This window comes from Pseudomonas sp. 14P_8.1_Bac3 (assembly GCF_025466085.1).
Lineage (GTDB): Bacteria > Pseudomonadota > Gammaproteobacteria > Pseudomonadales > Pseudomonadaceae > Aquipseudomonas.
Genome location: NZ_JANLOD010000068.1, coordinates 167,139 through 222,478, shown reverse-complemented (window position 1 = coordinate 222,478; position 55,340 = coordinate 167,139). Strand labels below are relative to the sequence as shown.

Annotated in this window: 57 protein-coding genes (2 of these 57 cut by a window edge); 28 read left to right on the top strand and 29 right to left on the bottom strand. The window is 62.1% G+C overall.

What is annotated here, in order from left to right; genetic code table 11:
- Positions 1–650: the beginning of a flavin monoamine oxidase family protein gene (locus tag NTD84_RS23670; RefSeq protein WP_262170632.1), read on the bottom strand. 1,114 nt of this gene lie to the left of the window's left edge; 650 of the gene's 1,764 nt are visible here — the first part of the coding sequence; the start codon lies at positions 648–650; its stop codon lies beyond the left edge, outside the window.
- A 222-nt stretch (positions 651–872) separates the two neighbouring features.
- Between NTD84_RS23670 and NTD84_RS23665 the strand changes: the two genes are divergently transcribed.
- Both NTD84_RS23665 and NTD84_RS23660 read left to right on the top strand, forming a co-directional pair.
- Entirely contained in the window at positions 873–2,279 is a 1,407-nt protein-coding gene (locus NTD84_RS23665; RefSeq protein WP_262170630.1) for an adenosylmethionine--8-amino-7-oxononanoate transaminase, read from the top strand.
- 96 nt (positions 2,280–2,375) lie between these two features.
- Positions 2,376–3,095 (top strand): 16S rRNA (uracil(1498)-N(3))-methyltransferase, encoded by a 720-nt coding sequence (locus tag NTD84_RS23660; RefSeq protein WP_262170628.1) that lies wholly within the window; start codon positions 2,376–2,378, stop codon positions 3,093–3,095.
- A 114-nt stretch (positions 3,096–3,209) separates the two neighbouring features.
- Here NTD84_RS23660 and trhA read toward each other — a convergent pair whose 3' ends face one another.
- The gene (gene trhA / locus NTD84_RS23655) at positions 3,210–3,827 is read right to left on the bottom strand and encodes a PAQR family membrane homeostasis protein TrhA (protein WP_262170626.1); all 618 of its coding nucleotides are present in this window, start codon (positions 3,825–3,827) and stop codon (positions 3,210–3,212) included.
- 140 nt (positions 3,828–3,967) lie between these two features.
- On the opposite strand from trhA, the gene NTD84_RS23650 reads away from it, so the two are divergent.
- Complete coding sequence (locus tag NTD84_RS23650) at positions 3,968–4,882, top strand: LysR substrate-binding domain-containing protein (RefSeq protein WP_262170623.1); 915 nt, start codon at positions 3,968–3,970, stop codon at positions 4,880–4,882.
- 110 nt (positions 4,883–4,992) lie between these two features.
- Here the strand turns inward: NTD84_RS23650 and madM are convergent, their stop codons facing one another.
- From madM to pilG, 15 genes are all read right to left on the bottom strand, one after another.
- On the bottom strand, positions 4,993–5,757 hold the full coding sequence (gene madM / locus NTD84_RS23645) for a malonate transporter subunit MadM (RefSeq protein ID WP_262170621.1): 765 nt from the start codon (positions 5,755–5,757) through the stop codon (positions 4,993–4,995).
- Position 5,758: 1 nt separating this feature from the next.
- Positions 5,759–6,175 (bottom strand): malonate transporter subunit MadL, encoded by a 417-nt coding sequence (gene madL / locus NTD84_RS23640; RefSeq protein WP_008026228.1) that lies wholly within the window; start codon positions 6,173–6,175, stop codon positions 5,759–5,761.
- A gap of 64 nt (positions 6,176–6,239) precedes the next feature.
- Entirely contained in the window at positions 6,240–7,151 is a 912-nt protein-coding gene (mdcH, locus tag NTD84_RS23635; RefSeq protein WP_262170617.1) for a malonate decarboxylase subunit epsilon, read from the bottom strand.
- Positions 7,148–7,759, bottom strand: a complete 612-nt coding sequence (locus tag NTD84_RS23630) for a malonate decarboxylase holo-ACP synthase (protein ID WP_262170614.1) — start codon at positions 7,757–7,759, stop codon at positions 7,148–7,150. The genes mdcH and NTD84_RS23630 overlap by 4 nt, the downstream gene beginning before the upstream one ends.
- Positions 7,753–8,556 (bottom strand): biotin-independent malonate decarboxylase subunit gamma, encoded by an 804-nt coding sequence (gene mdcE / locus NTD84_RS23625; protein WP_262170611.1) that lies wholly within the window; start codon positions 8,554–8,556, stop codon positions 7,753–7,755. The genes NTD84_RS23630 and mdcE overlap by 7 nt, the downstream gene beginning before the upstream one ends.
- Positions 8,553–9,404 carry a biotin-independent malonate decarboxylase subunit beta gene (locus tag NTD84_RS23620; RefSeq protein ID WP_262170608.1) on the bottom strand — a complete coding sequence of 284 codons (852 nt, stop codon included), beginning with the start codon at positions 9,402–9,404 and terminating at the stop codon, positions 8,553–8,555. Before NTD84_RS23620 ends, mdcE begins: the two co-directional genes overlap by 4 nt.
- Positions 9,397–9,696: a malonate decarboxylase subunit delta gene (locus NTD84_RS23615; protein ID WP_262170606.1), complete on the bottom strand. Its 300-nt coding sequence runs from the start codon at positions 9,694–9,696 to the stop codon at positions 9,397–9,399. The genes NTD84_RS23620 and NTD84_RS23615 overlap by 8 nt, the downstream gene beginning before the upstream one ends.
- Positions 9,696–10,571, bottom strand: a complete 876-nt coding sequence (locus NTD84_RS23610; RefSeq protein ID WP_262170604.1) for a triphosphoribosyl-dephospho-CoA synthase — start codon at positions 10,569–10,571, stop codon at positions 9,696–9,698. The genes NTD84_RS23615 and NTD84_RS23610 overlap by 1 nt, the downstream gene beginning before the upstream one ends.
- Positions 10,571–12,241, bottom strand: coding sequence for a malonate decarboxylase subunit alpha (mdcA, locus tag NTD84_RS23605; protein WP_262170602.1), 1,671 nt, complete (start codon positions 12,239–12,241; stop codon positions 10,571–10,573). Before mdcA ends, NTD84_RS23610 begins: the two co-directional genes overlap by 1 nt.
- 715 nt (positions 12,242–12,956) lie before the next feature.
- Positions 12,957–13,412, bottom strand: coding sequence for a chemotaxis protein CheW (locus NTD84_RS23600; protein ID WP_262170601.1), 456 nt, complete (start codon positions 13,410–13,412; stop codon positions 12,957–12,959).
- Positions 13,405–19,413 carry an Hpt domain-containing protein gene (locus tag NTD84_RS23595; protein ID WP_262170599.1) on the bottom strand — a complete coding sequence of 2,003 codons (6,009 nt, stop codon included), beginning with the start codon at positions 19,411–19,413 and terminating at the stop codon, positions 13,405–13,407. The genes NTD84_RS23600 and NTD84_RS23595 overlap by 8 nt, the downstream gene beginning before the upstream one ends.
- Positions 19,414–19,446: 33 nt before the next feature.
- Complete coding sequence (locus NTD84_RS23590) at positions 19,447–21,504, bottom strand: methyl-accepting chemotaxis protein (RefSeq protein WP_262170598.1); 2,058 nt, start codon at positions 21,502–21,504, stop codon at positions 19,447–19,449.
- 126 nt (positions 21,505–21,630) lie between these two features.
- Positions 21,631–22,179, bottom strand: a complete 549-nt coding sequence (locus tag NTD84_RS23585) for a chemotaxis protein CheW (protein ID WP_262170597.1) — start codon at positions 22,177–22,179, stop codon at positions 21,631–21,633.
- A 10-nt stretch (positions 22,180–22,189) separates the two neighbouring features.
- Positions 22,190–22,555, bottom strand: coding sequence for a twitching motility response regulator PilH (gene pilH / locus NTD84_RS23580; RefSeq protein ID WP_027926574.1), 366 nt, complete (start codon positions 22,553–22,555; stop codon positions 22,190–22,192).
- Between the two features lie 60 nt (positions 22,556–22,615).
- Positions 22,616–23,020 carry a twitching motility response regulator PilG gene (gene pilG / locus NTD84_RS23575; protein WP_027926573.1) on the bottom strand — a complete coding sequence of 135 codons (405 nt, stop codon included), beginning with the start codon at positions 23,018–23,020 and terminating at the stop codon, positions 22,616–22,618.
- 343 nt (positions 23,021–23,363) lie between these two features.
- On the opposite strand from pilG, the gene gshB reads away from it, so the two are divergent.
- The 7 genes from gshB (at position 23,364) to NTD84_RS23540 (ending at position 29,321) form a co-directional block, all read left to right on the top strand.
- Positions 23,364–24,317 carry a glutathione synthase gene (gene gshB / locus NTD84_RS23570; RefSeq protein ID WP_262170589.1) on the top strand — a complete coding sequence of 318 codons (954 nt, stop codon included), beginning with the start codon at positions 23,364–23,366 and terminating at the stop codon, positions 24,315–24,317.
- Positions 24,318–24,394: 77 nt separating this feature from the next.
- Positions 24,395–25,294 carry an energy transducer TonB gene (locus tag NTD84_RS23565; protein ID WP_262170586.1) on the top strand — a complete coding sequence of 300 codons (900 nt, stop codon included), beginning with the start codon at positions 24,395–24,397 and terminating at the stop codon, positions 25,292–25,294.
- 117 nt (positions 25,295–25,411) lie between these two features.
- A complete protein-coding gene (locus NTD84_RS23560; protein ID WP_262170583.1) occupies positions 25,412–25,984 on the top strand; it encodes a YqgE/AlgH family protein in 573 nt (190 codons plus the stop codon).
- A complete protein-coding gene (ruvX, locus tag NTD84_RS23555; protein WP_003195067.1) occupies positions 25,984–26,421 on the top strand; it encodes a Holliday junction resolvase RuvX in 438 nt (145 codons plus the stop codon). The genes NTD84_RS23560 and ruvX overlap by 1 nt, the downstream gene beginning before the upstream one ends.
- A gap of 81 nt (positions 26,422–26,502) precedes the next feature.
- Positions 26,503–27,006 carry a bifunctional pyr operon transcriptional regulator/uracil phosphoribosyltransferase PyrR gene (gene pyrR / locus NTD84_RS23550; protein WP_262170580.1) on the top strand — a complete coding sequence of 168 codons (504 nt, stop codon included), beginning with the start codon at positions 26,503–26,505 and terminating at the stop codon, positions 27,004–27,006.
- A gap of 27 nt (positions 27,007–27,033) precedes the next feature.
- Positions 27,034–28,053, top strand: a complete 1,020-nt coding sequence (locus NTD84_RS23545; RefSeq protein ID WP_192306813.1) for an aspartate carbamoyltransferase catalytic subunit — start codon at positions 27,034–27,036, stop codon at positions 28,051–28,053.
- Complete coding sequence (locus NTD84_RS23540; RefSeq protein WP_262170576.1) at positions 28,050–29,321, top strand: dihydroorotase; 1,272 nt, start codon at positions 28,050–28,052, stop codon at positions 29,319–29,321. The genes NTD84_RS23545 and NTD84_RS23540 overlap by 4 nt, the downstream gene beginning before the upstream one ends.
- 75 nt (positions 29,322–29,396) lie before the next feature.
- Here NTD84_RS23540 and NTD84_RS23535 read toward each other — a convergent pair whose 3' ends face one another.
- Complete coding sequence (locus tag NTD84_RS23535) at positions 29,397–29,828, bottom strand: TM2 domain-containing protein (protein WP_262170573.1); 432 nt, start codon at positions 29,826–29,828, stop codon at positions 29,397–29,399.
- A gap of 250 nt (positions 29,829–30,078) precedes the next feature.
- Between NTD84_RS23535 and NTD84_RS23530 the strand changes: the two genes are divergently transcribed.
- The gene (locus NTD84_RS23530; protein WP_262170570.1) at positions 30,079–30,699 is read left to right on the top strand and encodes a C40 family peptidase; all 621 of its coding nucleotides are present in this window, start codon (positions 30,079–30,081) and stop codon (positions 30,697–30,699) included.
- A gap of 147 nt (positions 30,700–30,846) precedes the next feature.
- Here NTD84_RS23530 and NTD84_RS23525 read toward each other — a convergent pair whose 3' ends face one another.
- The gene (locus tag NTD84_RS23525; RefSeq protein WP_262170567.1) at positions 30,847–31,881 is read right to left on the bottom strand and encodes a type IV pilus twitching motility protein PilT; all 1,035 of its coding nucleotides are present in this window, start codon (positions 31,879–31,881) and stop codon (positions 30,847–30,849) included.
- Between the two features lie 57 nt (positions 31,882–31,938).
- On the opposite strand from NTD84_RS23525, the gene NTD84_RS23520 reads away from it, so the two are divergent.
- The 9 genes from NTD84_RS23520 to NTD84_RS23480 all read left to right on the top strand — a co-directional run bounded on the left by NTD84_RS23520 (position 31,939) and on the right by NTD84_RS23480 (position 38,643).
- Positions 31,939–32,625 carry a YggS family pyridoxal phosphate-dependent enzyme gene (locus tag NTD84_RS23520; protein WP_262170564.1) on the top strand — a complete coding sequence of 229 codons (687 nt, stop codon included), beginning with the start codon at positions 31,939–31,941 and terminating at the stop codon, positions 32,623–32,625.
- Positions 32,626–32,649: 24 nt separating this feature from the next.
- A complete protein-coding gene (gene proC, locus NTD84_RS23515; RefSeq protein WP_262170562.1) occupies positions 32,650–33,468 on the top strand; it encodes a pyrroline-5-carboxylate reductase in 819 nt (272 codons plus the stop codon).
- A 24-nt stretch (positions 33,469–33,492) separates the two neighbouring features.
- Positions 33,493–34,080, top strand: a complete 588-nt coding sequence (locus NTD84_RS23510) for a YggT family protein (RefSeq protein ID WP_262170559.1) — start codon at positions 33,493–33,495, stop codon at positions 34,078–34,080.
- 193 nt (positions 34,081–34,273) lie between these two features.
- The gene (locus NTD84_RS23505; RefSeq protein ID WP_262170557.1) at positions 34,274–35,413 is read left to right on the top strand and encodes a homoserine O-acetyltransferase; all 1,140 of its coding nucleotides are present in this window, start codon (positions 34,274–34,276) and stop codon (positions 35,411–35,413) included.
- Between the two features lie 7 nt (positions 35,414–35,420).
- Positions 35,421–36,041, top strand: a complete 621-nt coding sequence (gene metW / locus NTD84_RS23500; RefSeq protein WP_262170554.1) for a methionine biosynthesis protein MetW — start codon at positions 35,421–35,423, stop codon at positions 36,039–36,041.
- A gap of 26 nt (positions 36,042–36,067) precedes the next feature.
- Positions 36,068–36,502, top strand: a complete 435-nt coding sequence (locus NTD84_RS23495; RefSeq protein WP_262170551.1) for a DUF4426 domain-containing protein — start codon at positions 36,068–36,070, stop codon at positions 36,500–36,502.
- Positions 36,499–37,095 (top strand): RdgB/HAM1 family non-canonical purine NTP pyrophosphatase, encoded by a 597-nt coding sequence (gene rdgB, locus NTD84_RS23490; RefSeq protein WP_262170548.1) that lies wholly within the window; start codon positions 36,499–36,501, stop codon positions 37,093–37,095. The genes NTD84_RS23495 and rdgB overlap by 4 nt, the downstream gene beginning before the upstream one ends.
- Positions 37,092–38,297, top strand: coding sequence for a radical SAM family heme chaperone HemW (gene hemW, locus NTD84_RS23485; protein ID WP_262170546.1), 1,206 nt, complete (start codon positions 37,092–37,094; stop codon positions 38,295–38,297). Before rdgB ends, hemW begins: the two co-directional genes overlap by 4 nt.
- 22 nt (positions 38,298–38,319) lie before the next feature.
- Positions 38,320–38,643: a DUF3392 domain-containing protein gene (locus NTD84_RS23480; RefSeq protein WP_262170544.1), complete on the top strand. Its 324-nt coding sequence runs from the start codon at positions 38,320–38,322 to the stop codon at positions 38,641–38,643.
- Between the two features lie 130 nt (positions 38,644–38,773).
- Here NTD84_RS23480 and trmB read toward each other — a convergent pair whose 3' ends face one another.
- The 4 genes from trmB to NTD84_RS23460 all read right to left on the bottom strand — a co-directional run bounded on the left by trmB (position 38,774) and on the right by NTD84_RS23460 (position 41,036).
- Positions 38,774–39,499: a tRNA (guanosine(46)-N7)-methyltransferase TrmB gene (gene trmB, locus NTD84_RS23475; protein ID WP_262170542.1), complete on the bottom strand. Its 726-nt coding sequence runs from the start codon at positions 39,497–39,499 to the stop codon at positions 38,774–38,776.
- Positions 39,500–39,508: 9 nt separating this feature from the next.
- Positions 39,509–40,303, bottom strand: coding sequence for a thiazole synthase (locus NTD84_RS23470; RefSeq protein WP_262170539.1), 795 nt, complete (start codon positions 40,301–40,303; stop codon positions 39,509–39,511).
- 60 nt (positions 40,304–40,363) lie between these two features.
- Positions 40,364–40,564: a sulfur carrier protein ThiS gene (gene thiS, locus NTD84_RS23465; protein WP_262170537.1), complete on the bottom strand. Its 201-nt coding sequence runs from the start codon at positions 40,562–40,564 to the stop codon at positions 40,364–40,366.
- 97 nt (positions 40,565–40,661) lie between these two features.
- Positions 40,662–41,036, bottom strand: coding sequence for a DUF423 domain-containing protein (locus NTD84_RS23460; protein WP_262170534.1), 375 nt, complete (start codon positions 41,034–41,036; stop codon positions 40,662–40,664).
- A gap of 74 nt (positions 41,037–41,110) precedes the next feature.
- Here NTD84_RS23460 and mtgA point away from each other — a divergent pair, with 74 nt between their 5' ends.
- On the top strand, positions 41,111–41,833 hold the full coding sequence (mtgA, locus tag NTD84_RS23455; RefSeq protein ID WP_262170531.1) for a monofunctional biosynthetic peptidoglycan transglycosylase: 723 nt from the start codon (positions 41,111–41,113) through the stop codon (positions 41,831–41,833).
- Positions 41,834–42,021: 188 nt separating this feature from the next.
- Here the strand turns inward: mtgA and rpoH are convergent, their stop codons facing one another.
- The 4 genes from rpoH to ftsY all read right to left on the bottom strand — a co-directional run bounded on the left by rpoH (position 42,022) and on the right by ftsY (position 46,151).
- Positions 42,022–42,876, bottom strand: coding sequence for an RNA polymerase sigma factor RpoH (gene rpoH, locus NTD84_RS23450; protein ID WP_007897890.1), 855 nt, complete (start codon positions 42,874–42,876; stop codon positions 42,022–42,024).
- A 112-nt stretch (positions 42,877–42,988) separates the two neighbouring features.
- Positions 42,989–44,011 (bottom strand): permease-like cell division protein FtsX, encoded by a 1,023-nt coding sequence (gene ftsX / locus NTD84_RS23445; protein WP_262170528.1) that lies wholly within the window; start codon positions 44,009–44,011, stop codon positions 42,989–42,991.
- Positions 44,008–44,679: a cell division ATP-binding protein FtsE gene (ftsE, locus tag NTD84_RS23440; RefSeq protein ID WP_020295825.1), complete on the bottom strand. Its 672-nt coding sequence runs from the start codon at positions 44,677–44,679 to the stop codon at positions 44,008–44,010. Before ftsE ends, ftsX begins: the two co-directional genes overlap by 4 nt.
- Positions 44,676–46,151 carry a signal recognition particle-docking protein FtsY gene (gene ftsY / locus NTD84_RS23435; protein WP_262170525.1) on the bottom strand — a complete coding sequence of 492 codons (1,476 nt, stop codon included), beginning with the start codon at positions 46,149–46,151 and terminating at the stop codon, positions 44,676–44,678. The genes ftsE and ftsY overlap by 4 nt, the downstream gene beginning before the upstream one ends.
- Before the next feature lie 345 nt (positions 46,152–46,496).
- Here ftsY and NTD84_RS23430 point away from each other — a divergent pair, with 345 nt between their 5' ends.
- The 5 genes from NTD84_RS23430 to NTD84_RS23410 are packed head-to-tail and all read left to right on the top strand — an operon-like array spanning position 46,497 to position 51,844.
- Positions 46,497–47,852 carry a M16 family metallopeptidase gene (locus NTD84_RS23430; RefSeq protein WP_262170522.1) on the top strand — a complete coding sequence of 452 codons (1,356 nt, stop codon included), beginning with the start codon at positions 46,497–46,499 and terminating at the stop codon, positions 47,850–47,852.
- Positions 47,845–49,335 carry a M16 family metallopeptidase gene (locus NTD84_RS23425; RefSeq protein WP_262170520.1) on the top strand — a complete coding sequence of 497 codons (1,491 nt, stop codon included), beginning with the start codon at positions 47,845–47,847 and terminating at the stop codon, positions 49,333–49,335. Before NTD84_RS23430 ends, NTD84_RS23425 begins: the two co-directional genes overlap by 8 nt.
- Positions 49,335–49,949, top strand: a complete 615-nt coding sequence (gene rsmD, locus NTD84_RS23420) for a 16S rRNA (guanine(966)-N(2))-methyltransferase RsmD (RefSeq protein WP_262170517.1) — start codon at positions 49,335–49,337, stop codon at positions 49,947–49,949. The genes NTD84_RS23425 and rsmD overlap by 1 nt, the downstream gene beginning before the upstream one ends.
- Positions 49,950–50,004: 55 nt before the next feature.
- Positions 50,005–51,003 carry a hydrolase gene (locus NTD84_RS23415; RefSeq protein WP_262170514.1) on the top strand — a complete coding sequence of 333 codons (999 nt, stop codon included), beginning with the start codon at positions 50,005–50,007 and terminating at the stop codon, positions 51,001–51,003.
- A 4-nt stretch (positions 51,004–51,007) separates the two neighbouring features.
- Positions 51,008–51,844: an AraC family transcriptional regulator gene (locus NTD84_RS23410; RefSeq protein WP_262170512.1), complete on the top strand. Its 837-nt coding sequence runs from the start codon at positions 51,008–51,010 to the stop codon at positions 51,842–51,844.
- A gap of 117 nt (positions 51,845–51,961) precedes the next feature.
- Here the strand turns inward: NTD84_RS23410 and NTD84_RS23405 are convergent, their stop codons facing one another.
- Both NTD84_RS23405 and NTD84_RS23400 read right to left on the bottom strand, forming a co-directional pair.
- Positions 51,962–52,816 carry a sulfurtransferase gene (locus NTD84_RS23405; protein ID WP_262170511.1) on the bottom strand — a complete coding sequence of 285 codons (855 nt, stop codon included), beginning with the start codon at positions 52,814–52,816 and terminating at the stop codon, positions 51,962–51,964.
- 49 nt (positions 52,817–52,865) lie between these two features.
- Positions 52,866–53,537: a TetR/AcrR family transcriptional regulator gene (locus NTD84_RS23400; RefSeq protein ID WP_262170509.1), complete on the bottom strand. Its 672-nt coding sequence runs from the start codon at positions 53,535–53,537 to the stop codon at positions 52,866–52,868.
- A 147-nt stretch (positions 53,538–53,684) separates the two neighbouring features.
- Here NTD84_RS23400 and NTD84_RS23395 point away from each other — a divergent pair, with 147 nt between their 5' ends.
- Positions 53,685–55,115 (top strand): coniferyl aldehyde dehydrogenase, encoded by a 1,431-nt coding sequence (locus NTD84_RS23395; protein ID WP_262170506.1) that lies wholly within the window; start codon positions 53,685–53,687, stop codon positions 55,113–55,115.
- Between the two features lie 28 nt (positions 55,116–55,143).
- A protein-coding gene (locus NTD84_RS23390) for a twin-arginine translocation pathway signal protein (protein WP_262170504.1) crosses the window boundary here: on the top strand, positions 55,144–55,340 show its 5' end (the start). It continues 349 nt past the right edge of the window; the window shows 197 of its 546 coding nt (coding positions 1–197); its start codon is at positions 55,144–55,146; its stop codon lies beyond the right edge, outside the window.

Genomic DNA, 55,340 nt, shown 5'->3' with positions numbered 1-55,340 from the left:
AGGCGCGAGGCGCGCAGGTCACGGTCGGCGACACCGAGGTAAACCCGGCTCTGTTGTGCGAAGTACAGCAGCGACAAGCGCGAAGGTTCGTCGTAACGGGTACGAATTTGCTGGTTGATCAACTGACGGGCCGTGGGTGGCAGCGTCAGTCGGTCCAGCCAGTTGGAGACGTTGACCTGATCCAGGGCATGCAGCGTGTTGTTCGCCGCCGGGTTCTGCGGGTCTTCGATCGAGCGCGCCAGGTCATCCACGGTTTTATCGAAGCGCTTGAGCGCTTCGGCAGTCGTCGGGTCTTTGGCGGCAAGGTCAGCAGCGGTGTAGTACACGCCGTCGATCAGGTAGCTCGGCGAACGCACGAACTCAGGCGCTGGCGTGGTGCTCAGCTTGAACGTCGAAACGTATTTGTTCAGCACCGGCTGGGTCTTGTCATTGCCGATCCACTCGCTGGTGGCCATGCCGGAACGGCCGCCCAGGCTTGGCTTGGCTTCCAGCAGCGTGACCTGCCAGCCCTTGTTCTGCAGTTCGTACGCCGCCGTCAGGCCCGAAAGCCCGCCGCCGATCACGATCGCCGTTTTATCCTTGGCCAGCGCAGACACGCTGAACAGCCCCAACATCACCAGCGCACAGGCGCGCAGCCAACCAGCAGACATCAGCGAACTCCGGTAATACACGTAGGAAGAAGCAGTTATGCGAGTCAGACGACTCAAAGAACCGCGAAGAATACGTCAGCCATCATTAGGCCGCCAGCGACGTCTATCGCCCCATACAAAGTAGCTCAATCGACACAATGGGTTGTTCCGGGGCGATGCATTGCATAGGCTTGCGCGATTGTATGTCCGCGCGTGTCGCGGACCGCCTCGAGGAGACTGGACATGGGCCTGAATAATCAGTGGATGCAACGGGATCTGGCCGTGTTGTGGCACCCCTGCACCCAGATGAAAGACCACGAACAGCTGCCGCTGATCCCGATCAAGCGTGGTGAGGGCGTGTGGCTGGAAGACTTCGAAGGCAAACGCTACCTCGATGCGGTCAGTTCCTGGTGGGTCAATGTGTTTGGCCACGCCAACCCTCGCATCAACCAGCGCATCAAGGATCAGGTCGATCAGCTCGAACACGTGATCCTCGCCGGTTTCAGCCATCAGCCGGTGATCGAGCTGTCCGAACGCCTGGTGAAGATGACACCGGAGGGCCTGACCCGGTGCTTCTACGCCGATAACGGCTCGTCCTGCATCGAAGTCGCGCTGAAAATGAGCTTTCACTACTGGCTCAACCGCGGTCAGCCGAACAAGAAGCGCTTCGTCACCCTGACCAACAGCTACCACGGCGAGACCATGGCGGCGATGTCCGTCGGTGACGTGCCACTGTTCACCGAAACCTACAAGGCGCTGCTGCTCGACACGATCAAGGTGCCCAGCCCCGACTGCTACCTGCGGCCGGAAGGCATGAGCTGGGAAGAACACTCGCGCAACCTGTTCGCCGCCATGGAACAGACCCTGGCCGAACATCACGACAGCGTTGCCGCGGTGATCGTCGAGCCGCTGATTCAGGGCGCAGGCGGCATGCGCATGTATCACCCGGTGTACCTGAAGCTGCTGCGCGAGGCCTGTGATCGCTATGGCGTGCACCTGATCCACGACGAAATCGCCGTCGGCTTCGGCCGCACCGGGACGATGTTCGCCTGCGAACAGGCCGGCATCCGTCCGGACTTCCTCTGTCTGTCGAAAGCGCTGACCGGCGGTTACCTGCCGCTGGCGGCGTGCGTCACCACCGAAGAGGTCTACAGCGCGTTCTACGACGACTACCCGACCCTGCGCGCGTTCCTGCATTCCCACAGCTACACCGGCAACCCGCTGGCGTGCGCGGCGGCGTTGGCGACGCTGGACATTTTCGAAGAAGACAACGTGATCGAGAACAACAAGGCCCTGGCCCAGCGCATGGCCTCGTCCACCGCGCACCTGATCGATCATCCGAACGTCGCGGAAGTGCGGCAGACCGGCATGGTGCTGGCGATCGAAATGGTCAAGGACAAGGCGACCAGGGAAGCCTATCCGTGGCAGGAGCGCCGCGGCTTGAAAGTGTTCCAGCACGCCCTGGAACGCGGTGCTTTACTTCGACCATTGGGCAGCGTGGTGTATTTCCTGCCGCCGTACGTGATTACGCCGGAGCAGATCGATTTCCTCGCGGAGGTGGCCAGTGAAGGGATCGACATTGCGACGCGTGACAGTGTCGGCGTGTCGGTGCCGGAAAATTTTCATCCGGGCTTCCGTGATCCGGGTTGATTGAGTTCACCTGAGCGACTGCGGAACCTGTGCCGACTTGCTCGCCAATGAAGGCGACACCGATTCCACTGATTCACATTTTTCCAGAGACCCAGCATGAGACTGTCCCGCTTCTTTATCGACGCCCCCCTGAGCACCGGCGAACACGAATTGCCCGAGGCCCAGGCCCACTACATCAGCCGCGTGCTGCGCATGGCCGAGGGTGATGCGTTGCAACTGTTCGACGGTTCGGGTCATGAGTTTCGCGCGACGCTGGTAGAGGTTGGCAAGAAGCGCGTGGTGGTGCAGATCGATGAACAATTCGCCGGTCAGGTCGAGTCGCCGCTGCACATCCATCTCGGCCAGGGTTTGTCCCGTGGCGAGCGCATGGATTGGGCGATCCAGAAAGCCACTGAGCTGGGCGTGACGGAAATCACCCCGATTTTCAGCGAGCGCTGTGAAGTTCGGCTCAAGGACGAACGCGCCGACAAACGCTTGCTGCATTGGCGCCAGGTGGCGATCAGCGCGTGCGAACAATGCGGGCGCTCGCGGTTGCCGGTGATTCATCCGCCACAGCTGTTGGCGGATTGGCTGAAACAGACCGAAGCGGAATTGAAGCTGGTGCTGCATCCGGTGGCCGAGCCGCTGGTGAGTCATGCGAAACCGGCGACGTTGGCGTTTCTGATCGGGCCTGAGGGTGGGTTGTCGGACGTTGAGGTGGATCAGGCCAAGGCTGACGGTTTCCATGCCGCCCGCCTTGGCCCTCGAGTGTTGCGCACCGAGACCGCGCCGGTGGTGGCGTTGGCGGTGGCCCAGCAGTTGTGGGGTGACTTCTAGGCCGCCATCGCTAGCAGGCTAGCTCCCACATTGAATTTTGGGTGTTCACCCGTTGCATGTTCACTGAAGATATCCTGTGGGAGCTAGCCTGCTAGCGAATGGCCGCGACTCGATCTACAGGACATAAAACATAATCGCCACAAAGTGCAGCAAACTCCCGGCGATCACAAACAGGTGCCAGATCCCGTGGGCATGGCGCAGCCGATGATCCAGGGCAAAGAAGATAATCCCCACGGTGTACAGAATTCCGCCCGACGCCAGCCAGGCAAACCCGGCCGTGCCCAGCGCCGCCATCAGCGGCTTGACCGCCACCAGCACGATCCAGCCCATCACTGCATAGATCACGATCGACAGGATCCGCGCCTCTGAACGCGGCTTGATTTCCTGCAGGATGCCGATCAGCGCCAGCCCCCAGACAATCCCGAACAACGTCCAGCCCCACGGCCCGCGCAGGGTCACCAGGCAGAACGGCGTGTAGCTGCCGGCAATCAACAGGTAGATCGAAAAGTGATCGACCTTCTGCATGATCGCTTTTTTCCGCCCGCGCACGCTGTGGTACACGGTCGAGGCGCTGTAGAGCACCATCAGTGTAAAACCGTAGATCGCCACGCTGACGATCTTCCATGGGCTGCCGTCCATGCCGGCGATCACCAGCATCCACACCACCCCTACCGCCGCTGCCACCGCCCCGACCAAATGCGTCCAGGCGTTCAATCGTTCCCCGTGATACATGTGTCGCTTACCTCGACATTCATTTGCGCAGTGCGCAAGGCTCAGGCCTCGAGCGTACAAACGCAATGTTTCAAATCGCAATGGCCCCATCGATGCTCGCGGGCGTGCACAATCGGATCATTCCCAAAAGAGTCACGCCCATGCTGATCGACGAAGAGTTGACCCTGAAAAAACTCGAGGTGTTCCTCGCCTTCATGCGCACCGGCAACCTGGCCCGGGCCGCCGCCGAGTTGCAGACCAGCAACGTCAGCGTGCACCGGGCCATTCATTCCCTGGAAAGTGCCCTGCGTTGCCCGCTGTTCAAGCATGAGGGCCGCAACCTGACGCCGCTGGAAAGCGCGTATGTGCTGGAAGAGCGGGCGCAGAAGCTGATTCAGGATGTGGTCGAAAGCGTGCGCCTGACCCGCGAAGCCGCCGGGTTCTCCGCCGAACGCTTCAAGCTCGGCTCGCTGTATTCGCTGACCGTGAAGACCGTGCCACAGCTGATCATGGGTCTGAAAATCCGCCGCAGCGAACTCAACATCGACCTGATCCTCGGCTCGAATTTCGACCTGCTGTACAAGCTCAAGAACATGGAAGTCGATGCGATCCTGGTGTCGCTGGACGAGAGCGTGAACGACCCGGATTGCGAGCACATTCCGCTGTTTTCCGATGACATCTTTCTAGCGACGCCGGCGGACTCCAGGTTCGCCCAGCGCAGCGAAGTCGACCTGGCCGAAGTGCGCGACGAGACGTTCATCACCCTGACCCAGGGTTTCGCCACGCACCAGGACGGTAATCGAGTGTTCAAGCAGGCAGGGTTCGAGCCGAAGGTGGCGATGCAGGTCAACGACATCTTCACCCTGCTCAGCATGGTCAGCTCGGGGGTCGGTTATGCGTTGCTGCCGGGGCGGATTGCGGCGGTGTATGAGAACCGGGTGAAGCTGATTCCGTTGCAGGAAAAGTACCGGTTGCAGCAGCACATCGGCGTGGTGTTTTTGAAAGCCAAGGAGCGCGATCCGAATTTGCTGGCGCTGCTGGCGGAGTGTCGGATGTATGCCAATCGACAGGCTTGAGACCGTGTCGCGCCCTTCGCGGGCAAGCCCGCTCCCACAGGAGAATGCATTCCAATGTGGGAGCGGGCTTGCCCGCGAAGGCGTCGGGGCAGTCAACCAAGATCCAGCGCTTACCCGACAATCCCACGCACAATGAAATACAACACCGAAGGCCCAAGCAGACACCCCAGCCCGGTATGGAACGTCGCCGTCAGCGCGCCGTAAGGCACCAGCCGCCGATCCGTCGCCGCCAGCCCCGCCGTCACACCACTCACGGTGCCGGCCAACCCGCCAAAGACCATTGCCGACCGCGGATTATCCAGCCCCATCCAGCGCGCCGCCATCGGCGTGCCAACCATCACCAGAATCGCCTTGATCAAGCCGGTGGCAATCGACAACGCCACCACATCGGAACTGGCGCCAATCGCCGCGCCGGTCACTGGCCCGACGATGTACGTCACCGCACCCGCGCCGATGGTGGTCATGCTCACCGCATCGCGATAGCCGAACACCCAGGCAATGCTCGCCCCGACAATGAACGGCAGAATCGTGCCCAGCAGCAGCGCAATCACGCCAATCAAACCGGCCTTCTTCGCTTCGGTGGCTTGCACTTCGAACGCCGTGGCGACGATGGCAAAGTCCCGCAGCATCGCGCCACCCATCAAGCCGATACCGGAAAACAGCGCCAGGTCCGCCAGGCCTTTCTGCCCGCCGGTCAGGGTGCCGCCGACCCAGGCCAGCACCAGGCCGATGACGATGGCAATCGCCGAGCCATGAATCCGTCCGAACGTCAGGCGCTTGGACAACACCACCGACACCCACATGATCACACCGACGAAGGCGAACGCCGTGACCAGACCGTTATTGGCCAGGCCTTTCTCAATGACTTCCAACATATCAGCGGCCTCCTACTGGCGTGCCGACGGGCGTGAGTTCCGCAGGCTCGTCGGGCAAGGGTTCGCCTTTGTGGGTCCGGCTGATCAGGGCGATGGTGCAGCCGCAGAGCACCACCGAGCCGATGGCCGCGAGCACTGCTACCGGGCCGCCGTGCAACGCGGTCACGACGTTCTGTTGCGCCGCCATCGCCACTACCACCGGAATGTACATCGCACCCCAGAAGCCGACGCCCATCTCGCAATCCTTGGTCATGCCCCCGCGCTTTTGCATCCACAGCCGCGCGCAGATCAGCAGGATCATCGCGATCCCGACGCCGCCCACATTGGATTTCACGCCGAGCAGAACGCCCAGCGCATCGCCCAGGATCACCCCTGCCAGCGTACAGATCGCCAGCAGCGCCACACCGTAAATAATCATCGTTGTTATCCTCAAAGTGCATCGTCGAATGTTGTTTTTGTTGTTCGAAGGCCTGAGTCGGTGTCTAGGGTTGGCGACCTCCTTCCTCACGCAACAGCATCTGCAAGGTGTCGAGCCGCGCGCCGTCGAAAGCCATCACGGTGCCCTGCTCGAACACCCGGCGTGCCAGCCCGGTCAGCACCGCACCGGGCGGCAGTTCGATCTGTAGCCGTACGCCGCGCTCGTAGGCGCTTTGCACGGTGCCGCGCCAATCCACCACGCGACACATGTTGAAGGCCAGGTCGTCACGCAAGGCTTCGACGGTGACGATGGGCCGGGCGCGACTGCCGCTCAGGTAACCCACGTTCGGCCTTTTCAGCGTGACGTCGGCGAAGGCTTCGGCCAGGGTTTTCGCCGGGGTTTGCAGCAGCGGGCAATGGGACGGCACGCTGACCGCCAGTCGCTTGGCCAGACCGGCACCGCGATCTTTGGCCAACCCGGCGACGGCGTTCATCGCATCCTCGCTTCCGGCGATGACCACCTGGTTATCGGCATTGATATTGGCCAGGTAAACCGGCGAATCGACGCTGTGCACCTGCGCCAGCAGCCTGTCCACCGTGGCGAGATCAAGGCCGATGATCGCGGTCATGCCGTAGCCCTGTGGATAAGCCTGTTGCATCAGCTCGCCGCGCAGGCTGACCAGATGCAGCGCATCGTTGAAGCTCAAAGCGCCCGCCACCACGGCCGCCGGATAGGCACCAATGGACAAACCCGCGACGTAATCCGGCGCGATTGCCAACTGCCGCGAAGCCGCGACTCCGGCAATCAACAGGCACAGCTGCACAGCCCTCGTCGACTTCAGCGCCTCGGCAGAATCCAGCAGCAATGCGTCTTCGCCCAGCACGTCGCTGGCCTCGACCAGCGTCTCGCGAGGCAAGCGCTGAAGCATGCCCGGCTGCTGCGCGCCCTGGCCCGGGAACACCAGCAGGCTGCTCACGCGGCGTGCTCCCACGGGTCCATGACCAGGCACGCTTCACGGGCGCTTTTCAGCAATACCCGACGCGCAGGACCAGCCCATTCACGCAAGGCGACGGCCCCGAAAGGTGTCTGCAACTGCATGTCCACCTGACACGCTGCGGCATCCAGAAGGGACACCAGTTGTTGCGCGCTCAAACGATCCAGCGGTCGCGGTGTGCGCAGAATCAGATCGAGATCACTGCCTGCGTGCAACGCCTGAAGACCGCTGGCCAATTCGAACCCGGCGCTGCCGCTGACACCCCAGCCCCATCCACAGCCATCGAGCATCGGCCGCAATTGATTGAGGGCGTGCGCTGCCGGCAGATCCCGATCGATCGAGACATGACACAGGTCTTCCGGCCTCACGCAACGCTGAATCGCCTCAACCGACATCAGCGTTGCATAACGCTGCTCGCGCAAGCGCCCGCGCACGCCAACCGCGATTTGACCCGGCGTGCTCAGCGCACGCCGGACCACCACCGGTTGGCCCGCACGGATGGAGTCGATCACCCAGACAGGCGCGTCCGCCGGCAACTGCTCGGGAGTCATGCCCCAGAGCAAGTCGTGGGCCAGATACGTGTTCACCACTGCGCTCTCAGCAGTTCACGCACCTTGCTCGACGCCGAGCGATTGCTCGCACCCAAGCGACTGCTGAGGTCACGGCCCGTCGCGGCGACATCCCCCATCGCCTGGGTCAGGCACTCAGTCACCCGCACCAGATCAGCCGCCGTCGGCTGTTCAATCTGCTCGACCGACAAGGTTTCCCAGAGCAAACCCAGGCTCGCGTAGCTGTCGATGTCGTAGGCCATCGGCGGCACACTGGCGGCCAGCGCTTCCAGTTCTTCGACGCTGCGCAAGGTCACCCGCGCCGCCGACACCTTGCCCATCGCATGGACCATCACCCCCGGATCGCGCAGGGCAATCAGGCGATTGGCCTGATACCCGTGGGCCAGGAATGCACCGGACATCGCCTTGCCCACCAGCAAACCAATCACCGCATGGCCGGCCAAGCGGGCGCGGGCATAACTGTCGGCGGCGCCCGCGAGCGCCTGATGAATGCCCAGCGCTTCTTCACGGCGACCGTAGGCCTGGCTCGGCACATCGACGATGGCGATCACGGCGCGTTTTTGCAGTTTGTCGGCGTCGGCCGCGATGACTTCATCCACGGCCTTGGCCAGGCCCCAGCCTTCCAGCAAACCGACTTCGCCGTGACGAGCGCGGACGAAACGGTTGTCGGGGTCAGCCACCACGGCAATGAAACGGACCGGTTGCTCGCCCAGCACACCGTCGGCGACCTTCAGCGACGCCGGCAAACCACCAACGGGTTTCGCGCCCGCACTCAAGGCGTTGAACCAGTTCAAACCTCTCAGGGAATACGAACTCATGAGCGCTCTCCTTGATACAGATCGCGAACCGTCGCCGCATCGATTTGCGGTTCGGCGTCCAGTCGGGCCAGGCGTTGCAGGAACAGATCGGCCTGACGACTGCGAGGCTGTTGCGGCACGCCCTGTTGCAGCAATTCACTGACCTGCTGCTGAATCTGTGTCACATCGTCGGCGACAAAACGATCCACCAGACCGCTGGCGAAACGTTGCTCGCCACCGGTCAGGCCCCAGATGAACGGACGGTCACGGGAGTCGTACTCCTCAAGCCCGGCCTCCTGTTCGATCACTTGCGGACCGTTCAGGCCAAGACGTGCTTCCTGGGTCACCAGCAAATAACTGCACAACCCGGCGGCAATCGACATCCCGCCAAAGCAGCCGACGCTGCCGGCCACCACCCCGACCACCGGTTGGTACTGGCGCAAATCGACGATGGCCGCATGGATATCGGCAATCGCCGCCAGCCCGAGGTTGGCTTCCTGCAAGCGCACGCCGCCGGTTTCCAGCAGCAGCACGGCGCGAGTCGGTACGCCGTTGCGGTTGTCTTCGGCTGCCAGTTCCAGCGCGCCGGCGATTTTCGCGCCGCCGACTTCGCCGAGGCTGCCGCCCTGGAAGGCGCCTTCGATGGCGGCGATCACCACCGGCAAACCGTCGATGCTGCCTTTAGCGATCACCACGCCGTCGTCGGCCTGCGGGACCACGCCCTGGCGTGAAAGCCACGGCGACATGACGCGTTGAAACGGGTCGAGCAATTCGCGGAAGCTCCCGGCATCGAGCAAGGCGTTCGCCCGTTGCCGCGCGCCGAGTTCGACGAAGCTGTGCTTGTGCAGAAGCGTCGCAGTATCAGTCATGGCCGATCTCCTCGAAGCCTTGTTCCAGACGCAACCGCACCACACCCGGCGTGGCGCCGAAGTCATGGATATCGATGGCCATTGCCGGTGGTGTCTGGCCGTCGAACATTCGCGCGAACAGATGCTGCCAGCGTTGTTCGCTGCCGTTGACCGAGGTCTGCACCTTGATGGTCAGCTTGCCGGCCGGGCCTGGTTCGATCAGCACTTCCAGGTCGCCCGAACCGACACAACCCACCAGCGTGCGGCCACGTGGCGGCTGCCCGGCGGGGAATTCAAAGGATAAGGTTTCCATCAAGACGCTCCCTGGTTGAAGTGTTCGCCCGACTCGAGACGGTCGATCAACAGGCAGGCTGCGAGCAGGTCCGCAGCGCCACCGGGCGAGGCATTCAATGCGATTAATTGTTGGTCCAGCTCATGCAAACGGCGGCGACCGGCGAGGCTGGCGCTGCCGCCGGCGTCGAGCACGGCTTGCGCCCCGAGTTGCATCGCGTGCAGACCCTGTTCACCGGCGCGGTAGAGCACGCAGGTGTCGGCCAGTCGGGTCATGATCGCCAGCAAGGCATCGAGCCGGGCATTCTGTTCGCCATGGCCGGCTGCGCGGCTGAGCTTGAGTTGCGGCAAGGCGCGTTGCATGACGGCGGGGAAACCGAGTTGCGCTTCTTCTCGGGCACCGCGGGCGCCGTATCGCTGCGCGACTTGCGTGCCGTGGCTGAGCGACTGCGGCGCGTGTCGGTCGTTGAGCAACGCCAGGCGCGCAGCGCGCAAGGTGATTGCACTGGCAGCGGTGGATTCAGGTTCCAGCGCGGCGGCAGTGACCAGCAGCCCCAACGCCCAGATCGCCCCGCGATGGGTGTTCACGCCGCGGGTGGTGGCGAGCATCGCTTGCTCCCCTTCCCGGCCAATCCGCCCGATCGCTTCGCGCAGCGGCAAACCGACTTCACCAATCTCAATCGCCGCTTGCGCCATGTCCTTGAACGCCGGCCACAGCGACAACGCCGAAGCGTGCATCAATCCAAGGTGCAAATCGGTATGGGCGCCATTGCCGCGACGGTCGACCAGCGCCGGTTTCGGCGACAAGTCCGCCTCGTCGATCAGCGCGTCCACAGCCAGGTCCGCCAGGCGTTCGGCCAGGGTCAACGTTTTCGGTTGCAGGTTGAAGGCGTGCATTACCAGCTCCTGAATTTGGCGGGCGGGTTGTAGAGGCCGCCAGACCACTCGACCAGATCCGCCACGCTTTTCGCGGCGAGCAATTCGCGGGTGGCGTCGGTGCGACGGATGCCGAGGTCTTCCGGCAAGGCGATCAAGCCTTCGCGGCGCATGCGTGCGGTGTCTTTCGGGTTGTGCCGCAGGCCGATGACGGTCACGCCAGCGACGGCGGCGATCATCGCCTGACGCTCTTCCAGCGAACGCGCCTTGTACAGGTAGGCGATGCCTTCTTCGGTCAGCAAATGGGTGACGTCGTCGCCGTAAATCATGATCGGTGCCAGCGGCATACCGCTTTTCTTCGCCACGTCGACCGCATCAAGGGTTTCGACGAAGGTCGGTTTGCCGCCTTCCTGGAACGTCTCGACCATTTGCACCACGAGTTTCTTGCCGCGTTCGAGCAGGGGCTCCGGTCCATCACCGTGGCGCATGTCGAGCCAGGCCGGCGTGCCGTGACGGCGACCGCGCGGGTCGTGGCCCATGTTCGGCGCGCCGCCGAAACCGGCGAGGCGGCCACGGGTCACGGTGGAGGAATGGCCGTCGCCATCGACTTGCAGGGTTGCGCCGATGAACAGGTCCACCGCGTATTGCCCGGCCAATTGACTGAACATCCGGTTGGAACGCAGGGAGCCGTCGCGCCCGGTGAAGAACACATCCGGCCGCGCGGCGATGTAGTGTTCCATGCCCAGTTCCGTGCCAAAACAATGCACGCTCTCGACCCAGCCGCTTTCGATGGCGGGGATCAGGGTCGGGTGCGGATTGAGTGTCCAGTTGCGGCAGATCTTGCCTTTGAGGCCGAGGGATTCGCCGTAGGTGGGCAGGATCAGTTCGATGGCGGCGGTGTTGAAGCCGATGCCGTGGTTCAGCGACTGCACGTTGTGTTTTTCGTAGATCCCGCGGATCGCCATCATCGCCATCAGCACGTGCACCGGCTTGATGTGCCGGGGATCGCGGGTGAACAGCGGCTCGATGTAGAACGGCTTGTCGGCCACCACCACGAAATCGACCCAGGACGCCGGAATATCGACGCGAGGTAAATCAGTGACATCGTCCACCAATTGATTGACCTGGACGATGACGATGCCGTCGCTGAAGGCCGCCGGTTCGATCAGCGCCGGCGTGTCTTCAGTACTGGGCCCGGTGTAGATGTTGCCGGCGCGGTCGGCCATGAAACCGGCCGAGAGCACGACGTTGGGAATCAGGTCCACCACCAGCCGTGCGTAGAGTTCGATGTAGGTGTGAATGGCGCCAATTTCCAGCAGACCGTCTTCCAGGAGCTGGCTGATGCGCAGGCTCTGGGTGCCGGCGAAGGAAAAGTCGAGCTTGCGGGCGATGCCGCGCTCGAACAGGTCCAGGTGCTCGGCGCGACCAACGCTAGGCATGATCATGTGCAGGTCGTGCAGCTTGCCCGGATCGGCTTTTGCCAGGGAGCGCGAAAGGAAATCCGCCTGCTTCTGGTTGTTGCCCTCCAGCACCACACGGTCGCCCGGCAGAATCAACGCCTCGAGCGCCGCCACGATGTTTTCGGTGGGCAAGACCACACCGTCGGCCAGGCCCTTGACCAACTCAAGGCGCCGCTGCTTCTCGCTGCGCCGCCGCGTCCATCGCGAGTCGGGGGATATTGTTGTTGTCATGACCACTCCACGGGTTCGCTGTCGTGGGGCTCACCTTAGGAGGGTTGGGTGGGGGCATCAATCAAGTAAAGTGGTGGATCGTTACGCTTAAGTTAATGGTTGGAGCTACCGACGCCTTCGCGGGCAGGCCCGCTCCCACAGGGATCGTTGGTGTACTCCGCATTCGTGCACGACAGCAATCAACTGTGGGAGCGGGCTTGCTCGCGAAAGCGGAATGTCAGGCGACACAGATGCTGGATGTGCTGGCCTCTTCGCGGGCAAGCCCGCTCCCACAGGGATCGTGGGTGTACTCCGCATTCGTGCACGACAGCGACCTACTGTGGGAGCGGGCTTGCTCGCGAAAGCGGAATGTCAGCCGACAACGGTGTTGGATGTGCTGGCTTCTTCGCGGGCAAGCCTGCTCCCACAGGGATCGTGGGTGTACTCCGCATTCGTGCACGACAGCAATCAACTGTGGGAGCGGGCTTGCTCGCGAAAGCGGAATGTCAGCCGACAACGATGCTGGATGTGCTGGCCTCTGCGCGGGCAAGCCCGCTCCCACAGGGATCGTGGGTGTACTCCGCATTCGTGCACGACAGCGACCTACTGTGGGAGCGGGCTTGCTCGCGAAAGCGGAATGTCAGGCGACACAGATGTTGGATGTGCTGGCCTATTTGCGGGCAAGCCCGCTCCCACAGGGGTCGTTGGTGACTTGGAAGCGGCACGACCGGGTCCGTCAGACGAGCCCGGTGCTTACCAACAACTCCTCCAGCGCCAACAAATCCGGCACCTTGGCGACTTGGTCAGCCACTTGCACGGCCGCCTGCTCCAGCGCGCACAGCGGCACATCCACATAACTCAGCTGGCTATCGAGCTTGTAAGACCGCGGAATCCCTTGCACCAGCATCGCGATGAATTTAAGTTCAGGCCGTCCACCCAGGGCATTGAGGATGACAATCCGCGCCCGCTCGCCGATGACGATTTTCTGTCCACAGGCCGATTCGAAACTCAGCAGCGGAATCTGCCGCTCTCGCCACATCACCCGCCCCAGGTACCAGGGCGGCGTGTCGAGGTCGAAGGCGCTGGATTGGTAGTCGATCAACTCGGCAACCGCGACGTTGGGCAGAATCAGGTGGCGGTCAGCCAACGGCAACAGCAGGCCCGTGAGGTTGCTGGTGCGGTGTTCAAGCATGGGTTTTGCTCCACAAGGCGATGCTGTCGAGCAGCACCGATTCCTGGTACGGCTTGCCGAGGTAGTCGTTGACGCCGATGGCCATGGCGCGGTCGCGGTGTTTCTGGCCGGTGCGCGAGGTGATCATGATGATCGGCAGGTGCCGCAAGCGTTCGTCGGCGCGCACCTGGGTGGCGACTTCGAAGCCGTCCATGCGCGGCATTTCGATGTCCAGCAGCATCAGGTCGGGCATGTGCTCCTCCAGCAGCAGCATGGCATCGACGCCATCCTTGGCGGTCAGCACATTCATGCCGTGACGCTCAAGCAAGCGACTGGTGACCTTGCGCACGGTGACCGAATCGTCGACCACCAGCACCAGCAAGGGTTTGTGCGGCTCGGGTTCGCTGTCCTGCACCTGCGATCGCTGCGACAAGCGCGTCTGCATCGCGCGAATCGGCGCGAGCAAATCGAGAATCAGCACCACCCGGCCATCGCCCAGGATCGTCGCCCCGGACAAGCCCTGCACTGCCGCGAATTGCGGGCCGAGGCTTTTCACCACGATCTCCCGGGTGCCAGCCATGGCATCGACCTGCACCGCGATGTGCCGCTCGTTGCATTGCACCAGCAACACCGGCAACGGCAGGCTTTGGCCCAGCAGTTTTGGACGCGTACTGGTGTTCAGCAGTTCGCCGAGGTAGCACAGTTCATAGTGTTGCCCAGCGTATTTGTAGGTCGGCGGATCAAGTCGATAATGCCCTTCGAGCTCATTGGGCAGCACCCGCACGATGCCGTCGATGGTGTTCAGCGGGATCGCATATTGATCCTCGGCGCATTGCACCATCAGCGCGCGGTTGACCGACACGGTGAACGGCAGGCGAATGCGAAAGTGCACGCCCTGCCCCGGCACCGAGTCGATGCTCATGCTGCCGCCCAGTTGCCGGACCTCTTCATGAACCACGTCCATGCCGACGCCGCGCCCGGAAATCTGGGTGATTTTTTCGGCGGTGGAGAACCCCGGCTGCAGAATGAATTGCAGCACGTCGCGGTCGCTGATGTCGCTGTCCGGGGCCAGCATGCCACGCTTGATCGCCTTGCGCCGCACCGCGTCCAGCGGCACGCCGGCGCCGTCGTCGCGGATGTCGAAAACCATGTCGCCGCCCTCGCGGGACAGGTCGAGGGTGATCCGCCCCTGCGCCGGCTTGCCGGCTGCCAGACGTACATCGGTAGATTCGAGGCCATGATCCACGGCGTTGCGCAACATGTGTTCCAGCGGCGCGGCCATGCGCTCGAGGACGTTACGGTCCATCTCGCCTTCGGCGTTGCCGACCACGAACTCCACGTCTTTGCCCAGCTCGCTGGAGACCTGGCGGACAATGCGTTTCAAGCGCGGCAGCATCCGCTCGAACGGCACCATGCGCGTGCGCATCAGGCCTTCCTGCAATTCGGTGTTGATGCGGCCCTGCTGCTGCAACAGGTTCTCCGCGTCCTGGTTGCGCCGGTCGAGGGTTTCCTTGAGGTCGAGCAGGTCGGAGGCGGATTCGAACAGCGCCCGCGACAATTGCTGCAACTGCGAATGACGGTCCATTTCCAGCGGATCGAATTCTTCATAGCCCAAGCGTTCGGCATCGGCTTGCTGACGGCTGAGAATCCGCCCCTGGGTTTCGGTATCAAGCCGGCGCAATTGATCGAGCATGCGCTCGATGGTGGTTTCCATCTCGTTCAGCGCCACGTGCGCATCGTTGACTTGTTGTTCGATGCGGCCACGGAAGATCGAGGTTTCCCCGGCCAGGTTGACCAGGTCGTCGAGCAGCTCCGCCGAGACCTTGACCATGTCGGCGCCGGCATCGGCTTGCGGCGTCGGGATCTCGACTTTAGGCGTGGTGACAGCCGGCGCAACCGGCGCTTCCAGCACGTGCGGATGGCTGAAGTTGCGGATCGCCTCGATCAGCCGATCCGCCGGCGGCAATGGCTGGCCGGCACGTGCTGCGTCGAGCATCTGCGCCAGCCGGTCATGGCTGCTCTGCAACAACCCGAACAGCGCCGCCGTCGGTTTCAGCGCCCCGGCGGACAAACCTTCATAAAGAAATTCCAGTTCATGGGCCAGGTCGCCGATCGGCGCGATCTCCACCATCCGCGCACCGCCCTTGAGGGTGTGCAGATCGCGCAGCAGGGTTTCCACTTCTTGCCGGTTCGACGGTTCGGCCTGCCAGCGCACCAGCGCCGCACCGGAGTTTTCGATGATGTCGAAGCCTTCTTCGAGGAAGATCTCCAGCAACTCGGGGTCATGCCCCGGCGACACTTCCGCCCGTGGCGTCTCGACGGTTTCAGGCGTGGCGGCATTGCCCTGACGGAAGTCGCGAATGTCCTCGATCAGTTCACGTGGATCACCCAACGGCTTCTGGTTTTGCAACTGCTCAAGCAGTCGAGCCAGGTGGTCATGGCTCCGTTGCAGCAGCTGCGCCAGCGCTTCGCTGTGGTTGTAGCGGCGATCGACCAGCCCTTCATAGAGGCTTTCCAGCTCATGGGCGAGGTCACCGACCGGCTCGACCTCGGCCATCCGCGCACCGCCCTTGAGCGTGTGCAAATCCCGGTGCAACGAGAGCAGCGGCGCGGCGTTTTCCGGGTCGTTCAGCCAGCGTTGCAAGGCCTGGCCAGCGCTTTCGAGAATATCGACGGCTTCTTCGAGAAATATCGAAACGATCTCATCATCGAGTTTCTCTGTAGGAGCGAGCTCGCTCGCGATGGGCGCTAACGGTGCCGCGGGGTCATTGGGTAAATGCGGTGTCTGTGGAGTTTTCGCGAGCGAGCTCGCTCCTACAGGTATAGGGGGGAGCGTGCGTTCGAGTTCGGCGGTGGCATCGCCCAGGTCGCGAATGCTCAGGGTACGGCTGCCGTCGCTGCGAATCAGGCCCATGGCCGAGGGGTCGAGGCTTTCATCGAGCAAGTCGCGCAAGGCGCGGATGCGCTGCGGTTGCGAGCTGACCTCCTGACCCGCTGCCAGTTCGTCGAGCATGTTGATCAGCGCTTCGTGGGCGCCTTGCGCCTCGTGAAAAAACCGGTCGCTGACCGCGAGGCTGCTTTCTTCCACCGCGCCATACAGGTCCAACAAGGCTTCGCAGAGTTCGTCCACCGGGTGCAGGTCGGCCAGGTGCGCGCCTTCGCCGAGGGTGGTCAATTCGTCCAGTAAGGCACTGAGTTCCTGACGTTCGCCGGGATGCTGCTGCCAGCGCTGCAACAGGTTTTCGGCGTCCAGCAGGATGTCCATGCCCTGGGCCAGGAAATTGTTGATCAGCTGCGGATCGCGCTTGGTGCGCAGCGCCGTGCTCGGCGCAGTCAACAGTGTTTCCAGACGTTCGGCCAGCCGTGCCTGGGTCCTTTCGATCAGTGACCGCGCACCGGGAATTTCTGCCAGCGGATCGACCTTGAGCTGGCGCAGCCCGAGACGGAACAGGCCTTCGGCTTCCAGCAGCAGTTCGACCTCGTCCAGGTCCAGCGCAATCAAGTGCGCCTTGTACTCGCGGGCGAGTTGATCCAGCGGCGTCGCCAGCTCGACAATCGGCAACACGCCGGCCATCGAGGCGCTGCCCTTGAGGGTGTGCAGCGCCCGCTGCAACTCGTCGCTGGCCTGCAACGGCACATGCTCGGCGGCCTGATCGAGGAAGCGGTTGAGACTGGCCAGGTGGGTCTCGGCCTCGTTGCGGAAGATCTCCAGCAACAACGGGTCGAGGGCCGCGACGTCCTGCACGTCCTCATCGGCCAACGGCTCGTCGCCCTTGGCGAGGGCATGGGCGCGTGCGGCCAACTGATCGACGTCGTTGCGCTGACGCTGGGCATGGTCGGCATATTCGGCCACCAACTCCGGCAGCAAATTCAGCACGTCGTCGAGCAGTTTCTGCACTAATGGACCAGGCTCGACGCTGTGCTCCAGCACACGGTTGAGCAGGTTTTCCACGGCCCACGCCAGCTCACCCAGCACCAGCGCACGAACCATGCGCCCGCTGCCTTTGAGCGTGTGGAAGGCCCGGCGCAATTCGATCAGCGCCGCTTCATTCCCCGGCTCAGCCGCCCAGCGCGGCAACTGCTGCCGAAGAATGTCCAGGACTTCATCGGTTTCTTCGAGGAACACTTCGCGCAACTCTTCGTCCACCGGCGCTTCCCCAGTGGGCGGCGGCAACAGGCTGCCCGGCGTGGTCAGCGCGGGTGGGTTGACGGCCGACACCGGATTGGCCAGCACGTCGGCCAGGGTCTGGACGACGTCCGGGTCGTCCAGTTCCTGCATGTCCTGCATGACCTGCGCTTCGCTCGGGCTGAGTACATCCTCCAGCACCGGCACATTCTGCTCACTGGGGAAAAAGCCGAGTGACGCCAGGCTTTTTTCCGCGACGTCGAGCAACTGTTCACCGGCCGCTTCGGGGTCGTCACTCAAGCGTTCCAGGTAATACTCGAGGCTGGTGATGACGTCGGCCAGGCTGTCCAGCTCTTCCCAGTCAGGCGCGTCCGGGTACGGCAGCAAGTGCTCGCGAATGAAGTGGTTGCAGGCATCGATCAGGCTCGCCGCACGGCTCAGCGGAATCATCGCCAGCGCGCCGCGCACTTGGCTGAGCAAGGCCGGTAACCCCAGCAAATGCTGGCGATCCCAGTCGGCATCGATGTAATCGACGATCATGTCCTTGGCCTGTTGCAGGCAGATGCGCACTTCCTTGATCACGATCTGGTGGATCTGCGTCAGGTCGGTGGTCGGCAGGCGGCTGTCTTCCTGGCTTTCCGGCTCGACGGTGCCGACCATGCCAGCCAGTGTCGCCTCGACGTAGAGCAAGGCCCCGGCGACGTCCATGAGGATCGCGTCGTTGGGTTCGCGCTGTCCCTGGGCGAGGCTGAGCACCACGGCGAGCTGGTCGATGATGACCTTGCGCGGCTGGCCGAAACCAAGCACCGCCAGGGTGTCGGCGATCTGCCGCAACGGCGCGAGCAGGCTTTCCAGATCGGAAGTGTGCTGGCGGTCGCTGCGCACGAACAGGTCGAGGCGCTCTTTTACCCGAACCAGTTCTTCACACAACGCGGCCAGTACCGAACGCATGGCGTCACGGTCAGGGCCGGCCAGCCGCGCGCGTTCTTCGTCGACCATTGCGCTGTCAGGCAACGCGTCGTCCAGTCCGTAGCGATCTTTCATGGTCAGCATCTGCCCGGTGGGGTGTTCGGCCTTGGCGAGGTAGAACAGCAAGCTTTTGAGCAACTCCGGCGGCGCCGGCTGATTGATCGCCGACATGCCCTGTTCGAGCAGGCGCTTGAGTTCTTTGTCGGCGTCCCGGAACAAGCTGCGCAACGCCGGGCTGTTGGCAACCGCGCCGCCGCGCATGCCTTCGACCAGCGCCGAAGCGACTTGCCACAACGAGCTTAAAGGCGCGTTGCCGCACAGCCCTTCGAGACGTGAAAACACCTTGGCCAGATACCCGAGGTGGGTGTCGTCATCCTGCTCGCGCAGTAATCCGACCAGGGCCATCTGCAACATCTGACGCCATTTGCGCAGCACATTCGGCAGGTCCGCCGGCTCCAGACGCGCCAGGGATTCTTCGTCCAGCGGCGCCAGGTCCGGCAGTTGCGGGGCGAACAGGCTGGTTTCCGACAACAGGCTGTCGCCACGGGCGCTGCGCAGATCGTTGATCAGCGGCAACACCACCAGCGGCAGGTCGCGGCGCGCGCCCTGGATGCGGTCGAGGTAGATCGGCAACTGCCCGAGGGCTTGCAGCAATAGGTGAATCGCCTCGTCACGATGGCTGACGCGGTCCTGCAGCAAGGCGTTGGCCAGTTGCTCCATTTCTTCAGCGAGCAGGGCCGCGCCATAGAACTCGACCATCTGCAGACTGCCATGAACCTGATGGACGCACGCCAGGCAATCACTGAGGGCGTGCGTCGCCTGAGGGTCATCCAGCAACGTTTCAATCGCCTGGTGAGCCACTTTCAGCGTTTCGGCAATCTCGCCTTTGACCCATTCGAGGGCCACATAGTCGTGCCGATCACCCATAACGACTCCGATCACTATCAAAACAAGCGCGTATCACACTTTATCCACAGTCTGCGCCTTGGCGGCCGGCAAGGTGAAACCGGACACCGAGCGCCGCAGCTGGCTGGCCATTTTCGCCAGGTTGCCAATGCTTTCGGCCGTGGCGGTGGAACCGGACGACGTCTGCGTGGTGATCTGCTGGATCACGTTCATCGTCAGGGAAATCTGCCCGGCCGAAGACGTCTGTTGCTGGGCCGCGTTGGAGATGCTCTGGATCAGCGCCGCGAGAGTCTTCGAGACGCCTTCGATTTCCTCGAGGGCCACCCCGGCATCCTGCGCCAGACGCGCGCCGCGCACCACTTCGGTGGTGGTCTGCTCCATGGAAATCACCGCCTCATTCGTGTCGGCCTGAATCGCCCGCACCAGTGTCTCGATCTGTCGGGTCGCCGCGGACGACCGCTCGGCCAAGCGCTGGACTTCATCGGCCACCACCGCAAAACCGCGCCCGGCGTCACCGGCCATGGACGCCTGGATCGCCGCGTTGAGGGCGAGGATGTTGGTTTGATCGGCAATGTCATCGATCAGGCTGACAATGTCGCCAATTTCCTGGGAAGACTCGCCCAGCCGCTTGATGCGCTTGGCGGTGTCCTGGATCTGTTCGCGAATGTTGTCCATGCCGTGGATGGTGTTGTGCACCACTTCGTTGCCCTTGTTGGCGATTTCCACCGAGCGCTCGGCCACCGCCGAAGACTCGGCAGCGTTGGCGGACACCTGATCGATGGACTGCGCCATGTCGTTGATCGCGGTGGAGGCTTCGCTGATCTGCTGGGCCTGATGCTCCGAGGCCTGCGCCAGATGCATCGCCGTGGCCTGGGTTTCCTGCACGGCGGCAGCGACCTGGCCGGCGGTCAGGTTGATCGTGGCGACGAGATCGCGCAGCTGGTCCACGGAATAGTTGATCGAGTCGGCGATGGTCCCGGTGAAGTCCTCGGTCACCGAGGCGGTCACGGTCAGGTCGCCGTCGGCCAGGTCTTCGATTTCATCGAGCAGGCGCATGATCGCGTTCTGGTTGCGTTCGTTCTTCTCGGCGGTTTCGCGCAGCTGACGGTTGGTTTCGCGAACCATCACCAGGCCGATAAGAATGATCGACGTCAGCGCCAGCAGGCCCAGCACGTAGCCGCCGATGGTGTCGGTGTCGCGCCCGCCGGCAAGGTTTTCGAACCCGGTGGCCAGGTGCGACGCTTCGTCGAGCAGGGTTTGCGAAAGGCTGAAAATGTTGGTCGCCGATTCCCGGACCTTGAACAGCTCCGGCGAGGTTTCGAGGATTTCATCCACCGAGCCCGAGACGAATTCGAACAACTCGGAAATCTCGACCAACCGCGCGCGGGCATCGCGATCTTCAACCTGGCTGACTTTCAACGCCGAATTGCCCTGGAGCATGCCCGTCAGCACCTGGCCGAAACGGGCGGCGTCGCGACCGAACGCGTCGGCGGCCTGCTGCGAATTTTCGTCGCCGGACAGCACGGTGTTCACCGCGCCGAGGATCCGCTCGGCCAACAGCGACTGGCGCTGGGCCATGGCGACCTGAGCCGCCGGTGCGCCGCGTTGCAGGAGAATTTCCACGACTTTTTCGTATTCGACCTGCAGCTGCGGCACCGTTTCGGCCAGGGTGGCGGCGACCTGATGCAGCGACAGCACGGTCTGTTCGCTGGACAGGATCGCGTCGGTGTTTTTCAGCAGGCGTTCCCAGTCCAGTTGCACGGCGCGCATTTCCGGGCGTACGGCGGCCGGCGCAGGCGGCAGCCCGGTGGACGGGTCACCTTTCTTCAGATACCCCCAGCGCTGGGCGAAATCGTTGCGCGCGTCACTGAGCAACTTGAACGCCGCCGCCTTGCCCGCGGCGGCCTCGGTGGCGTTTTTGGCGATGCGCTGGGACAGCACGCGCAATTCGCCCGCGTGACCGATGTACTGTTTGTCGTACGTGGCCTGAGTGTTGAGGTAAGCGAAGTTGGCGAACAGCAGCATGATGAAGACAATCAGCGCGATGAACAGCACGATGATCTGCGATCGGCTGCGCGACCCTTCTGGCTTGCCTGATTTTGCTTTTATCATCGGTCCTCGCCTGTTAACCAACCACCTTGAAACCTGACACGGACCTGTGGGAGCGGAGTGGCCCGCGATGCAAGCGACCCGGTCCCCCGTCGAACCGAGGTGATGCCATCGCTGGCAAGCCAGCGCCTACAGCGCTACGTGCCTGAAGCTTTGCGACTGCGCCAGCGCAAACGGGCTGAACACCTGCCAAACCTGCTCGCGTTGGAACCGGCCTTTGATGAACGGCGCCATCGGGCCGCTCAAATCCTCTGCCGATTCCAGGCTGTCCCGGGCAAAGTGCTGCAGGCCGAAAACCTCATCGACCAACAACCCGGCGAACACCTCGTCATGCTCCACCACCAGCACCCGCCGCTGTTTGCGCGCGGCCGACAGTTCATGGCCAGGCTCCCTATCCGAGAAGAAACCGCCCAGGTCCATCATCGGCAGCAAGCGCCCGCGCAGGTTGGCCACGCCCTTGACCCAGGATTTGACCCCGGGCAGCTGGGTGAACCGCGGTTCGTGCAGGACTTCGCTGACTTCGCCCATGGGCGCGACGTACCAATGCTCGCCCAGGCGAAAACCGATGCCGCTCCAGTTGTCCTGCCGGATCGACTGGGACGGCAGATCCGCCGCCAGCAGACGACAACGTTGGTCAATCTGCAGCAGCAGTTCGAACGCGGTCAGCGACTCGGTCATGGCCGGGGGATCAACCGGCCAGTACGTTGTTCAGGGTCTTGATCAGGGTCTCTTCGTCAACCGGCTTGGTCAGGTAATCCTTGGCGCCCTGGCGCGTGCCCCAGACCTTGTCGGTTTCCTGATCCTTGGTGGTGATGATGATCACCGGGATGTGCCCGGTGTCCGGGTCTTTGGTCAGCTGGCGGGTCGCCTGGAAACCGTTGAGGCCGGGCATGACGATGTCCATCAGCACGGCGTCGGGTTTTTCCTGACGGGCGAGCGCCACGCCGTCGGCGCCGTTTTCGGCTTTCAATACTTCATGACCGTGCTTTTCCAGCATGCCGGTCAGTTTGTACATTTCGGTCGGCGAATCATCGACGATCAGAATACGTGCCATGGTTTTCCCCATTCTTCTTGTCGACGCCGGGCCCGCTGGCCGAGCGTCACTGTGCGTGTCCTACTGCGGCAAAACAGCGGCGAAGCCCGGTACATGGGCCTGGATCGCGTTCAGCAGTTCTTCCTTGCTGAAAGGCTTGGTCAAAAACTGGTCGGAACCGACGATGCGTCCCTTGGCCTTGTCGAACAGCCCGTCCTTGGACGACAGCATGATCACTGGCGTGGACTTGAACGCACTGTTGTTCTTGATCAAGGCGCAGGTCTGATAGCCATCCAGACGCGGCATCATGATGTCGACAAAAATGATGCCGGGATGATTGTCGGCAATCTTGGCCAGGGCATCGAAACCGTCGATAGCCGTGATCACCTCGCACCCCACGTTCTTCAGCAGCGTTTCGGCGGTGCGGCGAATCGTCTTCGAATCGTCGATCACCATGACCTTCAAGGCGCTGGAATGCTGATCCATAAATGCTCTACCGTCGCCTTTGCGAATCAATTTGTCCGTTTACGGAATTTCGGAGTCCCGAAACCCTTGATGTTCAAGGGCCAGCATGACATGGCAGCCTTTTTAGCACAGTCTCCAAATCCAATCTATCGGGCGACTGGCGCGGTGGTTTTTCCTTGACCGGGAACACACTCAAGGCCAATCTGACGCCACTTTTTACGCTGATCTTCTGTAAGAGCGAGCCTGCTCGCGATGGACTTCGGGACACCGCGCTCATACCGCCCGCCCGCGTCATCGTTGGCGACCATCGCGAGCAGGCTCGCTCCTACAGGTCATCAATAGCCCCCATTTCGAGGAAACACCCATGAGCGTTCGCGTCGGGATTGTCATGGACCCTATCGCCAGCATTTCCTATAAAAAGGATAGCTCGCTGGCCATGCTGCTGGCCGCACAGAAGCGCGGCTGGGAACTGTTCTATATGGAACAGCAGGATTTGTACCAGGCCGAAGGCGAAGCGCGTGCGCGGATGCGGCCGCTGAAGGTGTTTGCCAATCCGGACAAATGGTTCGAACTGGACGCCGAGACCGACGCGCTGCTGAGCGATCTGGACGTGATCCTGATGCGCAAGGATCCGCCCTTCGACATGGAATTCGTCTACTCCACCTACTTGCTGGAGCAGGCCGAGCGCGCGGGCGTGCTGGTGGTCAACAAACCGCAAAGCCTGCGCGACTGCAATGAGAAGCTGTTCGCCACGCTGTTCCCGCAGTGCACGCCGCCGACCATCGTCAGCCGTCGCCCGGACGTGCTGCGCGAGTTCGCCGATCACCACGGTGACGTGATCCTCAAGCCGCTGGACGGCATGGGCGGTTCTTCGATCTTCCGTCACACCGCCGGCCACCCGAACCTGTCGGTGATCCTCGAAACCCTGACCTTGCACGGCAAGCAGCAAATCATGATCCAGGGCTACCTGCCGGCGATCGTCGATGGCGACAAACGCATCCTGATGATCGACGGCGAGCCGGTGGATTACTGCCTGGCGCGGATCCCGGCTGCCGGCGAAACCCGGGGCAACCTTGCCGCCGGTGGTCGTGGCGAAGCCCGTCCGCTGACCGAGAAAGACCGCTGGATCGCCGCGCAAGTCGGCCCGACCCTGCGCGAAAAAGGCCTGCTGTTCGTGGGCCTGGACGTGATTGGCGAGCACCTGACCGAAATCAACGTCACCAGCCCGACCTGCATTCGTGAAATTGATAATGCCTTCGGCACCGACATCGGCGGCCTGCTGATGGATGCCATCGATCAGAAGCTCAAGGCTCGTTGACATAGAACACCCAAGATGAAACCGACATTGCGTTATCATGCGCGGCCTGTGAAAAACGCGATGTTGGTTCTCTTGTCATGACACTCCCGTCCGATCTGCCCGCTGAACTCGCCCACCGTGGCGTGCGCCCGGCCGATCGCCTCGGATTTACCCTGTTTCTCGCAGCGCTGATCCACCTGGCGTTGCTGCTGGGTGTCGGGTTCACCATGGTCGAACCCAAGCAGATCAGCAAAACACTGGAAATCACCCTCGCCACCTTCAAAAGCGAAAAGAAACCGGCGAAAGCTGATTTTCTCGCGCAGGAAAACCAGGAGGGCAGCGGCACCCTGGATAAAAAGGCGATCCCCAAGACCACCGAGGTCGCGCCGTTCCAGGACAACCAGGTCAAGAAAATCACGCCACCGCCAGCCGCCAGGCCCGAAGTGCAGGCAGCGGCGCCCAAGGCGGCCGTGACCACGGTCGCACCGAAGCCGAAGAAAGCCGCGACGAAGACCGAAGAGCCCAAACCTTCCAACAAGCCCGCCGTGGCCGCGCCGACGTTCGACACCGAGCAGCTGTCCAGTGACATCGCCAGCCTCGAGGCGGAACTGGCCAACGAACAACAGCTGTACGCCAAGCGCCCGCGCATCCACCGCCTGAGCGCCGCCTCGACCATGAAAGACAAAGGCGCCTGGTACAAGGACGAATGGCGCAAGAAGGTCGAGCGCATCGGCAACCTCAATTACCCGGATGAAGCCCGACGCCAGCAGATCTACGGCAATTTGCGCCTGATGGTCTCGATCAACCGCGACGGCTCGCTGTATGAAGTGCTGGTCCTGGAGTCGTCCGGGCAACCGCTGCTGGATCAGGCTGCGCAGCGGATCGTCAGGCTGGCGGCGCCGTTTGCACCGTTTACCGGGGATTTGTCGGATATCGACCGGCTGGAGATCATCCGGACCTGGAAGTTTGCGCGCGGGGACCGGTTGTCCAGTAACTGATAACCCTGTGGGAGCGAGCTTGCTCCCACAGGAATCGGGTTCATTCAGGGGGATTTACGGCATTTCCTACACATCCCCAGCTTGTCAGTTCGCCCCTCCAACGCCACACTAGCGCTCATGAAAAACGTCAGCCCCAGCTACCTCAAGCATCACTTCCTGATCGCCATGCCTCACATGGCCGACCCGAACTTTGCGCACACCTTGACCTACATCGTCGAGCACACGGCCAATGGTGCCATGGGGCTGGTGGTCAACCGTCCGCAAGACCTGAACCTGGCCGATATCCTCGAACAATTACGCCCCGACATCGAACCGCCGGTGCTTTGCCAGCACGTGCCGATCTTCATCGGTGGCCCGGTGCAGACCGACCGCGGTTTCGTCCTGCATCCATCGGGCAAGAAGTTTCAGGCGACCGTTGATCTGGAAGGCAACCTGTCGCTCTCTACGTCCCAGGATGTGCTGTTCGCCATCGCCGATGGCGTCGGTCCGGCCAAAAGTGTGATCACCCTGGGTTATGCCGGCTGGGAAGCCGGGCAGCTTGAGGCCGAACTGGCGCAGAATGCCTGGCTGACCTGCCCGTTCGACGCCGACATCCTGTTCAATACCAGCAGCGAGCTGCGCCTCGATGCGGCGGCCAAGCACCTGGGCGTCAACCTCAGCCTGCTCACCAGCCAGGCGGGGCACGCCTGATGGCCCTGCGCCTGATCCTGGGCTTCGATTACGGCACCAAGCAGATCGGCGTGGCAGTCGGCCAGGTGATTACCGGCCAGGCCCGCGAGCTGTGTACCTTGAAGGCACAAAACGGCGTTCCCGACTGGAATCAGGTCGAAGCGCTGATCAAGGAGTGGAAACCCGACGCCGTGGTGGTCGGCCTGCCCTTGAACATGGACGGCACGCCCAGCGACATGTGCCTGCGCGCCGAGAAGTTCGCCCGCCGCCTGAATGGCCGCTACAACCTGCCCTTCTATACCCACGATGAACGCCTGACCACCTTCGAAGCCAAGGGTGAACGGCGTGACCGTGGCGGCCAGAAAGGCAGTTACCGCGACAACCCGGTCGACGCCATCGCCGCCGCGCTGCTGCTGCAAGGCTGGCTCGACGAAAACACCGCACTGTTCGAATCCTGAAGAGTCGTCCCGACGCCTCTCTATAGCGACACCCCGAGCCAAACCTCGCATGCACCGGCTCGGGCCCAAGAAGGAGCAACCATGAGCCTGCCCAATCCCGCCGACCTGATCAGCCAGATGGCGATCCGCCTCAAGGCACATCTGGAACACCGTGGCATCAGCGAACCGCGCTACATCGGTATCCGTACCGGTGGCATCTGGGTCGCCCAGGCGTTGCTCGAGGCACTGGGTAGCGATGCGCCGCTCGGCACCCTGGACGTATCGTTCTACCGTGACGACTTCAGCCAGAACGGTCTGCACCCGCAAGTGCGCCCCTCGGCGCTGCCGTTCGAGATCGAAGGCCAGGACCTGGTGCTGATCGACGACGTACTGATGAGCGGCCGGACCATCCGCGCCGCGATGAACGAGCTCTTCGACTATGGCCGCCCGGCCAGCGTGACGCTGGTGTGCCTGCTCGACCTCGATGCTGGCGAACTACCGATCCGCCCGAACGTGGTCGGCGCGACCCTGGCGCTGGCGGCCCATGAGCGGGTGAAACTGTCCGGCCCGGAACTCAAGCTTGAACTGCAAGACCTCGCCCTTTAATCCGCCCTATTGAGAGTCCCCCTCGCGATGACGCCTCTAGAAACCAAGCGCCCGCTGCAGCTCAATGATCAGGGCCAGCTGCGCCACTTCCTCTCGCTCGACGGTTTGCGCCGCGAGCTGCTGACGGAAATCCTCGACACCGCCGACTCGTTCCTCGAAGTCGGCGCCCGGGCGGTGAAGAAAGTCCCGTTGCTGCGCGGCAAGACCGTGTGCAACGTGTTCTTCGAGAACTCCACCCGTACCCGTACCACCTTCGAACTGGCGGCCCAGCGGCTGTCCGCCGACGTGATCACCCTGAACGTGTCCACCTCGTCGGCGAGCAAGGGCGAAACCCTGCTCGACACGTTGCGCAACCTGGAAGCGATGGCCGCCGACATGTTCGTCGTGCGCCACGGCGATTCCGGCGCTGCGCACTTCATCGCTGAACACGTGTGCCCGCAAGTGGCGATCATCAACGGCGGCGATGGCCGTCACGCGCACCCGACCCAAGGCATGCTCGACATGCTGACGATCCGTCGACACAAGGGCGGTTTCGAAAACCTTTCCGTCGCCATCGTCGGCGACATCCTGCACTCGCGGGTCGCGCGCTCGAACATGCTGGCGCTGAAAACCCTCGGCTGCCCGGACATCCGGGTGATCGCGCCGAAAACCCTGCTGCCGATCGGCATTGAGCAATACGGTGTGAAGGTTTACACCGACATGGCCGAAGGCTTGAAAGACGTCGATGTGGTGATCATGTTGCGCCTGCAGCGTGAGCGCATGGCCGGCGGCCTGCTGCCGAGCGAAGGCGAGTTCTACCGCCTGTTCGGCCTGACCACCGCGCGCCTGGCCGGCGCCAAACCGGACTGCATCGTCATGCACCCGGGCCCGATCAACCGCGGCGTGGAGATCGAGTCGGCAGTGGCCGACGGCCCGCACTCGGTAATCCTCAACCAGGTGACCTACGGCATCGCGATTCGTATGGCCGTGTTGTCCATGGCCATGAGCGGCCAGACTGCGCAACGCCAATTAGATCAAGGCCAATTCGAGCAGGAGAACGCCCAGTGAAGCTCAGCATTCTCGGCGCCCGCGTGATCGATCCAGCCAGCGGCCTGGACCAAGTCACCGATATCCACATTGAAGCCTGCAAGATCGTCGCCATTGGCGCCGCGCCGGCCGGTTTCGTTGCCGTCGACACCCTCGACGCCCAGGGCCTGGTGGCTGCACCGGGGCTGGTTGACCTGAACGTCGCCCTGCGCGAGCCGGGTTACAGCCGCAAAGGCTCGATTGTCAGCGAAACCCGCGCCGCTGCTGCCGGTGGCGTGACCAGTTTGTGCTGCCCGCCGAAAACCAAACCGGTGCTGGACACCTCGGCCGTGGCCGAACTGATCCTCGACCGCGCCCGCGAAGCCGGCAACACCAAGGTCTTCCCGATCGGCGCGCTCAGCAAAGGCCTGGAAGGCGAACAACTCGCTGAACTGGTGGCGTTGCGCGACGCTGGTTGCGTGGCCTTCGGCAACGGCCTGGAGAGTTTCCGCAACACCCGCACGCTGTGCCGGGCCCTGGAATACGCGGCGACCTTCGACCTGACAGTGATTTTCAACTCCCAGGACCATGACCTGGCCGAAGGTGGCCTGGCCCACGAAGGCCCGACCGCCAGTTTCCTCGGTTTGCCGGGCATTCCGGAAACCGCGGAAACCGTGGCCCTCGCCCGGGACCTGCTGCTGGTCGAGCAAAGCGGTGTGCGCGCGCATTTCAGCCAGCTCACCAGTGCGCGCGGTGTGGCCCTGATCGCCCAGGCCCAGGCCCGTGGCTTGCCGGTGACTGCGGACGTTGCGTTGTATCAGCTGATTCTCACCGATGAAGCGCTGATCGACTTCAGCAGCCTCTATCACGTCCAGCCGCCGCTGCGCACCCGCGCCGACCGCGACGGTTTGCGCGAAGCGGTGAAGTCGGGCGTGGTGTCAGCCATCTCCAGCCATCACCAACCCCACGAACGCGACGCCAAACTGGCGCCGTTCGGTGCCACCGAGCCAGGCATCAGCAGTGTCGAACTGCTGCTGCCCCTGGCGATGACCCTGGTGGAGGATGGTTTGCTGGATTTGCCGACGTTACTGGCGCGCTTGAGCAACGGGCCTGCGCAAGCCTTGCGCTTGCCGGCGGGGAAACTGGCAGTGGGTGGCGCAGCGGATATCGTGCTGTTCGACCCGGCGGCATCGACCGTGGCCGGTAAAACGTGGCTGTCCAAGGGTGAGAACTGCCCGTTCATTGGGCATAGCCTGCCGGGTGTAGTGCGTTACACCCTGGTGGATGGGCGGATTAGCCATCAGGCTTGAGACCGCGCTGCCCCCATCGCTAGCGGGCTAGCTCCCACAGAGGGGATGTGTGAACGACACACATCCCCTGAGGGCTTATTGGAACGTGCCGCGGTTCTGCGCGTTACGCACCGACACCTGATCATTCAGCGTCCAGAAGTCATACAACACCCCGACAAAGAACAACCCGCCTGTCACCAGGTACAGCAACCCGCTGATCCATTTCCCCTGATACATCCGATGCACACCGAACACGCCGAGAAACGTCAGCAGAATCCACGCCACGTTGTATTCGATCGGCCCGGCGGTGAACCGCAGGTCCGCTTCGCGATCCATGGCCGGGATCAGGAACACGTCGATCAACCAGCCAATGCCCAGCAAGCCGAAGGTGAAAAACCAGATCGTTCCAGTCACCGGCTTGCCGTAATAGAAGCGGTGGGCCCCGGTGAAACCGAAAATCCACAGCAGGTAGCCGATCACTTTGCTGTGCGTGTCGTGATGCCGAACGGGCGGTTGATAGGTGTTCATGGATGACCTCAATTCACGCGATAGATAAATATTCTTTGAATCTTTGTGACTTTTTTACAAGTTGCCGACGTACGGCACATGGTACCGTGCTCTCCGTCAAACCCTTGTGGTACCTGACTTCTGTCCGACAATTGCGTCAATTTGCCGCTTATTTGGTTCCGTTGAGCCCAAGGTTGAATCGACCAACGGCCTCGGAATGACAAAAAAAGCTGTTATAAAGTTTCGCGCTAACTTTTATGAGCCTTGCCTAATGCGTCCATTTTTCAAGACATGGCTAACCATTTGCCTTCTGATGCCACTGGCCGCTCACGCCACCAATCGTGAGCAACGTCTTCCTAACGTTAATGGTTACACCCCGAAATCCCATGTTTCTGCTCCTTCCAGCAAAAACAAACAAACCGCGAAGCGTTCGACCCAACTGAGCAAAGCCAACAGCAAGCTTGTCCCGCCGATGGCGACCAAGGAAAGCAGCAACGTGCTGAGCCGCGCGGTCAACGTCCTCGGTACTCCATACCGTTGGGGCGGCAGCAGCCCAAGTAAAGGCTTCGATTGCAGCGGCCTGGTGAAATACGCGTTCAACGACGCCACGTTCGACCTGCCGCGCACCTCGAATGCCATGGCCAGCGGTCATGGCGAGAAAGTCGAGCGCAAGGATCTGAAGCCGGGCGACCTGATTTTCTTCAACATCAAGAGCCGCCGGGTCAACCACGTTGCCATCTACCTGGGCAACGACCGCTTCATCCACGCACCGCGCCGTGGCAAATCGGTGACCATCGACACCCTGAAGAAACCGTACTGGGAAAGCCACTACGTGGTTGCCAAGCGGGTTCTGCCCAAAGAGAAGAACGCGCTGCAGGTTGTTCAGCGCTGATCTGAAATCCCGGGCCTAAAACCCGGGATTTTGCTTTGAACCTGATGCCCCCATCGCGAACAGGCTCGCTCCCACATTGGAATGCGATCAACTGTGGGAGCGAGCCTGCTCGCGATGGCGTCTTTGAAAGCGCTACAGATCTACCAATCAGAAATTATCCGGCGAGCGCGCCTTCTCCCGCGCATGGTCGCGAGTGATCAAGCCTTTGGTCACCAGATCCTTCAAGCACATATCCAGCGTCTGCATCCCCAGATTCCCGCCGGTCTGGATCGACGAGTACATCTGCGCGACCTTGTCTTCGCGAATCAGGTTCCGGATCGCCGACGTCCCCAGCATGATTTCATGCGCCGCAATGCGTCCGCCGCCGATCTTCTTCACCAGCGTTTGCGAGACCACCGCCAGCAATGACTCGGACAACATCGAACGCACCATCGACTTCTCATCCCCCGGAAACACATCGACGATCCGATCGATGGTTTTCGCCGCCGACGTGGTGTGCAGCGTGCCGAACACCAGATGGCCCGTCTCGGCAGCGGTCAACGCCAGGCGAATAGTCTCCAGGTCGCGCATCTCCCCCACCAGAATCACATCCGGATCTTCCCGCAACGCCGAGCGCAACGCGGTGGCAAAGCTGCGGGTATCGCGATGGACCTCGCGCTGATTGATCAGGCATTTGCGCGATTCGTGGACGAATTCGATCGGGTCTTCAATGGTGAGAATGTGGTGATGGCGGTGGTTGTTCAGGTAGTCGATCATCGCCGCCAGCGTGGTGGATTTACCGGAGCCGGTCGGACCGGTCACCAGCACCAGGCCACGGGGCGACTCGGTAATCTTGCGAAACACTTCCCCCATTCCCAGGTCGTCCATGCTCAGGACTTTCGACGGAATGGTCCGGAACACCGCGCCAGCGCCCCGGTTCTGGTTGAACGCATTGACCCGGAAACGCGCGACGCCGGGCACCTCAAAGGAAAAGTCGGTTTCCAGGTGTTTTTCGAAGTCCACCCGCTGGGTGTCGTTCATGATGTCGTAGATCAGTTCCTGGACCGCTTTGTGGTCCAGCGGCGGCAGGTTGATGCGCCGCACATCGCCGTCGACGCGAATCATCGGCGGCAGGCCGGCGGACAGGTGCAAGTCGGACGCGCCCTGTTTCGCGCTGAAGGCCAGCAGTTCAGTGATATCCATAGCACTCCTCAATTCCAGTAGAATGCCGCCAACCTCAGACCCGCTGGCGCCTCTTGAATGTCCACGATAGCAGACAACATTGCACTGGTTAGTTCTCGAATCCGAGCTGCCGCCCTCGCCGCCCACCGTGACGAACAAAGCGTCCAGCTATTGGCCGTGAGCAAGACCAAGCCCGCCGAGGCCCTGCGTGAAGCCCACGCCGCCGGCCTGCGCGACTTTGGCGAGAACTACCTGCAGGAAGCCCTGAGCAAACAGCTCGAATTGGCCGACCTGCCCTTGATCTGGCACTTCATCGGCCCCATTCAATCGAACAAGACTCGCGCTATCGCCGAGCACTTTGCTTGGGTGCATTCCGTGGATCGTCTGAAAATCGCACAACGCCTGTCCGAACAACGCCCTGCCGATCTGCCGCCATTGAACATCTGCATCCAGGTCAACGTCAGCGGCGAAGCCAGCAAGTCCGGTTGCACCCCGGCCGACCTGCCCGTCTTGGCGAAGGCCATCAGCGAACTGCCGCGCCTCAAGCTGCGCGGGCTGATGGCGATTCCCGAGCCGACGGAAGATCGCGCCGCCCAGGACGCCGCTTTTGCTGCCGTGCACAGCCTGCAAGCCAGCCTGGACCTGCCGCTCGACACACTTTCCATGGGCATGAGCCACGACCTCGAGTCGGCCATCGCCCAAGGCGCCACCTGGGTACGCATTGGCACGGCCCTGTTTGGCGCCCGCGACTACGCACAGCCTTGACCACTTTCTTTCTAAGGACCTGACATGAGCAAGACTCGTATTGCCTTTATCGGTGCCGGAAACATGGCCGCCAGCCTGATCGGCGGCCTGCGCGCCAAAGGCCTGGACGCCGCACAGATCCGCGCCAGCGATCCGGGCGCTGAAACCCGCGGCAAAGTGAACGCCGAGCACGGCATCGACGTATTCGCCGACAACGCCGAGGCCATTCAAGGCGCGGATGTGGTCGTGCTGGCGGTCAAACCCCAGGCGATGAAAGCCGTGTGCGAAGCGATCCGCCCGAGCCTGAAGCCAAATCAGATGGTGGTGTCGATCGCCGCCGGCATCACCTGCGCCAGCATGAACAACTGGCTGGGCGCGCAACCCATCGTGCGCTGCATGCCGAACACCCCGGCGCTGTTGCGTCAGGGCGTCAGCGGCTTGTTCGCCACCGCCGAGGTCACCCCCGAGCAGCGTCAACAGGCTGAAGAGCTGCTGTCGGCGGTGGGCGTCGCCTTGTGGCTGAGTGAAGAACAGCAACTGGACGCAGTCACCGCCGTGTCCGGTTCAGGCCCGGCGTACTTCTTCCTGCTGATCGAAGCCATGACCGCCGCCGGGGTGAAACTCGGCCTGCCCGCCGACATCGCCGCGCAACTGACCCTGCAGACCGCACTGGGCGCCGCACACATGGCGGTGTCCAGTGATGTCGACGCCGCTGAACTGCGTCGCCGCGTAACTTCGCCAGCGGGCACTACAGAAGCTGCAATCAAATCGTTCCAGGCTGGCGGCTTCGAAGCGCTGGTGGAAAAAGCACTCGGCGCCGCCGCGCACCGCTCGGCCGAGATGGCTGAGCAACTTGGCCGCTAATCAGCTCTTACAAAGGAATCAATGATGCTTGGACTCAATGACGCTGCCATTTTCATCATCAAAACCCTGGGCAGCCTGTACCTGCTGATCGTGCTGCTGCGCTTCATCCTGCAACTGGTTCGGGCGAATTTTTACAACCCGCTCTGCCAGTTCATCGTGAAAGCCACTCAACCGCTGCTCAAGCCGCTGCGCCGGGTCATCCCGAGCATGTTCGGGCTGGATATGTCGTCGCTGGTGCTGGCGCTGATCGTGCAGATGCTGCTGATCGCGGTGATCCTGGCGCTCAAAGGCTTCATGGTCGACTGGGTGCTGTTGGTGCCCTGGGCCCTGATCGCGCTGTTCTCGCTGTTCTTGAACATTCTGTTCTACGCCATGATCATCAGCGTGATCCTGTCCTGGGTCGCTCCCGGCAGCCACAACCCAGGCGCCGAACTGGTCGCGCAGATTACCGAACCGGTGCTGGCACCCTTCCGCCGGATCATTCCAAACCTGGGCGGCCTCGATATCTCGCCCATCTTCGCGTTTATCGTGATCCAGCTGCTGCAGAGCTGGCTGATCCCGCGTCTTGCGTACTTCGCCTTCATGCCGCAGGGGTTGCTCGGGCTGATCTGATTCTGGCCCGACAACCGCATCATCGTTCTCCGCGGCCAAGCCACGCTCCCACAAGGACCAGATCAATCTGTGAGGGCGGGCTTGCCCGCGGCGGCCGCGCCCTGGTCTGAAAGGAAAAACAGCTCGGGCCTTTGCTTGCCGCTAACCCCACCGGTCTTTAGACTTACGCCTCATTTCAACGAGAGCAGGGTCGATGCCAACTGCCTTCCCCCCCGATTCTGTTGGTCTGGTGACGCCGCAAGTGGCGCACTTCAGCGAACCCCTGGCCCTGGCCTGCGGCCGTTCGCTCCCGGCGTATGACCTGATTTACGAAACCTACGGCACGCTGAACGCCACGGCGAGCAACGCCGTGCTGATCTGTCACGCCTTGTCCGGCCACCATCACGCGGCCGGTTTCCACAGCCCGGACGATCGCAAGCCGGGCTGGTGGGACAGCTGCATCGGCCCCGGCAAGCCGATCGACACCACTAAGTTCTTCGTCGTCAGCCTGAACAACCTCGGCGGCTGCAACGGGTCCACCGGCCCGAGCAGCCTCAACCCGGACACCGGCAAGCCATTTGGCGCCGACTTTCCGGTGCTGACCGTGGAAGACTGGGTGCACAGCCAGGCACGCCTGTCCGACCTGCTCGGCATCCGCCAATGGGCGGCGGTGATTGGCGGCAGCCTCGGCGGCATGCAGGCGTTGCAGTGGACCATCACCTACCCGGACCGCGTGCGGCACTGCCTGGCCATCGCCTCGGCGCCGAAGCTGTCGGCGCAGAACATCGCGTTCAACGAAGTGGCGCGTCAGGCGATCCTGACCGACCCCGAGTTCCACGGTGGGTCGTTCCAGGAAGCGGGGGTGATCCCCAAGCGCGGCTTGATGCTGGCGCGGATGGTCGGGCATATCACCTACTTGTCCGACGATTCCATGGGCGAGAAATTCGGCCGCGGCCTGAAGAGCGAAAAGCTCAACTACGACTTCCACAGCGTCGAGTTCCAGGTCGAAAGCTACCTGCGTTATCAGGGTGAAGAATTTTCCGGGCGTTTCGACGCCAACACTTACCTGCTGATGACCAAGGCGCTGGACTACTTCGACCCGGCGGCGAACTTCGACGATGACCTGGCGAAAACCTTCGCCGACGCCTCCGCCAAGTTCTGCGTGATGTCCTTCACCACCGACTGGCGCTTCTCCCCGGCCCGTTCGCGGGAACTGGTAGACGCATTGATGGCGGCCAGGAAAGACGTCTGCTACCTCGAGATCGACGCTCCGCAAGGCCACGACGCCTTTCTGATTCCGATCCCGCGCTACTTGCAGGCGTTCAGCAATTACATGAATCGCATTACGTTGTGAGAAAGCCATGAGAGCTGATCTGGAAATCATCCAGGAATGGATCCCCGCCGGCAGCCGCGTGCTCGACCTCGGCTGCGGCGACGGCGAGCTGCTGACCTGGCTGCGCGACAACAAGCAAGTCACCGGCTATGGCCTGGAAAACGACCCGGACAACATCGCCGAGTGCGTGGCCAAGGGCATCAACGTCATCGAGCAGGACCTGGACAAGGGCCTGGGCAATTTCGCCAGCAACAGCTTCGACATCGTGGTCATGACCCAGGCGCTGCAAGCGGTGCACTACCCGGACAAGATCCTCGACGAAATGCTGCGGGTCGGTCGCCAGTGCATCATCACCTTCCCCAACTTCGGTCACTGGCGCTGCCGCTGGTACCTGGCGAGCAAGGGCCGGATGCCGGTGTCGGAATTCCTGCCCTACACGTGGTACAACACGCCAAACATCCACTTCTGCACCTTCGAGGACTTTGAAGAACTTTGTCGCGAACGTGAAGCGAAGGTCATTGATCGGCTGGCGGTGGATCAACAACACCGGCACGGGTGGGCCAGCAAGCTATGGCCTAATCTGTTAGGTGAGATCGGTATCTACCGCGTCAGCAGCCCCGGGCTGCAAGATCACAAGATCGCGGTCTGAACCACGCCATTCCAAGGAGAACGATCATGGGTCGTCTAGCGCTGCTTTTATTCACTGCCTGCCTGAGCGTCACCGCCATGGCCGCCGACATCATCAAAGGTGACCGCCAGGAAAAATTCGGCGATGTGACGGTGCATTACAACACCTTCAACTCCACCTTCCTGACACCGGACATCGCCAAGGCCGCGGAACTGACCCGCAGCAAGAATCAAGGCGTGATCAATATTTCGGTACTGAAGGACGGCAAGCCGCAGATGGCCCAGGTCAGCGGCGCGGTCAAAGACTTGACCAGCCAAAGCGTGAACCTGAACTTCCGCCAGATCACCGAACAAGGCGCGATCTACTACATCGCCCAGTTTCCGGTGGATCAGCAGGAAACCCGCACCTTCGAGATCAAGGTGCAGACCGGTGACAAAATCAACACCATCAATTTCAACCAAGAGCTTTTCCCCGGCGAATGATGAACTTCACGCAACTCGTACTGGCCAGCCATAACGCCGGCAAACTCAAGGAACTCCAGGCCATGCTCGGCGGCTCGGTGCAACTGCGCTCGATCGGCGAGTTCAGCCAGATCGAGCCTGAAGAAACCGGCCTGTCCTTCGTCGAAAATGCCATTCTCAAGGCCCGTAACGCCGCGCGCATTTCCGGTTTGCCAGCGCTGGCGGATGACTCCGGGCTGGCCGTGGACTTCCTTGGCGGTGCGCCGGGGATCTACTCGGCCCGCTACGCTGACGGCAAGGGCGATGCGGCGAACAACGCCAAACTGCTCGACGCCTTGAAAGACGTGCCGGACGCCGAGCGCGGTGCGCAGTTCGTCTGCGTGCTGGCGCTGGTGCGTCACGCCGACGATCCGCTGCCCATCCTCTGCGAAGGCCTGTGGCATGGTCGCATCCTGCACGCCGCCAGCGGAGAACACGGGTTTGGCTACGACCCGCTGTTCTGGGTGCCCTCGCGCGATTGCTCCAGCGCCGAGTTGAGCCCGAGCGAAAAGAACCTCATCAGCCACCGCGCCCGTGCAATGGATCTGCTGCGCCAGCGTCTAGGCCTGATATGACCCTTGAATCATCCGCGCCAGCGCTGATCTTCGGCGGTGGCGCCGCTTCGCCCCGGAGCGCGCTGACAACGCTGCCGCCCCTGGCGCTGTACATCCACATTCCGTGGTGTGTACGCAAATGCCCTTATTGCGACTTCAACTCCCACACGGCCAGCCCGGTGCTGCCGGAGCAGGAATACGTCGACGCCTTGCTGGCTGACCTCGATCAGGATCTGCACGCCGTGTACGGCCGTGAATTGAGCTCGATCTTCTTTGGTGGTGGCACGCCGAGCCTGTTCAGCGCCGAAGCTCTGGGCCGCTTGCTCAAAGGCGTCGAGCAGCGCATCCCGTTTGCCAGTGACATCGAAATCACCCTGGAAGCCAATCCCGGGACGTTCGAGCAGGAAAAGTTTGTCGCTTACCGCGCGCTGGGCATCAATCGCCTGTCGATCGGCATCCAGAGTTTTCAGGAACAGAAGCTCAAGGCACTGGGGCGGATTCACAATGGCGATGAAGCCGTGCGTGCCGCCGGCATGGCCCGCCAGGCCGGGTTCGATAACTTCAACATGGACTTGATGCACGGCTTGCCCGATCAGTCGCTGGATGACGCGTTGGCCGACCTGCACACTGCCATAGCCCTGAAGCCGACGCATTTATCCTGGTATCAGCTGACCCTGGAGCCAAACACGGTGTTCTGGAACCAGCCGCCAACGCTGCCGGAAGACGACACCCTGTGGGACATCCAGGAAGCCGGCCAGGCGTTGCTGGCCGAGCACGGCTACGCGCAATACGAAGTGTCGGCCTACGCCCAGCCCGGCCGCCCGGCGCGGCACAACCTCAATTACTGGAGTTTCGGTGATTTCATCGGCATCGGTGCGGGTGCGCACGGCAAGCTCAGTCATCCGGACGGGCGCATCGTGCGCACCTGGAAGACCCGATTGCCGAAGGACTACCTGAACCCGGCGAAGAGCTTCAAGGCGGGCGAAAAAGCGCTGACCAATGATGAGCTGCCGTTCGAGTTCCTGATGAACGCCTTGCGCCTGACCGAAGGGGTCGATTCGCAGTTGTATCCGGCGCGTACCGGCCTGCCGCTGGAAAGCCTCGCCGAAGGCCGCCACGACGCCGAACAAAGCGGCCTGATGCGGGTCGAACCGTCACGTCTGGCGGCCACCGAGCGCGGGCAACTGTTCCTCAACGACTTGCTGCAAAAATTTCTGAGCTGATTTCAGCCTTAAGGGAAAACGAATGGATTTGATACTCGACCTGCTCGCCACCGTCTCCCGCTGGAGCCGCAGCAACCTGTCGGAGATCTCTCTGGCACTGGTGGGCTGCTTGCTGGTGCTGTTCGGCGCCGACATCAAAGGCTGGGTCGATCAACGCCTGGGCAGCATCGCCGGCGCCTTGCGCGTTCCGCTGATGGCCCTGCTGTGCATGGTCGGCAGCGGCCTCGCCCTGATCTACGCCACACCGTGGATCGTTCGCGGCTTGAGCCAGTTCAACAACTACAGCCTGGCACCGGTGTTGCTGGTGGTGTTGGTGCTGATTGGCGTAGTCGCTGACCGCCGCTAATCCTGGTTGTACCCAAAACGACTGTGGGAGCGGGCTTGCTCGCGAAGGTGGCGTGTCAGCCGACATAAATGCTGTCTGACACGCTGCCTTCGCGAGCAAGCCCGCTCCCACATTGGGTATCGCGCTGGGATCAGGACTGTTTTTCGAACTTCAGATCCCACACCCCATGCCCAAGACGTTCGCCACGGCGTTCGAACTTGGTGATCGGGCGCTCCGCCGGGCGCGGGACGCACTTGCCGTCTTCGGCCAGGTTGCGATAACCCGGCGCAACATTCATCACTTCCAGCATGTACTCGGCGTACGGCTCCCAGTCGGTGGCCATGTGCAGCACACCGCCAACCTTCAGCTTGCTGCGCACCAGCTCGGCGAACGACGCCTGAACGATGCGGCGCTTGTGGTGGCGGCTCTTGTGCCACGGGTCCGGGAAAAACAGCATCAGGCGATCGAGGCTGTTGTCGGCCACGCAACGGTTGAGTACTTCGATCGCATCGCAATCGTAGACCCGCAGGTTGGTCAGGCCTTGCGTCAGCACGCCATTGAGCAGCGCGCCGACGCCCGGGCGGTGCACTTCCACGCCAATGAAATCCTGTTCAGGCGAAGCGGCAGCCATTTCCAGCAGCGAATGGCCCATGCCGAAACCGATTTCCAGCGAGCGCGGCGCCGAGCGACCGAACACCTGGTCGTAGTCCACCGGCGCTTCGGCCAGCGGCAACACAAACAGCGGCGTGCCCTGGTCGAGGCCGCGCTGCTGGCCTTCGGTCATGCGCCCGGCGCGCATCACGAAACTCTTGATGCGGCGGTGTTGGCGCTCTTCGCCTTCTTCCATCTGGATTGGCGTGTCGTTTGATTCAGTCATCAATGGCTCTTACTTGATCAGACCATCCAGCGGCGAGGAGGCGCTGGCATAGAGTTTTTTCGGCATGCGGCCGGCGAGGTAGGCCAGACGGCCGGCGATGATGGCGTGTTTCATCGCCTCAGCCATCATGATCGGCTGCTGGGCATGAGCGATGGCCGAGTTCATCAGCACCGCTTCGCAACCCAGCTCCATAGCGATGGTGGCATCGGACGCGGTACCGACACCGGCATCCACCAACACCGGGATCTTGGCTTCTTCGAGGATGATCTGCAGGTTGTAAGGGTTGCAGATCCCCAGGCCCGTGCCAATCAGACCGGCCAATGGCATGACCGCGATAACACCGATTTCCGCCAATTGACGGGCGATGATCGGGTCATCGCTGGTGTAGACCATCACGTCAAAGCCTTCCTTGACCAGCACTTCGGCGGCCTTGAGGGTTTCGATCACGTTGGGGAACAGGGTTTTCTGGTCCGCCAGCACTTCCAGCTTCACCAGGTTGTGGCCACCGAGCAGCTCACGAGCCAGACGGCAGGTGCGCACGGCCTCGGTCGCATCGAAGCAACCGGCGGTGTTGGGCAGGAAGGTGTAGCGATCCGGCGACAGGACCTCGAGCAGGTTCGGTTCGCCCGGGGTCTGGCCGAGGTTGGTGCGACGCACGGCGAAGGTGACGATCTCGGCACCCGAGGCCTCGATGGCCAGGCGGGTTTCTTCCATGTCACGGTACTTGCCGGTACCGACCAGCAAACGCGACTGGTAAGTACGACCGGCCAGGACGAAAGGCTTGTCGCTACGAACGATGCTCATGGGAAATCCTCTGTAGGGGTGAGGTTCTTGCAGAATTCTGTGCCCTTGCGGGCTGAACGGCTAGCCGCCGCCGATGGCGTGCACCACTTCGACGGAATCGCCGTCTTTCAGCGTGGTGTCTGCGTGCTGGCTGCGCGGGACGATATCCAGATTGAGCTCGACCGCCACCCGGCGTCCGGTCAGTTCCAGACGGGTCAGCAGCGCCGCAACGGTTTCACCGTCGGGCAGTTCAAGGGATTCGCCGTTCAACTGAATGCGCATGCCGGAAGCCGCCATCATTTTTAGGGGCTGGCATTCTAGCCCGATCGGTCAGGATGACCCAAGCCATTCGTCAGTCATGGTCCCTGTAGGCGCGCTCCTACACCGACAGCCGCCAGGCAGCGAGTCCCAGGCACAGCCAGCCAACCAGGAAGGCCAGGCCACCGAAAGGGGTGATGATCCCGAGCTTGCTGATGCCGGTCAGGGTCAGCACATACAGGCTGCCGGAAAACAGCAGGATGCCGATGGCAAACGAAGCGCCGGCCCAGGTGATCAGACGCCCCGGAATCTGCGTGGCCAGCAGCGCAACGCCCAACAGCGCGAGGGTATGCACCAGCTGATAGGTGACGCCGGTATGGAAAATCGCCAGGTATTCGGCGGTCAGACGGTTTTTCAAGCCATGGGCGGCGAATGCGCCGAGGGCAACGCCAGTGAAACCGAAGAAAGCGGCCAGCATCAGAAAGCCACGCAGCATGAAGAACTCCAGTCAGACTCGATCAACAGGGTCTGTATAATGGCCCGCTCAACGGGTTCGGCCAAGCCATCTCTATGCTGCGTTTATTTTTGCGACGATTCACGAAGGCCCTGCTCTGGTTCGCGGGGGGCAGCGTATTGCTGGTGCTGATGTTTCGCGTGGTGCCGCCACCGGGCACGGCGCTGATGGTCGAGCGCAAAGTCGAATCCTGGTTCGATGGCGAGCCGATTGATCTGCAACGCACTTGGAAACCCTGGGATGAAATCTCCGACGACCTGAAAGTTGCGGTGATTGCAGGCGAAGACCAGAAATTTCCGGAGCATTGGGGTTTTGACTTCGGTGCGATCCAGGCGGCGTTAGCGCACAACGAGCTTGGCGGCTCGATTCGCGGCGCCAGCACATTGAGTCAGCAAGTGTCGAAGAATCTGTTTTTGTGGTCTGGCCGCAGCTGGCTGCGCAAGGGCCTGGAAGCCTGGTTCACCGGGTTGATCGAAGTGTTCTGGCCCAAGCAGCGGATCCTTGAGGTCTATCTGAACAGCGTTGAGTGGGATGACGGGGTGTTTGGCGCGGAAGCGGCGGCCCGGCATCACTTTGGCGTCAGTGCGAAAAGCCTCAGCCGCCAACAGGCGAGCTTGCTGGCAGCGGTGCTGCCTAATCCACGGGTGTGGAGTGCGAGCCATCCGACCAGCTATGTGGCGCGGCGGGCCGGGTGGATTCGGCAGCAGATGAGTCAGTTGGGTGGTGACAGCTATTTGCTGGGACTCAACGATTCACGACGGGCGCCTTGGGCCCAATAACGCCGAAAAAGCCCCTGTGGGAGCGGGCTTGCTCGCGAAGGCGGCTGGTCATTTGACCTATTCAGTGACTGACATGACGCCTTCGCGAGCAAGCCCGCTCCCACAGAGGACCAGGCGAACCTGAAAATGTGCAAAAACAAAAACGCCCCGATCATTGATCGGGGCGTTTTTTATTGCCTTGGCGAAGCTTAGGCAGCGATCGACAACTTGAGCTTGTTCATCGCACTCTTCTCGAGCTGACGAATACGCTCGGCCGACACGTTGTACTTCTGCGCCAGGTCGTGCAGCGTGGCTTTCTCTTCAGCCAACCAGCGCTGATAGAGGATGTCACGGCTGCGGTCGTCCAGCACTTCCAGCGCTTCGTGCAGGTTGTGGTTGGAGTTGTCGCTCCAGTCGGCATCTTCCAGTTGACGGGCCGGGTCGTACCGGTGGTCTTCCAGATAGTTGGCCGGCGACTGGAAAGCGCTGTCGTCGTCCGCTTCCGCGGCCGGGTCGAAGGCCATGTCATGGCCGGTCAGGCGGCTTTCCATCTCGCGCACTTCCCGCGGCTCTACGCCGAGGCTTTCCGCCACACGGTGGACTTCCTCGTTGTTCAGCCACGCCAGACGTTTCTTCTGGCTGCGCAGGTTGAAGAACAGCTTGCGCTGGGCCTTGGTGGTCGCGACTTTCACAATGCGCCAGTTGCGCAAGATGAACTCGTGAATTTCCGCCTTGATCCAGTGCACGGCGAACGACACCAGGCGCACGCCCATTTCCGGGTTGAAGCGCTTCACCGCCTTCATCAGGCCAACGTTGCCTTCCTGGATCAGGTCAGCCTGCGCCAGGCCGTAGCCGGAATAGCTACGGGCGATATGTACGACAAAACGCAGGTGGGCGAGCACCATCTGCCGAGCCGCCCCCAAATCCTGCTCATAATAGAGACTCTCGGCCAGTTCACGCTCCTGCTCCGGCGTCAGCAACGGAATGCTGTTCACGGTGTGCACATAGGCCTCCAGGTTCGCACCCGGGACCAGAGCATATGCAGGTTGCAAAGAATTGGTCATACGAAAAAACCTCCGACTTACAAACTCGTGCAGTTCAGCACTGCGAAAATTGACCGGAAACCGAAAGACAAGTTCCCAAAAACGCTGAAAGGTCAATACGAGCAAAATGATATTACTTAGGCGCAAGCTCCCTCAGGTGGCGTGCGACTGCAATCCATGCACCGATATACCCCAACAGCACCGCGCCAAGCAAGAGCGACAGACCATCGGCAACCGGCACTCCTGCCAGTGCGAAATCACTGCCGTACAAACCGGCCAGCCCGACGACCGCATCATTCAGCCAGTTCAGGCCAAACGCCAACACGCCCCAGGAAAATATCCCCGCACCGAACCCATATAACGCTCCCATGTACAGAAAGGGTCTGCGCACATAGCTGTCCGTGCCACCGACGAGTTTAATCACTTCTATCTCTGTGCGGCGGTTTTCAATATGAAGACGAATGGTATTGCCTATCACCAAAAGTAATGCAGAAACCAGGAGCACGGTCAGACCGAAGACAAACCGGTCGCCCAACTTGAGGATGGCTGCCAGACGCTCGACCCAGACTAGATCAAGTTGCGCCTGTTGTACCTTCGGCAGTTCGGATAGTTTTTGTCTTAATGCTTCAAGCGCGGGCTTGTCGACCTCGTTCGGGGTCACCAGGACCACACCAGGCAGCGGGTTTTCCGGCAATTCCTTCAGCGCCTCGCCCAGGCCCGACTGTTGCTGGAATTCTTCCAGCGCCTGATCGCGGCCGACATATTCAGCATCAGCTACACCCGGAATGCCTTTGATCTGATCGCGCAACGACTCGCCTTCGGCCGGGGTGGCTTCGAGTTGCAAGTACAGCGAAATCTGCGCCGCACGCTGCCATGAGCCGCCAAGACGCTCGACGTTACTCAGTAAAAGTGACAGGCCCATGGGCAGGCTCAGAGCGACCGCCATCACCATGCAGGTGAAGAAGCTGCCAATAGGCTGTTTGCCCAGGCGACGCAGACTGTCCAGCAGACTGGCGCGATGGCTTTCAACCCAGGCGCGGAACAGCGTCGCGAAGTCCGGGCCGTCATCGTCGTCACGCTTTTTCTTCTGCGGTTGCGGGTCGGCGGCCTTTGGCGCCACGCGCTCAGAAACCTTGGGGCTGCGTGTCGCACTCATACGCCCGCCTCCCCATCGCCGATCAGTCGACCGCGTTGCAGGGTCAGCATGCGATGACGCATGCGGGCGATCAGCGCCAGGTCGTGGCTGGCGATCAGCACGCTGGTGCCCAGCCGATTGATGTCTTCGAACACGCCCATGATCTCGGCCGCCAGGCGCGGGTCGAGGTTACCGGTTGGTTCATCCGCCAGCAGCAAGGCCGGACGGTGAACGATGGCGCGGGCGATGCCGACGCGCTGTTGCTGGCCGGTGGACAGGTCGCCGGGGTACAGATCGGTTTTATCCGACAGCGCCACGCGCTCCAGGGCCGAATCCACGCGTTTGGCAATTTCGGCTTTGGACAGACCGAGAATCTGCAACGGCAACGCAACGTTGTTGAATACGGTGCGATCGAACAGCAACTGGTGATTCTGGAACACCACGCCAATCTGTCGACGCAGGTAAGGGATTTGCGCGTTGCTGATGGTGCCAAGATCCTGGCCGGCCAGCAGCAATTTGCCAGTGGTCGGACGCTCCATCGCCAGCAGCAGGCGCAACAAGGTGCTTTTACCGGCGCCGGAGTGGCCGGTCACAAACAAGAACTCGCCCCTGCGGACTCGAAAGCTCAGCTCATGCAAGCCGACGTGACCGTTCGGGTAGCGTTTACCGACCTGTTCGAAACGAATCATGAACGCTCCCGCTCGGCAAATAGTGCCTGGACAAAGGGTTCTGCTTCAAAAGTACGCAAGTCATCGATGCCTTCACCGACGCCGATGTAGCGGATCGGCAGGCCAAACTGCTTGGCCAGGGCAAAAATGACTCCGCCCTTGGCGGTGCCGTCGAGCTTGGTCAGCGCCAGGCCGGTCAGTTCGACGGTCTGGTGGAATTGCTTGGCCTGGCTGATGGCGTTCTGGCCGGTGCCGGCGTCGAGCACCAGCAGCACTTCGTGCGGCGCGGCGGCGTCGAGCTTGCCGATGACCCGGCGCACTTTCTTCAACTCTTCCATCAGGTTGTCTTTGGTGTGCAGGCGACCGGCGGTGTCAGCGATCAATACGTCGATGCCACGGGCCTTGGCGGCCTGGACCGCATCGAAGATCACCGAAGCCGAGTCAGCGCCGGTGTGCTGGGCGATCACCGGGATCTTGTTGCGCTCGCCCCACACCTGCAACTGCTCGACCGCAGCGGCGCGGAAGGTATCACCGGCCGCCAGCATGACTTTCTTGCCTTCGAGCTGCAGCTTCTTCGCCAGTTTGCCGATGGTGGTGGTCTTGCCAGCGCCGTTGACGCCGACGACAAGAATCACGAACGGCTTGCTCTGCGAGTTGATTTTCAGCGGCTGTTCGACCGGCTTGAGCATCGCGGCCAGTTCAGCCTGCAGCGACTTATAGAGAGCGTCGGCATCCGCCAGCTCTTTACGGGCCACCTTCTGGGTCAGGCGCTGGATGATCACGGAAGTGGCTTCGACCCCAACGTCAGCGGTCAGCAAGCGGGTTTCGATGTCTTCGAGCAGCTCGTCGTCGATGATCTTCTTGCCCAGAAACAGGCTGGCCATGCCTTCGCCGATGCTTGCACTGGTCTTGGACAGGCCTTGCTTGAGACGGGCGAAGAAACCGGCTTTGGTTTCTTCGGTGCGTGCAGGCTCGGTGGGTGTTTCCAAGGGGGCGACGGGGGCGGTGACCACCGGATCAACGATCGGCGCTGGCGCTGGAACAACTGGAACAACCGGAGCCGGCGCAACGAATGCAGGAATGACCGGCTCTGGGACAACAGGTGCGGGCTCTACCGCTGGCACGTCAACCGGGTCAGGCGTAAAGGCACTCGGCGCCGGAATAGGCGGCGTCACGTGCGGCGCCAGTTCGTTTTCGACCAGCGCCACCGGCTCTTCCGCCACGGGCAATGTCAGCCATGGCTCGGCGACGGGCGTCAGCGGCTGCTCGGCCACGACTTCAGGTTCAGCCTCGACGGCCGGCTGCAGCACCGGCTCGGCAATCGGCAGGACAATCGGCGCTGCTTCTTCCAGGACCGGTGCCGGGGTTGGCTCAGGGAGTGGCTGTGGCTGTTCGACGACGGTTTCCTGCGGCTTTTTGCGCAGCCATCCGAACAGGCTTTTCTTCTCGCCAGCCGCAGCTGGGGCTTTCTTGTCGTCGTTGGAACCAAACATGGAGGACGGCTATCTCACGGTAGCGACGCGCCAACGGGCGCCTCGGCAAATAAATATTCGATGCAGAACAGACTGCGATTGACCCAGCTTGTTCACGGGCAACATTTTGTAGAGGTGCGAAACGGCACTTCAAAGGTCGACCAACACGAAGGACTGGCAGGGTATCGTCGGCGAAAACGCAGAGTTTAGCTGACAAACTCAAAGCTTCCGGTGCGAACCCAGACAACCTGCTGACCGATCAAAGGCCTGATAGGCGTGGCCGCCAGTAAAACGGATCAGTATCCTAGCACCCTCTCGCCCGCTGACGCTAAGACCAAGCGGGCAGCCCAACAGGTTTAAAAACGAATGAATGCTCTTGCTCGCCGCGCTGCAGGCCTGCTGTTCAGCACAGTTGGTCTGTCACTTTCAGTCTTCGCTGCCGATCCGCAACCCACCCACGAATTCACCCTCGATAACGGCCTGAAGGTCGTCGTGCGCGAAGATCATCGTGCGCCGGTGGTGGTCTCCCAGGTCTGGTACAAGGTCGGTTCAAGCTACGAAACGCCGGGGCAGACCGGTTTGTCCCACGCGCTGGAACACATGATGTTCAAGGGCAGCGAGAAAGTCGGCCCTGGCGAAGCGTCGCTTATCCTGCGCGACCTCGGCGCCGAAGAGAACGCTTTCACCAGCGACGACTTCACCGCGTATTACCAGGTGCTGGCCCGCGATCGCCTGGGCGTCGCCTTCGAGCTGGAAGCCGATCGCATGGCCAGCCTGCGCCTGCCGGCTGACGAGTTCGCCCGCGAGATCGAAGTCATCAAGGAAGAACGTCGCCTGCGCACCGACGACAAGCCAATGTCCAAGGCCTACGAGCGCTTCAAGGCCATGGCCTATCCGGCCAGCGGTTACCACACCCCGACCATCGGCTGGATGGCTGACCTGGACCGCATGAAAGTCGAAGAATTGCGCCATTGGTACCAGTCCTGGTACGTGCCGAACAACGCCACACTGGTGGTCGTCGGCGATGTGACCCCGGACGAAGTCAAAGCCCTGGCTCAACGCTACTTCGGCCCGATTGCCAGACGCGACGTGCCGCCGGCAAAAATCCCGCTGGAACTGGCCGAGCCCGGAGAACGGCAGATCACCCTGCACGTGCAAACACAACTGCCGAGCCTGATGCTGGGTTTCAACGTGCCGAGCATCGCCACCGCTGAAGACAAGCGCTCGGTCAACGCCCTGCGCCTGATCTCGGCTCTGCTCGACGGCGGCTACAGCGGCCGCATCCCGACGCAGCTGGAGCGCGGTGAAGAACTGGTGTCCGGCGGCTCCTCGAGCTACGACGCCTACACCCGCGGCGACAGCCTGTTCACCCTGTCGGCGACGCCGAACACTCAGAAAAACAAAACCATGGCCGAGACCGAAGCCGGTCTGTGGAAACTGCTCGATCAGTTGAAAACCACCGCGCCGTCCGCCGAAGAGCTGGAGCGCGTGCGGGCGCAGGTCATTGCCGGCCTGGTTTATGAGCGTGACTCGATCACCAGCCAGGCCACCGCCATCGGCCAGCTGGAAACCGTCGGCCTGTCATGGAAACTGATGGACACCGAACTGGCCGAGCTGGAAAGCGTCACCCCGGAAGACATCCAGAAAGCCGCCAAGCTGTATTTCACCCGCGAACGTCTCAGCGTCGCCCATGTCCTGCCACTGGAGACGCCTCATGAGTGAGCGTAAAAAATCCCGCCTGGCCTTCGTTGGCCTGATGACCGTTGTATTGATCGGGTCTGCCGCCTTCTATTTCTCGAAGACCGACGACTCCGTCGCGAGCGAAGCGCTGGACAAGGCCAAGTCCAGTCAGAAGCTGCAGTCCCTGGCTGAACTCGACGGCAAGGCACCGAGCCATCGCAGCCTGGATGTGCAGACCTGGAACACTGCCGAAGGCGCCAAAGTCATGTTCGTCGAAGCACGCGAGTTGCCGATGTTCGACATGCGCCTGATCTTCGCCGCAGGCAGCAGCCAGGACGGCGATGCACCGGGCCTTGCCGTGCTGACCAACGCGATGCTCAACGAAGGCGTGGCCGGCAAGGATGTGGGCGCCATCGCCCAGGGCTTCGAAGGCCTGGGTGCCGACTTTGGCAACGGCGCGTTCAAGGACATGGCGCTGGCTTCCCTGCGCAGCCTTAGTGCCGTGGACAAACGCGAACCGGCATTGAAGCTGTTCTCCGAAGTCGTCGGCCAACCGACCTTCCCCGCCGATTCGTTCGCGCGCATCAAGAACCAGATGCTCGCCGGCTTCGAATACCAGAAACAGAACCCGGGCAAACTGGCCAGTATCGAGCTGATGAACCGCTTGTACGGCGACCATCCTTACGCGCACGCCAGCGACGGCACGGCGAAAACCATTCCCGCCATCACCCTGGAGCAACTGAAGGCCTTCCACCAGAAAGCCTACGCCGCCGGCAACGTGGTGATTGCGCTGGTGGGCGACCTTTCCCGCGCGGAAGCCGAGGCGATTGCCGCGCAAGTCTCCAGCGCGCTGCCAAAAGGCCCTGCGCTGGCAAAACTGCCGCAACCGGTCGAGCCGAAAGCCAGCATCGGGCACATTGAGTTTCCGTCCAAGCAGACCAACCTGATGCTCGCGCAATTGGGCATCGACCGCGACGACCCGGATTACGCCGCCGTGTCCATGGGCAACCAGATCCTCGGCGGCGGTGGCTTCGGCACCCGCTTGATGAGCGAAGTGCGCGAGAAGCGCGGCCTGACCTATGGTGTGTATTCGGGCTTCACCCCCATGCAGGCCCGCGGCCCGTTCATGATCAACCTGCAAACCCGTGCCGAAATGAGCGAAGGCACCCTGAAACTGGTGCAGGACGTCCTCGCCGACTACCTCAAGACCGGCCCGACCGAGAAAGAACTCGACGACGCCAAGCGTGAACTGGCCGGCAGCTTCCCGCTGTCCACCGCCAGCAACGCGGACATCGTCGGCCAGCTCGGCGCGATGGGTTTCTACAATCTGCCGTTGAGCTACCTGGAAGACTTCATGCAGCAGTCCCAGAGCCTGACCGTCGAGCAGGTCAAAGCCGCGCTGAACAAACACCTGAGCACGGACAAAATGGTCATCGTCACCGCTGGCCCGACCGTGCCGCAAAAGCCGTTACCGGCCCCATCTGATAAACCTGCCGAGCAACCGCTCGGGGTTCCGGAGCATTAATGGCCACTTCCCGCCCAAAGAAACCCGTTCACAACGTGCACAACGGCGTGAATCAGCTGCGCATCATCGGCGGCGAATGGCGCAGCCGCAAACTGAGCTTCCCTGATGCACCGGGCCTGCGCCCGACGCCGGATCGCGTGCGCGAAACCCTGTTCAACTGGCTTGCGCCGTATGTGGCCGGGGCCAAGGTGCTCGACCCGTTCGCTGGCAGCGGTGCGCTGTTTCTCGAAGCCTTGTCCCGCGGCGCGGCCATGGCTCAGGCGCTGGACGCCAGCAACATCGCGGTGTCCAGCCTGAAGGAGCACCTGGGCACCCTGCGTTGCACCACCGGCCAGGTGCAAACCGCTGACGCCCTGCGTTACCTGGAAACCCAGCCGGCGGTGGCCTACGACCTGGTGTTCCTCGACCCGCCGTTCAACCAGAACCTTTTGCCTTCCGTTTGCACCCTGCTCGAGGAGCGCCAATGGCTGGCGAACGACGCCTGGGTGTACACCGAAAGTGAAGCCGCGCCGTCGACCCTTGGCTTGCCGGCCAACTGGCGCCTGCACCGCGAGCAGAAATCCGGGCGCGTCTACTATTCGTTGTGGCAACGTATGGCAGAGATCGCCGGTTAATCGACCGGCCTGAAAAGGTGCGCACCGGTTGCGCACCGCTGCATCGAGAGCAATCGTGGCCCTTCCGTCAGACCGCTTTACCCCCGCCTTCGGCTTAGGCAACCCGCACTTGCAGACCTTGTGGGGACCGCTTTGGCGCAAAACCACGCACATCGAACGTGAGCGCGAACGCCTGTGGCTCGACGATGGCGACTTTCTTGACCTGGACTGGCACGGCCCGCACAACGCCGAGGCACCGCTGGTGCTGGTGTTGCACGGGTTGACCGGCTCTTCCAACTCGCCTTACGTGGCCGGCGTACAAAAGGCGCTGGGTGCCCAAGGCTGGGCCAGCGTCGCGCTGAACTGGCGCGGCTGCTCGGGCGAACCGAATCTGTTGCCGCGCAGCTACCATTCCGGCGCCAGTGAAGACCTGGCCGAAGCTATCAGGCACCTGCGGGCCAAGCGCCCGCTCGCGCCGCTGTACGCAGTCGGATACTCCCTGGGTGGCAATGTCCTGCTCAAGCACCTGGGCGAGACCGGCAGCGACAGTGGCGTGCTCGGCGCGGTGGCGGTGTCGGTGCCATTCCGGCTCGATCAGTGCGCCGACCGTATCGGCCAAGGGTTCTCGAAGGTTTATCAAGCGCACTTCATGCGTGAGATGGTTGCCTACATCAAGAACAAGCAACGGCAGTTCCAGCATGACGGGCGCGAGGATGGCCTGGCAAAACTGGCGGCCCTCGGCTCGCTGGAGAACATGCGCACCTTCTGGGATTTCGATGGCCGGGTCACGGCGCCGCTGCACGGTTTTACCGATGCGCAGGATTATTACCGTCGCGCCTCAAGCCGCTATTTCCTCGGCGAGATTCGCACGCCGACGCTGATCATCCAGGCCGCCGACGACCCGTTTGTGTTCCCCCACAGCCTGCCGAAAGCCGAGGAACTGTCCGCCTGCACTCAATTCGAGCTGCAAGCCAAGGGTGGGCATGTCGGGTTCGTCGACGGTTCGTTCCGGCACCCGGGTTACTACCTGGAACGGCGCATCCCGCAATGGCTGGCCGCCGTGGGTCGCGAGTAAAGCGATGAAGACCGAAAGCGAGTCGATCCACTTCTGGCAAACGGCACCGTTGGCCGGGGTCGAGCTATTATCCGCACGCTACATCGAACACCGGTTCGCGCCTCATGTGCATGATGGCTTCGTGATCGGCATGATCATGGCCGGCGCCCAGCGCTATCGCTATCGCGGCGCCGAACACCTGGCGGGCAGCGGCACGCTGGTGCTGATCAACCCCGATGAATTGCACACCGGCCACAAAGGCACGGAAAACGGCTGGCTGTACCGGGCGTTTTATCCCGACAGCGGGCAGATCCTCTCGCTGTTGAGCGAGCTGGAACTGCCGACCCACACTTTGCCGGCGTTTGGCGCCACGTTGTATCGCGATCCGGATCTGGTGATGGGTTTCTGCCAACTGCACCGTCTGCTCGAAAGTCCGTCCACGGCGCTGCAACAGCAGACCGCCTGGCGGGAAATGATGCTGGCGTTGCTGCAACGTCATGCCACCGTTCCGGACGCGGGCAAACCCGGCAAGGAACACCGGGCGGTGGCGTCGGCCAAGGAACTGCTGCAATCGCAATTGGCGGCGCCACCGTCCCTGGAAGAACTCGCGGCAGCGGTGAACCTGTCGCCGTTCCACTTTGCCCGGGTATTCCGCCGCGCCACCGGCATGCCACCGCACACCTGGCTGATGCAACAGCGCATCGCCCGGGCCCGGGCGTTGTTGCAGGGTGGCTGTGTGCCGCTGGACGTGGCCACGCAGCTGGGGTTCGCTGACCAAAGCCACCTGAGTCGGCAGTTCAAGCAGGTGTATGGGGTTGGGCCGGGGGCGTATCGCAAGGCGCGGCAGTTGCAGGGATATTGAAGACGATGAATTTTCAATGTGGGAGCGGGCTTGCTCGCGAAGGCGGGATGTCAGCAGACATAAATATCGACTGACACTCCGCCTTCGCGAGCAAGCCCGCTCCCACACAGGATGGTGTTATTCGCCGGTGGCGACGCCACGGGCAGGATCGTTGATCCACTCGCTCCACGACCCGGCATACAGCGAACCCAACGGATACCCCGCCAGGCACAACGCAAACAGGTTGTGACACGCAGTCACGCCGGAACCGCAATACGCCACCAGATCGGTCGGCGAGCGACTGCCCAGCTTCGCGGCAAACCGCTGCTTGAGTTGATCGGCCGGCAGAAAACGCCCGTCGCTGCCCAGGTTGTCGGTGAAGGCCGCACATTGCGCGCCGGGGATGTGCCCGGCAATCGGGTCGATTGGCTCCACTTCGCCTTTGAAGCGCGGCAAGGCGCGGGCGTCGAGCAAGGTCAAGGCGGGTTGGCCGAGACGTTGCCGGAGCTGTTCGGCGTTCAGGAGCAGCGCGTTGTCCGGCGTGCCGTTGAAGGTGCCGCGCTCAATGTGCGGCGCATCCAGGCTCAGCGGCAGGCCCGCCGCGTGCCAGGCCTTGAGCCCGCCATCGAGGATGAACACGCCGTCGCGCTTGCCCAGCCAGGCCAGCAACCACCAGGCGCGCGCCGCGAACGCGCCCGGACCGTCGTCATACAGAATCACTTCGCTGTCGGCGTTGACGCCCCAGGCTCGCAGGCGCTCGATCAGGTCTTCAGGCTTCGGCAGCGGATGCCGTCCGGTCACACCTTTGACCACGGTCCCGCTCAGGTCACGTTCGAGATCGGCAAAGCTCGACCCGGCGATGTGCCCTTCGGCATAGCTGCGTTGCCCGTAATCCGGGTCTTCGAGGGCAAAACGACAATCCAGAATCACCAACCCAGGCTGTTCCTTCTTCAGGTCCAACGCTTGCGGGCTGATCAGTTGCGCAATGGGCATAACGGGCTCCTGTGGTTGTCGTTGCTGAATCCTACTGCAGTCCTCGCGCCTATCCCACTTCTTCCAATGCCTGGGCCAGCGGCACGTAAAACTCTTCGAACAAGGCGTTGACCTCATCCCGGGCCTGATCCGTGACAAACCCGGCCTCTAGCACCAGCACCTGGTAAACCCCGCGCTTGATCGCCTGTTCGCTCAAGTGATTGGAGTTCTCCCGCGTCGTGCAGAGGAAACGCACCCAGGACGTCAGGATGATCCAGGCGTTGAGGGTCAGGGATTCGATCTGCACCCGGTCCATCTGCAAGATCCCGGCCTCGACGAAACCTTTGTAGATCAACGTGCCCTGGATCACACAGCGCTGGGAAAAGCGCCGATAACGGGCGGCCAGTTCCGGGTCGCTGTCGAGCAAATGTTCGAGGTCACGGTGCAGGAACCGGTAGCGCCACATCGCCGCCAGCAATTCCTTGAGGTAGTAACGCTTGTCTTCGACCGTGGCAGCGCGCCCCTGCGGTGGGCGCAGAAAGCTGTCCACCAGGGTTTCGTACTCGCTGAACAGCACAGCGATGATCGCTTGCTTGTTGGGGAAGTGGTAGTACAGGTTGCCCGGGGAAATTTCCATATGGGCAGCAATGTGATTGGTGCTGATGCTGCGCTCGCCCTGCTGGTTGAACAGCTCCAGGCTGTTCTGCACGATGCGCTCGCTGGTTTTTATTCGTGGGGCCATGGCTTGAGCTTTAATTCAGAGTGCGTTGATGGACATCTTACGACCTATCCGCCAGTGGATAAAACAAAGCTGCGCCAGGATGCCATTTGACTTTATAGAGTATAGACTCTAAAAAGCTCATCATTACAATAAAATCCGGAGATGGCCATGACGGCTGACATTGCTTACCTGCAAAACCTGCAGCAGCCACTGGACGACCTCCAGGCCCGATTTGACGCCCAACGCGCAGCGTATGCCGCCAACCCGATGCCGCCTGCGGCGCAGCGTCAGCAATGGCTCAAGGCCCTGCGGGATCTGTTGAGCACCGAGCGCCAGGCACTGATCGACGCCATCAGCCAGGACTTCAGCCATCGCAGCGCCGATGAAACCCTGCTTGCCGAACTGATGCCGAGCCTGCACGGCATTCACTACGCCAGTCAGCACCTCAAAGGCTGGATGAAGGCTTCGCGGCGCAAGGTCGGTGTGGCCTTCCAGCCCGCCTCGGCCAAAGTGGTTTATCAGCCGCTGGGCGTGGTCGGAGTGATCGTGCCGTGGAATTATCCGCTGTACCTGGCCATCGGCCCTTTGGTGGGCGCGCTGTCTGCGGGCAATCGGGTGATGCTCAAGCTCAGCGAATCGACCCCCGCCACCGGATTGCTGCTGAAGGAATTGCTGGGCCGGATCTTCCCCGAAGACCTGGTCTGCGTGGTCCTCGGCGAAGCCGATATCGGCGTGGCGTTCTCGCGACTGCGCTTCGATCACCTGCTGTTCACCGGCGCCACCAGCATCGGCAAGCATGTGATGCGCGCAGCAGCGGAGAACCTGACCCCGGTCACGCTCGAGCTGGGCGGCAAGTCCCCGGCCATCGTTTCCCGCGACGTTCCTCTGAAGGACGCCGCCGAACGCATCGCCTTCGGCAAGACACTCAACGCCGGACAAACCTGCGTGGCCCCGGACTACGTGTTGGTGCCGGAAGACCGCGTAGGCGCTTTCGTCGAAGCCTACCGTCAGGCGGTTCGCGGGTTTTATCCGACCCTGGCGGACAATCCGGACTACACCGCGATCATCAATGACCGACAACTCGCCCGGCTCAATGGCTACATCGGCGATGCCACCAGCAAGGGCGCGCTGCTGATTCCGCTGTTTGCCCAAGGCCAGGGCCGCCGCATGAGCCACAGCCTGCTGCTCAACGTCACCGACGAGATGCTGGTGATGCAGGACGAAATCTTCGGCCCGCTGCTGCCGATCGTTCCGTACAAGGATCTGGATGAAGCGTTTGCCTACATCAATCAGCGACCACGTCCTCTGGCGCTGTACTACTTCGGCTACGACAAGCGCGAACAAAACCGCGTGCTCCACGAGACCCATTCCGGCGGCGTATGCCTGAACGACACGTTGTTGCACGTGGCTCAGGACGACATGCCGTTCGGTGGGATCGGCGCTTCAGGCATGGGTCATTACCACGGACACGAAGGCTTCCTGACGTTCAGCAAGGCGAAAGGCGTGCTGATCAAACAGCGTTTCAACGCGGCGAAATTGATCTATCCGCCGTACGGCAAATCCATTCAGAAACTGATCCAGAAGCTGTTTATCCGCTAACGAACATCCCCTTCGGGTAATAACAATAATGAGCCCAGGCCTGTCCGATACACCCGCGCTGTCACGGCGCGGCTTGCTTAAATTCAGCCTCGGGGCCAGCGCTTTTCTGGCCACCGCCGGACTGGGCGCGAGCCTGACCGGCTGTTCATCGAGCATCCCGGCCAATGGTTTCGCGATCCTGCGCAGCGGCGACCTGCTGTTTTTGCGGGCGCTGATCCCGGTGAT

Excerpts from the sequence above, each read along its gene's own strand:
- NTD84_RS23665 (WP_262170630.1), top strand. The coding sequence starts at position 873 with ATGGGCCTGAATAATCAGTGGATGCAACGGGATCTGGCCGTGTTGTGG.
- NTD84_RS23660 (WP_262170628.1), top strand. The coding sequence starts at position 2,376 with ATGAGACTGTCCCGCTTCTTTATCGACGCCCCCCTGAGCACCGGCGAA.
- trhA (WP_262170626.1), bottom strand. The coding sequence starts at position 3,827 with ATGTATCACGGGGAACGATTGAACGCCTGGACGCATTTGGTCGGGGCG.
- NTD84_RS23650 (WP_262170623.1), top strand. The coding sequence starts at position 3,968 with ATGCTGATCGACGAAGAGTTGACCCTGAAAAAACTCGAGGTGTTCCTC.
- madM (WP_262170621.1), bottom strand. The coding sequence starts at position 5,757 with ATGTTGGAAGTCATTGAGAAAGGCCTGGCCAATAACGGTCTGGTCACG.
- madL (WP_008026228.1), bottom strand. The coding sequence starts at position 6,175 with ATGATTATTTACGGTGTGGCGCTGCTGGCGATCTGTACGCTGGCAGGG.
- mdcE (WP_262170611.1), bottom strand. The coding sequence starts at position 8,556 with ATGAGTTCGTATTCCCTGAGAGGTTTGAACTGGTTCAACGCCTTGAGT.
- NTD84_RS23620 (WP_262170608.1), bottom strand. The coding sequence starts at position 9,404 with ATGACTGATACTGCGACGCTTCTGCACAAGCACAGCTTCGTCGAACTC.
- NTD84_RS23615 (WP_262170606.1), bottom strand. The coding sequence starts at position 9,696 with ATGGAAACCTTATCCTTTGAATTCCCCGCCGGGCAGCCGCCACGTGGC.
- NTD84_RS23610 (WP_262170604.1), bottom strand. The coding sequence starts at position 10,571 with ATGCACGCCTTCAACCTGCAACCGAAAACGTTGACCCTGGCCGAACGC.
- mdcA (WP_262170602.1), bottom strand. The coding sequence starts at position 12,241 with ATGACAACAACAATATCCCCCGACTCGCGATGGACGCGGCGGCGCAGC.
- NTD84_RS23600 (WP_262170601.1), bottom strand. The coding sequence starts at position 13,412 with ATGCTTGAACACCGCACCAGCAACCTCACGGGCCTGCTGTTGCCGTTG.
- NTD84_RS23595 (WP_262170599.1), bottom strand. The coding sequence starts at position 19,413 with ATGGGTGATCGGCACGACTATGTGGCCCTCGAATGGGTCAAAGGCGAG.
- NTD84_RS23590 (WP_262170598.1), bottom strand. The coding sequence starts at position 21,504 with ATGATAAAAGCAAAATCAGGCAAGCCAGAAGGGTCGCGCAGCCGATCG.
- NTD84_RS23585 (WP_262170597.1), bottom strand. The coding sequence starts at position 22,179 with ATGACCGAGTCGCTGACCGCGTTCGAACTGCTGCTGCAGATTGACCAA.
- pilH (WP_027926574.1), bottom strand. The coding sequence starts at position 22,555 with ATGGCACGTATTCTGATCGTCGATGATTCGCCGACCGAAATGTACAAA.
- pilG (WP_027926573.1), bottom strand. The coding sequence starts at position 23,020 with ATGGATCAGCATTCCAGCGCCTTGAAGGTCATGGTGATCGACGATTCG.
- gshB (WP_262170589.1), top strand. The coding sequence starts at position 23,364 with ATGAGCGTTCGCGTCGGGATTGTCATGGACCCTATCGCCAGCATTTCC.
- NTD84_RS23565 (WP_262170586.1), top strand. The coding sequence starts at position 24,395 with ATGACACTCCCGTCCGATCTGCCCGCTGAACTCGCCCACCGTGGCGTG.
- NTD84_RS23560 (WP_262170583.1), top strand. The coding sequence starts at position 25,412 with ATGAAAAACGTCAGCCCCAGCTACCTCAAGCATCACTTCCTGATCGCC.
- ruvX (WP_003195067.1), top strand. The coding sequence starts at position 25,984 with ATGGCCCTGCGCCTGATCCTGGGCTTCGATTACGGCACCAAGCAGATC.
- pyrR (WP_262170580.1), top strand. The coding sequence starts at position 26,503 with ATGAGCCTGCCCAATCCCGCCGACCTGATCAGCCAGATGGCGATCCGC.
- NTD84_RS23545 (WP_192306813.1), top strand. The coding sequence starts at position 27,034 with ATGACGCCTCTAGAAACCAAGCGCCCGCTGCAGCTCAATGATCAGGGC.
- NTD84_RS23535 (WP_262170573.1), bottom strand. The coding sequence starts at position 29,828 with ATGAACACCTATCAACCGCCCGTTCGGCATCACGACACGCACAGCAAA.
- NTD84_RS23530 (WP_262170570.1), top strand. The coding sequence starts at position 30,079 with ATGCGTCCATTTTTCAAGACATGGCTAACCATTTGCCTTCTGATGCCA.
- NTD84_RS23525 (WP_262170567.1), bottom strand. The coding sequence starts at position 31,881 with ATGGATATCACTGAACTGCTGGCCTTCAGCGCGAAACAGGGCGCGTCC.
- NTD84_RS23520 (WP_262170564.1), top strand. The coding sequence starts at position 31,939 with ATGTCCACGATAGCAGACAACATTGCACTGGTTAGTTCTCGAATCCGA.
- proC (WP_262170562.1), top strand. The coding sequence starts at position 32,650 with ATGAGCAAGACTCGTATTGCCTTTATCGGTGCCGGAAACATGGCCGCC.
- NTD84_RS23510 (WP_262170559.1), top strand. The coding sequence starts at position 33,493 with ATGCTTGGACTCAATGACGCTGCCATTTTCATCATCAAAACCCTGGGC.
- NTD84_RS23505 (WP_262170557.1), top strand. The coding sequence starts at position 34,274 with ATGCCAACTGCCTTCCCCCCCGATTCTGTTGGTCTGGTGACGCCGCAA.
- metW (WP_262170554.1), top strand. The coding sequence starts at position 35,421 with ATGAGAGCTGATCTGGAAATCATCCAGGAATGGATCCCCGCCGGCAGC.
- NTD84_RS23495 (WP_262170551.1), top strand. The coding sequence starts at position 36,068 with ATGGGTCGTCTAGCGCTGCTTTTATTCACTGCCTGCCTGAGCGTCACC.
- rdgB (WP_262170548.1), top strand. The coding sequence starts at position 36,499 with ATGATGAACTTCACGCAACTCGTACTGGCCAGCCATAACGCCGGCAAA.
- hemW (WP_262170546.1), top strand. The coding sequence starts at position 37,092 with ATGACCCTTGAATCATCCGCGCCAGCGCTGATCTTCGGCGGTGGCGCC.
- NTD84_RS23480 (WP_262170544.1), top strand. The coding sequence starts at position 38,320 with ATGGATTTGATACTCGACCTGCTCGCCACCGTCTCCCGCTGGAGCCGC.
- trmB (WP_262170542.1), bottom strand. The coding sequence starts at position 39,499 with ATGACTGAATCAAACGACACGCCAATCCAGATGGAAGAAGGCGAAGAG.
- NTD84_RS23470 (WP_262170539.1), bottom strand. The coding sequence starts at position 40,303 with ATGAGCATCGTTCGTAGCGACAAGCCTTTCGTCCTGGCCGGTCGTACT.
- thiS (WP_262170537.1), bottom strand. The coding sequence starts at position 40,564 with ATGCGCATTCAGTTGAACGGCGAATCCCTTGAACTGCCCGACGGTGAA.
- NTD84_RS23460 (WP_262170534.1), bottom strand. The coding sequence starts at position 41,036 with ATGCTGCGTGGCTTTCTGATGCTGGCCGCTTTCTTCGGTTTCACTGGC.
- mtgA (WP_262170531.1), top strand. The coding sequence starts at position 41,111 with ATGCTGCGTTTATTTTTGCGACGATTCACGAAGGCCCTGCTCTGGTTC.
- rpoH (WP_007897890.1), bottom strand. The coding sequence starts at position 42,876 with ATGACCAATTCTTTGCAACCTGCATATGCTCTGGTCCCGGGTGCGAAC.
- ftsX (WP_262170528.1), bottom strand. The coding sequence starts at position 44,011 with ATGAGTGCGACACGCAGCCCCAAGGTTTCTGAGCGCGTGGCGCCAAAG.
- ftsE (WP_020295825.1), bottom strand. The coding sequence starts at position 44,679 with ATGATTCGTTTCGAACAGGTCGGTAAACGCTACCCGAACGGTCACGTC.
- ftsY (WP_262170525.1), bottom strand. The coding sequence starts at position 46,151 with ATGTTTGGTTCCAACGACGACAAGAAAGCCCCAGCTGCGGCTGGCGAG.
- NTD84_RS23430 (WP_262170522.1), top strand. The coding sequence starts at position 46,497 with ATGAATGCTCTTGCTCGCCGCGCTGCAGGCCTGCTGTTCAGCACAGTT.
- NTD84_RS23425 (WP_262170520.1), top strand. The coding sequence starts at position 47,845 with ATGAGTGAGCGTAAAAAATCCCGCCTGGCCTTCGTTGGCCTGATGACC.
- rsmD (WP_262170517.1), top strand. The coding sequence starts at position 49,335 with ATGGCCACTTCCCGCCCAAAGAAACCCGTTCACAACGTGCACAACGGC.
- NTD84_RS23410 (WP_262170512.1), top strand. The coding sequence starts at position 51,008 with ATGAAGACCGAAAGCGAGTCGATCCACTTCTGGCAAACGGCACCGTTG.
- NTD84_RS23405 (WP_262170511.1), bottom strand. The coding sequence starts at position 52,816 with ATGCCCATTGCGCAACTGATCAGCCCGCAAGCGTTGGACCTGAAGAAG.
- NTD84_RS23400 (WP_262170509.1), bottom strand. The coding sequence starts at position 53,537 with ATGGCCCCACGAATAAAAACCAGCGAGCGCATCGTGCAGAACAGCCTG.
- NTD84_RS23395 (WP_262170506.1), top strand. The coding sequence starts at position 53,685 with ATGACGGCTGACATTGCTTACCTGCAAAACCTGCAGCAGCCACTGGAC.